Genomic DNA, 40,952 nt, shown 5'->3' with positions numbered 1-40,952 from the left:
CCGAAGATGAGGAAGTTCGGCAGGACGACGTGCTCGACCAACCACGCGTACGGCGGGAACACGGGGTGATCCACGGCGTAGCTCGTGAACAGGTAGAGCCCCCCGGGCCGCCCTGCCCGGCCGAAGTCGGAGCCGGGCGTCTTCCACCCCACGTTCTGGATCCACATGAGTGCGACCGCGACTCGGACGAATGCCAGCAGGCCGGGCGCGGCTCGCGGCAACGTCACAACCTCGGCCATCATCGGCCTCCCCCGGTGGCTGAACGTATCCGCTCCAATACCCTGTCTACGCCCGACCAAGACCACCGGTTCTTACGGATTGCGAACATCCCCGTAGATCCGATCCGGGTGTCCGGTGCGGGGTGCCGTAAGCACCTACGAGAGCAGGGTGTGAGCGCGGCATAGAAGGGCGCCTCGCCGCCGTCGAACTTGAAGCCGTCCACGCCGATCTGGCGGCGCAGCCGCTTGAGTTCGCCCGACAGCTGCTGTGCCGAACGCCGCCCCGTCCCCGCCCGCCGCCCCGGGCCGCGGACATCTGCCCGCACACCGGCCGCGCCCGCCTGGGCTACGACCACGCCCGCGTCCTGCTCAACACCTACGGCGGCCTCGATCTGCACCAGCTACGCCACTCTGCGGCAACCCACCTCGGTGAGGCTTAAGTTCACTGCAGCTGATCACGAGCAAGATCCGGCACAAGAACCCGCGCACCGCGATGCGCTACGTCAAACCCGGGCCCGGAGCCATCGCCGCCGTGACCGAGCACCTCGCCCCCTGCCGGCACTGACATTCATGCCTCACCGACGCCGGTCCTTCGCGCTGTTGGAGCCCCAACGTTCCTCGCCAGCGGCGTGATCACCGCCGCTAATTTCTTGCACTTAGGCTCCTCGTGGACCCTTCAGCGTCTCGATCCCGGACCGTCCACAACGGGCGGGCCACGAATACGGCAGAAACGGGGCCGTAGGCTGAGGTAGCTGCTGGTCAGCGTTCAGTGAGTGCTGCGTCGGTGGACCGGCCGATTTTGAGGGTGCGGGTCGCCTCGGTGATGGAGACCCGGTCGTGAGTCTCGATATGCCGAGACCGCCTGCCTGTGTGTCCTGATCTCACCACCGCCGGTGCGAGTGATCTGCGGGCGGCGCGGCCCGGCCTGGGACGCGCAGCACGAACCGTGCGCCGCAGGGGCTGTCTTCGATGGTGAGAGTGCCGCCGTGGGCTTCGGCGATCTGCCGGGCGATGGGCAAGCCGAGCCCGGTGCCGCCGGCGTCTCTCCTGCGGGAGGCCTCCAGGCGGGCGAACCGCTGGAAGATGACCTCTCGCTGGTCGGGGGCGACGCCCTCGCCGTCGTCACACGCCTCCAGCACCGCCGCGCCCGCCTCAAGGGTGAGGGTGATCGTGATGGCGGAGTCGGCGTGCCGTTCGGCGTTGTCCAGCAGGTTGTTCAGCAGCCGGGTCAATCCGATCCGCTCCCCGTCGACTATCACCCCTGGGGTGAGGTGGCGGAGCACCGCGACCCTGAGCGGCCGCCGGTCTAGCTCGCATATCACCAGGTCGGTCAGGCTGATCGCCTCGTGTCGGCCGCTGACGCCCGCGTCCAGCCGGGCGATCTGCAGCAGGTCGGTGACCAGGTCCTGCAGGCGCTCCACGCTGTCCAGGAGCGCGTTCGCCGTTTGTGGCCAGTTCGATTCATCGGGGTACATGAGCGCTTCCTCGATCTGTGTGCGCATGGCGGTCAGCGGGCTGCGCAGGTCGTGGGAGGCGTCGGAGGCGAACCGAAGTTGCTGTTCGACTGCCGACTGGGCCCGGTCCAGGGTCTTGTTTGCGGTCTCGGCGAGGTCTCGGAGCTCGTCCCGGTACTTCGGTACCGGCACCCGGTGGCCGAGGTCACTCGCGGTGATCTTGGCGAGTTTGTCGCTGATGGTGCTTACCGGCTCCAGGGTCTTGCCGACGGTGCGGTAAGCGCCCGCCGCGGTCGCGCCGACGAGCAGGAGCCAGCTGGCGGCGAGCGGGACCAGCAGCCGGGGGCCGACATACCAGGGGACATCGGGAACGGCTATGTCGAGCCGCCAGACGCTGTTGGCCCGATGGAAGGGATAGGCGATCACGATCTTGCACTCGCCGGGGAACGCGGGCCCGTCGCATCGCCTCTCGGTCGCGAAGGCGTCGACATCGGGCTCCAGGTTCGTCATGGGCGGCTTGCCTGCCATGTCCGGAGTCGCGGCGACCATGGTGCCGACCTGATTGAACACCTGAACCGCCTCGCCTGACCTGCCCGGCGCCAGACGGGGGGATACGCCGTGGTGGCGTACATGCTTGGCCGTGTTCACCGTGTGGGCGACGAGCTGCTTGGTCCGGTACTCGATGGCGTCCTGATGTACCGACACCAGGACGAACACCGCGACGGCGGTGCAGATCAGCGCCATCACGGCACTGGTCACCACGGTTAGGCGGGTCCGGATCGAGCAGTTAAGCCACGTGCTCACCCTGATCACCCCTTCTCGACCAGACGCACCCCCAAGGAAACTCCTTACCGACCAGGGGAAGACTCATGACCGGGAAGACTCATGGTCAAGGGTGAGCAAACGTCAGCGAGAGCGCCCGGGATGCCCATGTCATGGCGAAGGATGCGAGAGAGGGATTCGGCCTGAGCCCGCCGGCCGCTGCTCGGACGAACCGGAGTCCGCTGTGCGTTGCGGGCGTGGAGCAGGTCGGCGCCTCAGACGGCTGACTACCAGCGGCAGGTGGACCGGTACGGCGGATCCTCCGGTGATTTCCGCAGGGGTTCCGCCTCAGGCGCCGGACAGGTCGGCGGCGCTTTCGTAGACGGGCGGGCTTGCCGTGCACCCTGGCCTCGGCATACATCGCCTGCTAGACCCGCCGCTCGGCCTTGGCGTTGATCTTCGAGATCAAGCCGATCAGCAGATCCACCAGCGCATCGGTAATCTCGGCGTTCCGGCACCAGGCCAGTGCCGCCACCAGCGTCAGCTGCACCGGCTCGGGGTTGGCGGCGAAATCGGAGGGACGGGAGGCCATCGCCCTGCGCCCGCCAAGATTGCCATTGTGGCTTTTGGGCTCACCTTGGCTGACCCCGTTCCGAGAACGACGGGCAGGGACAAACCGGACACCACTGGGTGGGATGGCAGAGACTCTCAGAACTGCCCATTTACGCGAACATGGAGCGTCACCATCGTCGCGGTGAGTTGTTTTCGTGCGTGCCCATGCCTGGCGGCTGCGGTGCCCCGGGCGCTGACCTGCCCGGAGCTGTGCTTATCGTGGAAGAGCATGTGATCGACATAGCGTCACGGGTCGGGTAGGTGGAATCGTGAACGCATCCGAGATCGACTACGAGGCGGTCTTCCAGTCGCTGCCGAGCGCGGTGGCCCTGTTCACCACGGATCTGGTGTACGCCGACGTCAATGAGACGTTCCTGCGCATGCTGGGGCGTACCCGTGATCAGGTGGTAGGCCGCTGCCTGTCTGATGCCTTCCCTGATGACCCCGAGGTCCCCGCCGTGACCGGCATGTGCAAGCTGCGGGATTCCCTGCGGTGGGTGGCCGCCACCGGGGAACGTGACGCCATGACGCTGCACCGCTACGACGTGGAGTCCCTGGACCGGCCCAGGGTGTGGGAGGAACGGTACTGGAGTGCGGTCTGTGTCCCCGTCTTCGGCCCGGACGGGCGAGTGGCGCTGCTGCTGCACCAGGAGGAGGACATCACCGAGTTGATCCGCACCGGTAGTGGCCGAGGCGGCGACCAGGTGGCGGTACTGGAGACCGAGCTGTACACCCGGGCCCGGGAACTGCAGGAGGTCAACGAACGGCTGCGCCAGGCCCACGCCCGTGAACGCGAAGTCGCCCTTCGCCTGCAAGAGGCAATGCTGCCCGCCCCCGGGCCTTTGAGGCATCATCGCGCAGCGGTGCGCTACCTCCCGGCGGTCGGGGCCCTGAACGTGTGCGGGGACTGGTACGACCTCATCGACCTGCCTGACGACCGCATCGCGGTGGCCGTCGGCGACGTCGTCGGCCATGGCCTGGCCGCCGCCGGCGTCATGGGCCAGCTCCGCAGCGCGCTCGGCGCCGCGTCCCGCGTCGCCGACGGCCCCGCCCAGGCCCTGGATGTCCTCGGCCTGTACTCCCGCTCGGTCGAGGGCGCGGAGTCGACCACGGCGGCCCTATCCGTCATCGACTGTACCAAGCACACTATCGCCTACAGCAGCGCCGGCCACCCTCCGCCGGCCCTGCTGCACCCCGATGGCACCGTGGACTTCCTCGACCAGGCCACCGACCCCCCGCTCGGCGCCCGCCCCGAACACATCCCCCGCCCCCAGGCCGAGACCGCGTTCACCGAGGGGGCCACCCTCGTGCTGTACACCGACGGACTGATCGAACGCCGCCGCGAGGACATCGATGCCGGCCTGGCCCGGCTCGCCGACTCCCTCACCCGCCACCAGGGCGCCGACCCCGAAACACTCGCCGACGCTCTCTTGACCGACCTGATCCCACCAGCCGGTGCCACCGACGACACCGCCCTGGTCGTCCTTCGCCTGTGACGGAGGCGGCCATCACGGCGCACCGCCGGGTCGTGGCCGCCGCTGGGAAGCCGGAACGGTCGCGGCCAGTCAGGTGCGGATGGCCTCGGGGGCGAGTGTGCTCGCTCCGGCCTGGTCGGCGGCGGGGACCGTGGGCGCCGTGAACAGTGAACGCGCGTTGCGGATCGCGTTGGCGGACCGGCTCCTCAGGGACTTCGTGGGCTGTCGGGACTTTCCGTCCAGGATTGAACGCTAAGCACAAAACCCCTGTCCGGGGTCCGGGAACTATCCGGCCGGGTATTAGCGCCAAGCGCCGGACCGCAGGTCATACGGGGTGTGGCGAGGCGGGGTTTCGGCGGCCTGCCGTTCAATTCCGGCCGGATAGTCCCAGCGCCCCATGCTCTGATCGCGGCCCCGGGCGGTGGCCTCGCGGTTCGATCGAGCGTGATCGTCGCCGCGCGGGGCAAGGTGTATTCATTTACTGCGGCAGCCCGGAAGGAATGGATGGATGGCGATCGAACAGGAGGCCGTGCCGAAGAGCGGGGGCACGGTCCGGCTGCCGCGCGCCAGGGTCGTGCCGCTGTCCGCCCCGCCGCCGTCGTACGCCACGGCGGTCGAGCGGTACCTCACCGGCGCGGGCATCGCGAAGTCCTCCGCGCGGATCTACCGGATCTTGCTCACCACCTGGGGGTGGATGCTGCGAGGCGAGCCGGCGCCGACCGGACCCGCCCGCCGCGGCGCCAAACCCGCGCCCTTCGACCTGCCCGCCGTCGACGCTGATCAGCTGTTCCCCGCAGACCTCGTCGAGCAGACCAGCCTACTCGGGCTCAATCTCAACGATCCGCGCCAGCACGCGAAGGAGGTCAAGCAAGTAGTCATCGGTTAGCGCGGCGCCGTCGCTAGTCGAGGCGGTCGGCTCTGAAGAGGACGACCTGGTCGGGGTGCAGCCGAGGTGAGGTGACCCCGGCACGTTCGAGAACGGCGCCCGTGAACACGGCTCCCGGGAGCTCGACCGACCGGCGTCGGTGTTCGTTCAGTGTCCGCCCGTCGAACGTGTTACCGCTCTGGGTGGCCTGGCCCCACCACAGGGGCGGCACGAGGCCGGATGGGCTGCTGCCGATGATCACCGGACGGAGGTGGTAGCGCGCATCGTGGTCGAGCCCGCGCAGCTTCATCCGCGTCGCCGGGTCCGGGTACATCGTGTCGGTGGCCGCCATGGCGAACACCGCGCGCGAGCGGTCACGGCTCACGATGCCGTGCACGAAGATGTGGTCCACCGCGTCGTCCATGCGCACGACGTCGCCGTCGAGGAGCAGGTGCCGCTGCGACTTGTAGAAGTCGATCCACTCCCGCAGCTCGGTCATCTCCTCCGGGGTCGCCTGGGTGATGTCCCACTCGACGCCGAGGTGCCCGAACACGGCGGTTCCCGCGCGGAACGCGAGGTCGTGCCGGCGGCCGGTCGTGTGCGAGCGTGGGGAGCCGATGTGCGACCCCATGTACTCGGGCGGCAGGAGCTGCGTCGTCCAGCGGAGGATCGACTGCCGGTCGTGCGGGTCGATGTTGTCGGAGCTCCAGACCCGGTCGGCGTGCTCGAGCACGCGCAGGTCGACTCGGCCGCCGCCGGAGGCGCAACTCTCGATCTCCACGCCTGGGTGGGCGGCGCGGATCTCGTCGAGGAGCCGGTAGAAGGCCTTCGTCTGCGCCCGGACAGCCGCCCGGCCGGCGTTCGTCCGATCACCGGCCTCGATGAGGTCACGGTTGTGGTCCCACTTGATGTACTCGATGGGGTACTCGTGAAGAATCGCGAGGATCTGGTTCCTCACGTGCGCGTACGCGCCCGGCACGCTGAGGTTCAGCACCTGCTGGTGGCGCGCCTCGATGGGTAGCTCCTGGCCGGAGGCCATGATCCATTCGGGGTGGGCGCGTGCGACGTCGCTGTCGAGGTTGACCATCTCGGGCTCGAACCAGAGCCCGAACTGCATGCCGAGCGCGCGCACGTGCTTCACGAGCGGGTGGAGCCCGTCGGGCCAGGCCTCGTCCGACACGGTCCAGTCACCCAGTCCTGAGGTGTCATCGCGACGGCTGCCGAACCAGCCGTCGTCGAGCACGAACCGTTCGGCTCCGATCGCCGCCGCACGCTCGGCGAGGTCAATGAGCTGGTCGAGGTCGTGGCGGAAGTACACGGCCTCCCACACGTTGAAGGTCACCGGTCGCTCGGTGCTCACCCTGGGAGTACGCGAACGCAGGTGGCGGTGGAAGCGGCGGGCGACTTCGTCGAGACCGGCGCCGAAGGACCCGTAGACCCATGGCGTCTCGTAGCTCTCGTGCGGCGCCAGACGCACTTCACCGGGAAGCAGCACCTCGCCGCCGCCGATGAGCTGCTCGCCGGTAGGCACCCGCTCGGCGTAGTGCCGGTGGTTCCCACTCCACGCGGTGTGGACGGCCCACACCTCGCCGCGGCCGAACCCGAACCCCGGCGTGCCCGCGTGCAGCAGGTAGGCGCTGTCGTGACCGGTGCGGCCCTTGCGATTCTCACGCAGGTGGATGCCGGTCCGAAGTGGCCGGCGCTCGGGGACGCGCTCGTTGTTGTGCTGTCCCGCGAAGTCGAGGAGTTCGCTCGCTTCGCGCGGGACCGGGAAGGCGAGCGTCAGGTCTTCGAGTCCGTACGGCTCGGCGGAGAGGTTCTCGACCGCGGCGCGGGCGCGGAGCAGGCCGTGCTCGGTGAGTTCGAGGGTGAGGATGAGCCGCAGCAGGCCGTTGTCGTCTATCGCCTCGACACGGAGGGTCCCATGCGCCGCCGACATGTGCCCCTCGACGACCACGCCGTCGAGGTCCGCACGCACCGTGCGGAAGCGTGGGCTCCACAAACGGCCGCCGAACGAGCCACTGAGACCTGGACGACCGGTCCAACCGCTGTGGTGCTCGGGAATGATCGCGGGTCTGGGCGGCACATCAGGTGTGTTGGAGGCGGCGACGGGCACGGACGCCGCGATGAGGCCGGCCGCCCCTGCGGCGTCGAGCTCGGGCAGCACGGCACCCCAGTGGACGATGGCGGGCAGGCGGCTTTGTGGCAGGTCGATGACGATGCTGACGCCGCCGGCGGTCAGCTGGACGGAGCGGGCATGGGGTGCGTAGGTGGTGCTCAGGTGCACAGATTCACGTCTTCCCTGGTGGGTTGTGTGACAGCAGGTGTGCGGACGGTGTTGGGAGATCACTTGACGGCGCCGGCCACCATGCCGCTCATGAAGAGGCGCTGCAGGCACAGATAGGCGATGAGAACCGGCAGTACGGCGAGGAGAGCCGCGGCTGACCCGGCGCCCAGGTTGCTGGTCTGCTGGGCGAAGAACGCCCCGACAGCAGGGGCGACCATCCGCTTCTCCGGGTCGGTGAGCACGAAGTTCGACAGCGCGTAGTCGTTCCACACGCCGACGCCGGTAAGGATGGCGACGGTTGCCGTGACCGGTTTCAGAAGGGGGAAGATGATCCGGAAGAAGGTCTGCGCGGCATTGGCTCCGTCGATGCCGGCGGCCTCGTCGAGTGATACGGGAATGTTGCGCATGAACGCCGCGTAGAGGAAGACGCTCAACGGGAGGCCGCCGGCGACCGAGATCACGATCTGGCCCCAGTACGTGTTGATCGCGCCCAACTGGGTGAGGAGCGTGTACAGGGGCACCAGCGTGCTCAGCGGCGGGATCATGATGAGGCTCAGGATCAGGCCGGACACAAAGCGGTTGAACCGCGTGAGCCGACGTGCAAGCGGGTACGCCGCCATGGCCCCGAGCAGGCAGACGAACACGGTCGAGACGCCGGTAACGAGGGCTGTGCTGGCTATCGCGCTGAGCACGTTCCCGCTCGTGAGGGCTTCCTCGAAGTTCGACCAGGCGATATCGGTGATCCGTGGGATCAGCACGGAGGACACATCCGACTGCGGCTTCGTGGAACTGCTCAGCGCGAGCCAGAAGGGCAGGAGCTGTACCAAGGCGATAAGGCCGAGGAACACGGCGAGCGCACCGTTCGCGCCCGCTCTCAGCCGTCCGTTCATCACATCTCCACCCGGGTGCGGTTGAGTAGCGCGTTGAGGGCGAGCGTGCATAGGGCGATGACGACGAACAGGGCCACTCCCATGGCCGACGCGTAGCCCGCGCTCTGGTCGTTGAAGTAGACGACGCTGATGTAGGTGGAAACCGAGTTGGTCGCGTACCCGGGTCCGCCTCCGGTGAGGACCTTGATGACGTCGTAGAGTTTCAGGCCGCCGATGAGGTTCAGCACGATGCTGGTCGCGAAGGCGGGCTGCAGCAGCGGCAGTGTGATATGCCAGAAGAGCTTCCACCCGCTTGCCCCGTCGAGGCTGGCGGCCTGCGTCAGGTCCTCGGGGATCGACTGCAGTCCCGCGAGGTAGATGATCATGGAGACGCCGACGTACTGCAACGAGTTGACGATCACCACGATGGCGACCGCCGTCGACCCCTTCTCGAACCAGACGACCTTCTCGCCGCCGAACGCCTCGATGACGGTGTTGAGCGCCCCGAAGTTGTACTGGAAGAGGAGGTAGTACATCACCCCCATGATGATCGGAGAGATCAGCACGGGCAGGTAGACGACCGCGCGCACAGCGCCGCGAAGGCGGAACCTGCGATTGAGTGCGAGCGCCAGGCCGAGTCCCAGCACCTGCTGGATGGCCGTGCTGCCGATCCCGTAGATCAGTGTGTTGACGAAGACCGAACGGAACGTGGAGTCCGTCAGCAGGCGCCCGTAGTTCTCCAGGCCGGCGAAGGCCCTGTCGGCGCTGTATCCATCCCAGTTGGTGAACGACAATTGGATGCCCGAGATCACCGGGTAGATCGTGAACACGGCGAGCAGGGCGAGTACCGGCACATAGAAGAGGTTCACCGTGGGGGACTGCCGGCTACCGCCTCTACCCCACCGCCGGGGCGACCGCGCGGCTTGCACGGTCGTCTCGGCGGTGCTGGTCGATCCTGAGTGAATCGCCATGGAAGGCTCAGTCCTGCCCGTAGAGGCCGTCGAACGCCTTCTTCATCTGGGCGGCGCCATCATCGCTGTCGCCCTGACCGGTGATCATGGCGTCGGCGGTCGTGACCATGGTGTTCCACATGCCGTTCGGCAGGTGTACGCGATCGAAGTACGCGTGGACCGGCGTCTTCGCCTCGACGACCCAGCGGTCGTAGCTCGCCTGCATCATGCCTAGGTCCGAGGTGGCGCTTGTCAGGCCCGGGGTAGCACCGAAGGTCCCAGCGAGCTTGCTCAGCGTCTTGGGCTGGGCGAGGAACTCGAGATAGGCGAGAGCCTCCTTGGAGTGGGCGCCGCCCTTCGCGGCACCGAAGGCGGTCGCCTCTCCGCTGACGAGGAAAGGGCCGATCACACTTGAGGGGATGGGCATGAAGCCGAGCTTCACATCCGGGTTGATCTCCTGCGCGGCCGGCGCCACGCCGGGCCCGTGGCTGGTGAAAGCGATCTTGCCCGTCGCGAGCAGCCGTGTCAGGTCCGTTCCGGTGGCCGAGCTGTAGTCCTTGTTGAAGAACCCCTCCTTCCGCCAGGACGACAACTGCTCGAGAACGGGCTTGTACGCGGCGGCGTCGAACGTGCCGGCGTCCAGAGATTTGAGCTCCGCCGCGTCGTAGTGGCTGGTGGCCAGCCAGTCGGCCAGGTTCCCACCGGTCCAGCCGTCCTTGCCGGAGGCGCCGATCGGGATGATGCCGACCGCCTTGAGCTTGGCGCACGCGGCGTCGAACGCCTCCCACGTGGTCAGGGAGGCCGGGTCGATGCCGTTGTCCGCAAGCACACTCACGTTGTAGGAGAACCCTGAGACCTGTGTGTCGAACGGAAGAGCGTAGAACTTACGGTCGGTGTCACGCATCGCCTTGTCGAGGGCCGGGTTGAGTTTGTCCGCCCACGGCTGGTCCGACAGTGGGATAAGGAACTCCTTGTACCGATCACGGGACCAGCCATGCGTATTGAACACGTCGGGGACATCTCGCGACGCGAGCCTCACCTTCATGTCCTGTTCGTATGACGGCGTGCCCGGCACCAGCCGAACGTCGATGTTGGGGTTCGCGGCCTCGAACTCCTTGGTCGCCGCTTCCACGGCTTTGAACGCGATCTGGCCCTGCTGGAGACCGGTCATGACCTCGATCTCGACGCCGCCGTCATCACCCGCTCCACCGCACGCGGTCAGAGTGAGTAGCGTCCCTGCCGCCACAGCCAACGTGGCGCACTTCATCGTCCTCATGCTGGTCGTCCTCCGTAACTAACATGGGAGCGGCGTGACCGGCGCCTCGCCGGTCATGGCGGGGAGGATACTCGTGTAACTTCTCCAACATCAAGGGTTCACCCGCGAGTATGCAAGAATCAGTTACACAAGTAACCGAAGTTCCACGCGACTCGGAGGCGAAGTGGCTGAACAGGGACATCCGCGTCCCAAGCGGGTCACTCGGCAGGATGTCGCTCGTTACGCGGGCGTCAGCACTGCCGTGGTGAGCTACGTCATCAACGACGTACCGGGGAAGGCTGCCCCCGCCACACAAGCGCGGGTGCGTGAGGCGATCGAAGTGCTCGGCTACCGGCCGGACGCCAACGCGCGGGCCCTGCGCATGGGCTCGGCGCGCCTGCTCGGTGTCATCGTGCCGGACACCGCGAATCCGTTCTTCGCCGAGCTGACCGACGCACTCGCCCAGTCGGCGGCGGCACACGGCTACGACGTCCTCGTGGCGAACTCCGGCCTGGCGGCCGAACGGGAGCGGCGAAATGCCCAGAACCTGATATCACGCCAGGTCGACGGCCTCATCATCGCCACGCTCCTGAGCCCCGCCGAACAGGCAGCGCTTCCGACCGGGGGTATCCGGCGGGTGCTGATCGCCCAGTCGGCCACCGTCCCGGGCATACCCGCCGTCAGTACCGACTTCCGAAGCGGTGCGCAGCAGGGGGTGGAGCACCTGATCGCCCACGGTCACCGCTCCATCGGTCTCATCGTGGGCGGTGCGGGAGACGATGCCTGGCGCGATCCGCGCGAGGACGGCTGGGCGAAAGCGCTACACGCGGCCGGTCTGCCCCTGGGGCCGGTCGAACGGACCAACTACACGCGGCAGGGCGGCTATGAAGCCGCCCGCGCCATGCTCGCGTCGTCGACACCGCCGACTGCCATCTTCGCGAGCTCCGACATCGAGGCCATCGGTGCGCTCCGCGCCATCCACGAAGCGGACATCGCCATCCCCGATGACATAGCCCTCGTCGCCTTCGACGGCACCATCGAGTCGGAGTTCAGCTGGCCGCAGCTCACCGTCGTCAAGCAGTCCGTCACCGCGGTCGCGGATGCGGCCACCGAAGCCGCGTTGTTCCCCGAGCGCGTCAAACACGAACTCCAGCTCATCCCGACAGAACTCCTCATTCGCCGCTCCTGCGGGTGCTGAGAGACTCCGCGATGATGAGGCCGAACACGATGAAGAACTAACCTAAGAAATAACCCCTGAGTTCCCATCCGCCTCTGTCGCCTCACCGGACGGCAACGGGCTGGTCCTGTCCACCACCAAGGCCCCGTGATCGAGTCGATGCGGACGGCCCGTGCGTGCGCCGGAGGACCGGATATTCGGGGCACTGGCCAGCCCGGTCCGCCGCGAGGTCCTGCTGTTGCTGCGAGACGAGGGTCCTCAGCCGGTCGCATATAGGGCGGGCCGCTTCGACATGGCGCGCCCGAGCTTCTCTGAGCACCTGCGGGTGCTCCGAGACGCCGGGTTGGTCAGCGAGACCAGGGATGGTCGGCAGCGGCTGTACCGGCTGGAGCCGATCGGGTTGTACGAGGTGCAGGAGTGGCTCCACCCGTTCGAGCGGTTCTGGCGCGAGAAGCTCACCGGGCTGCGCGATGTGCTCGACTCGATGGATAACGATGAATCATGACTGATCGTGACGACTTGACCTCGGTTCATGTGGACCAGGTCCTGTCCCATCCGCCCGCGAAGGCATGCAGGCCGTCGCTGTCCCCGGCACCGTCCAGGCCGAGGTGCTGGCCTTCGAGCCGGAGAGGATGCCCCGCATCGGCTGGCAGGACGCCGCACAAGCTGGCGGCGTGAACGTGGACTGGACGATCACTTGGACTCTCCGGCCGGAATGCAAAGGCACCCGCCTGTTCCTGCTGCACGAGGGCTTCGACCCCGACAATCCGTTGCAGCAACGCGCCCGCACCATCATGGGCGGCGGCTGGAAGTCCCACGTAGGCCGACGACTGGAAGCCGTACTCGACGGTATGTGAGCCCCGCCCGGGCGGCCGCACACCTGCCGGCCTACCACTCACTGCCCCAGGGGCCCATGCTCGCTCCAGCGCGCCGCGACCTGGCAGCTCGCAGGCGCTGGTCTTCGGCAGGCTTGCCGGGCGGCGCGGACTCTGGCGTGACGGCCCTCTACTCCCGAAGCTGCGCCCAAGCCCAAAGTAGCCGTGGAGACGATCAAGAGCACGAGACGAACGTGGACGTGGAGACCATGCCGTTCGACGGGTTTCGCGAGCCGGTGAGGGCATGCTCGAGCCCGACCTGACCCGGCCGGGGCTCGGGCTGGAGCTCCGCCTGCTCGGCGCGGGGAGCAAGGTGGCCGAGCATCCGCAGCCTGTGCCCCACAGAAACGGCCCACGCGTCAGGAGGGTGTGACGGTCGGCTCAGGGGATCTGACTTCCGCTTCTGCCCTGCACCGCTCGGCCAGTGTCTGGAATTCAGGCTGGATGCGCTGCAACTCGTCGATCACGTTCTCCAGTTGCGGCCCGTCGAGATCGCGCAGTGCCCGCAGGCCGCGGCGGATCGTCTCCATCGCCTGCTCGCCCCGGGCAACGGCCGCCAGGCACTCGCCGGGCACGATCAGCGCATTTTGTGGCTGTTCGTGATCCTCGCCGCAGCCCGTGGCCGTGTGCATACGTCGCCGTCCAGTTTCTCCCGGTACCGGTTCCACCGAGCCTGGAGACGCTGCGATCGGTCGCCGAGGGGCACGGGCGGGCGCGAGTCCCGGGGGGTCGCTCGATGAGGTCTACGAGGAGATCGGGGTCTTGCTGGGCACCATGACCGTCAAACAGGAAGCCGGGTACCAGTTCCTGCGGTGAGCCTTGCCGCCGGTCGTTGCCGCGGCCATCGCATCCCTGCTGTTCTCTGTCAAGCTCCCGTGACGGATTCCTGCAGTCGGGCGCGTATGCCTTCGAGGATCAGCGCCAGGCCATGCTCGAAGGTCTCCTCGCCCTGCGGGTGACCGCTTGCCGTGAAGGCCGCCAGCAGGCGCGGGTGGCCGGCCAGCCACTGCGTGGCCTGATCCAGATCCTCGTGGGGATCGCGTGGTGGGTTGGCTTGCTCCTCCAGGATGAAGCCGGTGACGTAGGTGCTGAGGGTGAGCAGCGCTCGCAGCGCCTCGCGGGGCGGGAATCCGACGCCTTCCAGCGACTCCAGCGCGACCTCCAGGATGGGCAGGGTATTCGGGCCAGGACGAGCGCCGCTGAACAGCCGGGCGGCGTCCCGGCGGGAGGTGAGTACGCGGCGCTGATCTCGCATGCGGTCGGCGAGCCAGCCCTGCCAGGGCTGGCCTTCGGCCAGGGGTGGTAGCGGGATCTCGCGCGCCAGCGCGTCGGCCATGGCGTCCAGCAGTTCCTGCTTGCCGGTGAAGTGCCAATAGAGCGCGGGGGCTTGGACGCCGAGCTCGGTGGCCAGGCGCCGCAGGGTCAGTTTGTCCAGGCCCACTTCGTCCAGCAGCACCAGCGCCGTCGTGACGATCTTGTCGCGCTCAAGTTTCACAGTTTGACAGCTTAACAGTGTTAAAGGCACTCTTAACGTCGTTAGAATTTAACGCTGTTAAGGAGTGGCAATGGATGTGCTGATCGTCGGAGCTGGGCCGACCGGGCTGACGCTGGCCTGCGACCTGGCCCGTCGAGGTATCGACTACCGGATCATCGAGCAGAGCCCCGTCCCGCAGGTCGGCTCCCGAGGCTTCACCCTCAAACCGCGCAGCCTGGAGGCGCTGGACGATCTCGGGGTGGCCGACCGCATCGTGGCCGCCGCCGCGGTCCACTCACGGATCCGCTTCCACCTGGGCGAGCCGCCGCTGTTCGACCTCGACGTACCGCCCGCGCCGCCGTCCGAACAGCGGCCCTACCCCAACGCGCTGGCCCTGCCCGAGTGGCGAACCGAGGCAATCTTGCGCGACCGGCTGGCCGAACTCGGCGGCAAGGTGGACTTCGGCCACCGCCTGACCGGCTTCACCACCGATGCTCACGGTGTCACCGCCACCCTGGAACGGGCCGACGGCGCGGTGGAAACCGTCCACGCCCGCTACCTGATCGGCGCCGACGGTGGCCGCAGCCAGGTGCGACGCACCCTCGGCCTGCCGTTCACCGGCGCCACCGCCGAGGACACCCGGGCCCTCCTGGCCGACGTGCGCATTGACGGCCTGGACCGCCGTGCGGGGGTCCACCTATGGATGGCCTCCGACGGACACCTGCTCGTCGCCCGGCCCATCCCACAGACCGACACCTGGCAGGTCGTCGCCTCGCTCCAGCCCGACGCCGCCGGCCAGTGGCCGGACCCCACCCTCGCCACTCTCCAGCAGGCGATGATCGAGCGGACCGGACGGGCCGACCTGCGCCTGTCGAACCCGCAGTGGCTTTCGGCCTGGCGTTACAACCTGCGCATGGTCGACACCTACCGGGTCGGGCCGGTGCTGCTGGCCGGGGACGCCGCCCACGTCCACAGCCCGTTCGGCGGCCACGGCATGAACACCGGCATCCAGGACGCGTACAACCTGGGCTGGAAACTCGCCCTGGTCCTGCGCGACGTGGCCGCCGACAGCCTGCTGGACACCTACCAGACCGAACGCCTGCCGGTGGCTCGTGCCGTCCTGGCCGACAGCGACCAGCGCTTCTCCGCCGCCACCCACCGCGGGCGATCCGGCCACTACTGCGATTCGTCATCAAGGCATTCCTGGCCCGCCAGCAGCGCCGCGATCGCACCGACCACCCCAGCTACCGCACCGGCCCGCTGTCTGTGCATCTCGCCGGGCGCCGCGGCAGGGTGCGCGCCGGCGACGTCGCCCCCGACAGCCCCGTCCAGATCGGCTCCGACCAGGCACGGCTGTTCGGCCTACTGCGCGGCACGCATTTCACCGTCCTGGCCTTCGGTACCCAGCCGCCGCACATTCCGCCGCACCTCGCCGAGCATGTCCACGCCTACCCGGTTGCCTTTGTCGGCGGTTCGGCTGCAGTGGTCGACCAGACCGGACAACTCACCCGCACCTACGCCGCTCGTCCGGGATCGCTTGTGATCATTCGTCCGGACGGGTACATCGGCTTGATTACCCACCGCGCCACAGATCGCACGCTGGAGACATACCTCGCTAGCATCGGCTGTGTCGCAGAGCGTTGACCGAACGGCCGTTGAAGAGTAACGACCTCGCGCACGATTAGCTCGTGATCTTCGAAGTGGTCGGACGAAGGTCTCAAGTGGATCAACGAGAAGGCCGTATGGGATCATGCCTGGGTGTCTATGCCTGGCTGGGCCCGTACGGCCTTGTCGCATTCTGCCTTCATTCATCGGGATCTCCCGTAAACACCTGGGTTCGCCTGATCGAGGAGCTCGCCCCGCGCTGGACGAGCCGCCGCGCGGATGCGCTGGCCGAGCGACGTGGCCATGAGCGGCTGCGGGCCGAAGGCGCGGGCCCCAAGCAGACGCTGGTATTCGTCGATCGGGTGCTGGTGACGTTGGCGTTCTTGCGCACCGGACTCCCGGTCGCGGCACTGGCCGCCTTGTACGGCATCCACCGCTCGACCATCAACCGGGCCATCGGTGAGGTGCGGCCGCTGCTGGCCGGACGGGGCTACGCCACCCCGCAGGGACCGCGCCTGCACACCCTGGCCGACGTATTCGCCTACGCCAGCACCCATGGCGTCAAGCTGCGCATGGACGGCAGCGAGATCCAGGTCCGTCGCCCAAGAGCGGGCAAGCCCGGACGTCGGGCGTTCGTGTCGGGCAAGAAGAAGATGAACACCGTCAAGTTCACCAAGGTCAGCGACGAGGCGGGGCGCACCGCGGAGCCTCGTCGATCTGTACACCGGGCACGCGCAAGCGCGACGCGCGGCCGGGGATCATCCTCTACCAGGGGACGACGCCCTCGTCCTCGAAGAACGCGCCAGACGGGCCGTCGTCGGGCAGCGTGGCGAGCCGGATCGCCGTGGCCGCGCCCCGTTCCGGGGTGCGGGGCCCGTGGAAGCCGGTGAAGTCGGTCGCGACCAGGCCCGGGCAGGCCGCGTTGATCAGGATGTTGGTGTCGGCGAACTGCCGGGCGTACTGCACGGTCACGGCGTTGAGGAACGACTTCGACGGCGCGTAGGCCGCCATGATCGGACCGATCTCGATATCCGGGTCGGTCTGCCGGGTCACGGAGCCGACACTGCTGGAGATGTTGACGATGCGCGGCGAGGATGAGCGCCGCAGCAGCGGGAGCATCGCGTTCGTCACCCGGATCACGCCGATGACGTTGGTCTCCACGACCGCGCGGACCAGGTCGAGGTCGAGCGTGGTCGGGTCCTGCACCCAGCCCGGACCCAGCTGTCCGGAGATGCCGGCGTTGTTGACCAGCACGTCAAGCCGCCCGGCCTCCCGCTCGATCAGTTCCGCGGCGTCGGCGACGCTCTGGTCGCCGGTCACCTCCAGCGGCACGCCGAACGCGTCGACCCCGGCGGCGCGCAGCTTCTCGACGGCGGTCTCACGCCGGCCCGCGTCCCGCGCCCCGACGGCCACACGGTATCCAAGATCTCCGATCCCGCTGGCGATGGCGTATCCGATTCCCTTGTTCGCGCCGGTGACCAGCGCGATCTTCGTTTTGCTCATGACACCCAGGCTCGCTCCCAGGTGGGCGCGCCGGCCAACACCGATCGGGTTCGCTGTCATACCCGGTGGGTATCGCAGGGTACGCTGTGGCGGTGGACGCCTTGGAGACCCGCGAGCTGAGGTATTTCGTGGCCGTCGCCGAGGAGCTGCACTTCGGCCGGGCCGCCGAACGCCTCGGTATGGCCCAGCCGCCGCTGTCGCGCGCGATCCAGCAGCTCGAACGGCGTCTCGGCGTCTGCCTCATGGAACGCAACCGCCGCGGCGTCGCGCTCACCGATGCCGGACAGGTGCTGCTGCACGAGGGCCGCGCGACACTCGACGCGGCCACCGCCGCCGCACGCCGCACCCGCCGCTCCGGCGGAGCCGACGACCCGGGCGGTGCGCGCAACCGTCTGGTGCTGGCGGTGAAGACCGCCGCGGCTCACGAGCTGCTGCAGAAGCTCCTCGACGCTTATGCGGCCGAGCCCGACGCCGCCGAGGTCGAGGTCCTGCAGTGCGGCATGTGCGACCAGGAAGCACGGCTGCGCGACGGCAGCGCCGACGTCGCGCTCTTGCACGTGCCGTTCAACTCCCTCGCCGGGTTCGACAGCGAGGAACTCATGACCGAAGGTCAGATCGCCGTCCTGCCCGCCGGACACCCCCTCGCCGCGCGCAAGACCTTGTCCCTGGCCGACATCAGCGACCTCCCCGACCTCCCGCGAGCGCGCTGGCCCCGTCACGGCATCTACCCGCCCGGCCCAGGCCCCGAGATCCACAACCAGACGCAGTTGGCCCAACTGGTCGCCCTGGGACGCACCGTCGCGGTCCTACCCGAATCCGCGCGCGCCTGGCTGTGGTCCGAGCACGCCGCCATCCCTGTGACCGACGCGCCCCCCATCGCCACCCACATCGCCTGGCCCCCGCACAGCCGCTCACCAGCCCTGGCCCGCCTGATCAGGACCGCCGTACAGCTCTAATCCCCTCGTTTACCGGATCGATCCTCCGGCTCCCAATCCCGCCGCACCGTGCCCCCAACTCGCTACCGATTCCCCCGCGTTGGGAAACACGGTCACGCATCCGAGAGTTAACGCAGGTCAGCACACGCGCGCTATGACGATCCCGACTCAAACTCTTGATCGTCTCCAGGGCTACTTTGGACTTGGGCGCAGCTTCGGGAGTAGAGGGCCGTGACAGTTGCGCCGGCATGCAGCACCACCTATCTTGGAACGACCATTCCAAGATAGGTGGTGCTGCATGGCGGACGTGAAGCACTTTGATCGCGAGGCCGTCCTGGAGCAGGTGGAGCGCCTGTTCTGGCAACGGGGTGCCGGCGCGACCGGGATCGCGGAAGTCGTCGCGAGGACCGGGCTGAGCCGGTCCAGTCTGTATGCGACCTTCGGGGGCAAGGACGAGTTGTATGCCGAGGCGCTTCGACGCTACGTCGAACAGCGCTCGCGGCCGGCCTTCGACCGCCTGGCCACCGATGAGCGCGGGCTGCCGGCGATCGAGGACTTCTTCGACCGGCTGATCCAGGCGCGCTGCACGGGCGAGCATGCCCGCTGGGGCTGCATGGTCTCCAACGCCCACATTGGGGCAGAAAGCGGTGGGCCAGAGATTCGGCGGCTGCTCGATTCCCACCAAGCCCAGCTGCGCACGGCCATGCGCGCGGCCCTGGACGTCGCTGGCGAAAAGGAGCAGCTTCGGGCTGACCTGGACCTGGAGGCGAGCGCCGAGATGCTCGCCCTGCTGGCCTACGGCGTCAACCTACGCTCGCGTGCCGGCGCAGAGGCCTCCATCCTGCGAGCCGCCGTGGCGGCGGTGCTGACCACCCTCCAACCCTGAGGAGAGACACCATGAGCGAGTCGCTGACGAGGAGACCGGACGTCGTCATCTTCGATGTGAACGAGACACTCACCGACATGGAGCCGTTGCGGACCCGGTTCGAAGAGGTCGGGCTGCCCGGCGAGTTGATGGCCACCTGGTTCGCGGGCGTGCTGCGCGACGGCTTCGCGCTCACCGCGGCCGGTGGCTACGTCGAGTTCGCCGCGATCGCCTCCGACGTGCTGCAAGGACTGCTCGCCGGAGCAAAGGTAGATGCTGGCGATGAGGCGATCAGCCATGTGCTGAGCGGCTTCGCCGCGCTGCGGGTGCATCCGGATGTTCCGGACGGGATGCGGATGCTGCGCAACGGCGGTATCCGGCTGTTGACCATGACCAACGGTGCCGCGGCGATGACCGAGCAGATCCTGGCCCGCGAAGGGCTGCTCGAGTTGGTGGAGGCGCGGCTGGACGTGAGCGGCCCGCGGGTGTGGAAGCCCGGCCGCGCCGCCTACGACTACGCGGTCGAGCGCGCGGGAGTGCGGCCGGACCAGGCGGCCCTGGTCGCGGTGCACCCGTGGGACATTGACGGCGCGCAGCGGGCGGGCCTGATCGGTGCGTGGCTGGACCGTCGCGGCACGCCGTATCCGACAGTGATGAGCGCGCCGCAACTGTCGGCTCCCGATCTCAAGACGTTGGCGGCCCGGTGGCTGCAGGCGTGACGTCGGCAAGCCCCGCGCGGAAAGCGGCGCACGATGCGCCGCTGGGCTGTGTCCGTGTGCCACTCGTGCAATCAGGCGGATCAGAGGCTGAGGCACCAGTCCGTGCCGCTGGCGGCCAGGATGAGGTGCGCGGACCTGGCTCACCGGCCACATCGAGTGACCGGCGGCCGTCCCTGCGGCCGACCTGAAAGGGCGTGCGGGTCAGCCTTGGCCGGGCGAGCGGGTGCGCCGCCGCCGTATCGCGCGTTGGACGAGCGCGCCAAGAGCTTCCGATGGTGTCATGGGGAAACGCGTAGCCTGACGGGACCTCACACTCGCCGAGCGCAGGTGATCGGTACGTAGCCGTCGGCGACGATGTACCAATCCCATCCTCGCTCGTTGCACTTGAGGTAGCCGCTGCCGCGCCCGACCACGGTGTAACAGCCCGAATTGGTGAGACGTGTGCCCCGATCGACCACTCGCACGATGGCGGAAGTCGGGCTACTGGAATCCCGGATGGCAACTCGTCCGCCGGTTATCTCGATCAGACAGTCAGTCCGTGTGGCGGCGCTCGCGCAAGGCACGGACGCTGTCGTCATAGCAGCTACGAGGGCAACGCTCGCGATCGCGTGGACCAGTGAGTGATGGATCACGCGTCAATCGAGCCAGGCCTTACGTGTCAGGCAGCTTCTGTTTGCCGGATGCTGGTGATCGCTAAGGCACACCTTGAGACGTCGTCATCCATAAGGCGGCACCGTTGTCGTAGCCAGGCATCCTGAGCTCAGGAAGCGACGGCTGGCCGGCTGATGCCGCCAAAGGCGTCCCCAACCGTCGCAGCCAAGACAAGGTAGGCATGGGCGGATTCCCTTGCCAGTCGGCTCAGGTCCAGCTCGGAGTCCTCTTCGAGGTGAGGGTCGAAGGGGATCTCCACCACGGCTCTACACCGATCCGTGAAGTATTCGCGGAGCGCCTCCAGATCCACCGTCGATCGGTTTCTCGGACGAACGGTAGACAGGACCACAGTCGCTGACGTGGCGAGATGTGTGTAGCCGTGAACGTCGAGCCAGTCCAGCGTGGCCCCCGCGGCGCGTGCGGAGGCGACTGACGGGGAGGTGACGAGGACGACCTGATGAGCAAGTGTCAGGATGCTCGACATCGCCGAATGCAGCAGTCCAGTCCCACAGTCGGTGATGCAGATCGAATAGAACTGCTCCAAAAGGCTCGCCACAGCTCGGTAGTCACCAGCGCTGAAGGCCTCAGAGACGGCGGGATCACGAGCGGAGGCCAGAACTTCGAGCCGGTTGGACTGGGACTGGGAGGTATAGGCCCGGACATCGGCGTACCGAACGTTGTCGGCACTCACGAGTTCAGTGAGCAACTCCCTCACCGTGTCCGTCGTCTCCGCGCGAACGCGGTCCGACAAGGTACCTCGGTCAGGGTTGGCGTCGACCGCGATCACCCGGTCACCTCGGACGGCGGCGAGCATGGAGCCAAGGCCGACCGCGGTAGTCGTCTTGCCCACCCCACCCTTCAGGCTCAGTATGGCTACTCGATGGTGTCCGCCGGCCACAGGAGTTCGGGCTCTGCCGATCAAATCTCGACGAAGCAGCTCCCGCGTCGACTCTCCCGGGTGAATGAGCCCACCGGTGGATTGATAGACGAAACGCCGCCAGCCTCCTGACGGCGCGTGCCTTCTCCCGCGCAGTAGACGCTCTGGAGACAGACGATCGGTGCCGTCGGGTCGCCGGAGACCGACAATCAGATCATCGTCCATGGCTGGCGAAGGGAAGCCATCCTCGGGCATGGGACCTCCGAAGCTATAGAGAGTGCGCTGGCAGGCGTTCCTCGATTCAAGGGCTGTCAAACTTCCTACGTGCGCATTTGCATGGTCGATCATCAAGCTCGCTAATCAAATCCGCATATATCTCGATGTAATGGAGTCCGGTTTGATGAGCTCTCTGCAGCGCTCGGTTGCATTCCGAACTATTCGCACGTCAGGCGCGGATTTAGTCTTGCCGATCTCATGAGAACGTGCTTAACCTTCTCTCTGCGCACGGCTGACTATGGTGGGTCAGATTGGGGTGTTCGCAGTGACTCGTCCGCGCCTTGGCATTGCCATTCCAGCCCTTCTCGCTTGCGCCTTGGGCATCGCGGCGTGCTCGCCAACCCGTGACGGTGCCGTGCTCCCTCGACGCACAGCCCTCCCCAGCGCGCCTGCACCCGCGCCCTTGCCGACGACCCCTCACGACGGAGCACTTCGGGTGTACACCGCCTACTGGCCGGCCTCGCAAAGAGCGGCAATCTCCTCCCAAGAGGAAGCCGAACACCTCCTGGCTCCCTATGTGACCAAGAAGTACCTCGCACAGGAGCTCGCCGGCATCAAGCAATTGCAGAAACAGAAGCGCGAGCCCTGGGGAAGCGAGAAGGTCCGCGTGACCGAGGTTGCCATCAATGGGGACCGTGCCCGGATTCGTGATTGCCAGGACGTCTCGAAGAGTGGACTCGCCGATGCCGAGACGCACCAGGTGGTTCCCGAATCCACGCATGGCCCGGCAACCAGGCATGTCGAAGCCTTGCTGGAGCGAGACGCCAACGGCGCTTGGCGCCTCGCGCGGATTTCAATCCTGGAGTCACCATGCAAGCCCCCATCCTCCTGATCAGCGCCCTACTGCTGACCACCTGGACAGGGCCACCCGGTGACGACCGCGGTGTGAACCAGACCCCTGGCAGCTGGCGCCCGTGGGCTACAGACACGACGAACAACCCCGGCTCAGGCGGACGATCGAGTGGAGGTCAAGGCAGCAGCGGAGGCGGCTATTGGCAAGACTGCCGAACGCTCCCCGGCGCCAACGGCATCTCCTACCTCGAGTGCACAGGTGGTCCGCCTGGCGGACCGGATTCCGCCTTTGAAGCAGCGTTCCCCGCCGATCCAGCCACCGGACCCGTCATCACGCCGGAGATGCTGCTCGAACAGGTACTCCGCCAGGTCCAACCGAAACCGCCCACAGTCAAGACGGCCCCACCGCGCGGGCGCGACGGCTATGTAGGAGTCCGCCATTTCTACTGGGCTGACAGGGCCGGCTGGCAACCCATCACCAAGCGGGCAGAAGCGGGCGCGGTCTGGGCAGAGGTCACAGCCACTCCCACCCGACTCGTCATCAGCCCCGGCGTGGGCCAGGACCAACTGACCTGCCAAGGGCCGGGCACGCCGTACGACAGCACGAAGCCCCCGGATCGTCAGAAGATCGACTGCACCCACACGTACACCCGATCGAGCGCCGGTCTGCAGAACTCGCAGTACACCGCCACCGTGAGCGTGATCTGGACGGCGACGTGGCTCGGCTCCGGCGGCGCGGGCGGCCCGCTAGCGCCGATCACGGTGTCCACTACGTTCCCCATCCGCATCGCCGAAGGACACGCGCTGATCCAGAGGAGTGCCTGAAGTGACTCGCAAGACCCTCCCCGCGCCACCAGATGGCGAGGCGCCGCCGGTCAAGCCTCCGAAGTTGCCCCGGCAGCCACGGCAACGCCGCCCAGGCATGTCCATCCTCGCCGTGGCTCTCGTGGCCGGTGGCGGGGTGCTCGCCTTCCACACAATCGGGCAGTTCGACGACCGGACCTCCGTCCTAGTGATGATCCGCGATGTTCCGGTTGGCCAGCAGATCACCAAGAACGACGTCACGACGACGATGGTGAAGACCGAAGATCGGGTGGCCACCGTCCGCGGCAGCGAGTTGCAGCGCCTCGTCGGCATGCGAGCAGCGACCGACCTCAAGGCGGGCATGCTGGTCGTACGGCACGCCGTAACCGACCAGCTGAGCCCGGCACCAGGACAAGAACTCGTCCCAATCGCGCTCAAGCCGAGCCGTCTACCCGCTCGCGGACTGCGGCCAGGAGATTCGGTCCGCGTCGTCCCTGCACCGGATGCGCAGGAGGCCACCAAGGGTCACGCCATCACGGCCGTCGTGGACCAGGTCAAAGGCGACGACGCCGACGGCTTGGTGGTCATCGACCTTCTCGTGAGCCTGGGAGACAGTGACAGGCTTGCCGAGCAGTCAGCGGCCGGTCAGGTCATGCTCGTCCTCCGGCCGAAGGGGGGCGTGACTTGGCCCTCTACACGCTCATGAGCCCCGGCGACTCCCCGGGCGTGACCACGACCGCGCTGGCCGTGAGCTACGCGTGGGGCGGCCGGGCGCTACTCGCCGAATGCGACCCCAAGGGCGGCAACGTCCTGCAGGGCTTCCTGACCGGCAGGCTCGGGGGCATCCACGGCGGCCTCCTAGAGCTAGCCATGGCCATCGCCCACAACCCGAACCCAGCCGTCCTCTGGGAGCACGTCATCCCGCTCGACCAGGACGTCCGCGAATGGCTCCTCCTCCCTGGAATCCGGGACCCTCGCCACGCGCCCCAACTCGACATGGCCTGGGATCCGATCGTGGATGTCCTGGAAGCCGCAACCGAGGACGTAGTCGACGTCATCGCGGACGTCGGTCAGATCGGCCGCCCCGACACTCCGATGAAGCTGGTTGCGCGCACCAGCCTCGCCGTCATGCTCCTCCGTCCAACCCTGCGCCAGATCACCGCGGCGAAGCCACGCCTGGACGCACTCGGCCGGTACGTCGGCACCAACGTCCCGGTGGCCCTCGGGCTCATCGGCCAGGGTGATTACAGCGACAAGCAGATCAGCCAGATCCTGTACGGCTTGCCGATCATCGGCAGAATCCCGCACGATCCACGATCTGCCTCGCTCCTCTCCGACGGCAAGCAATCACGCAGGCTTATTCGGATCAACTCTCTGATGCGAGGCGCCGCCAAGCTTGCAGCCGCCATGCGGGAGCACGCCCAGAAGGTCGTGATCGACGATTCGGTGGAGGCAGCGGGATGAGCACTTGGCCACCGCAGGGCGACTGGCAGCCGATCCCCAAACGGATCACGCCAGTCCCCGATCCGCCCCGCCGTACAGAATCAGACCTCGAAGACAAGGCCTTCCGCGAGGCCGTCATCGCCATCACCGCCTCCGTCGCCGAAGACTTGAAGGACACTCGCGACCAGCACGAGGCCCGGCAGGTCATTCGCGCCCGCGTCCAGCGCTGGGCCCAGGACCAGATCGTCAACGACGGCCCGCTGAGCTTCGCCACTCAGCGTCGCCTGGTCGAAGCCGTCATCGACGAGCGCTACGAGCTTGGCGTGCTCACGCCGTACATCAAAGATGATCAGGTCGAGAGCATCGACCTCAACGGCTGCGACCAGGTCTGGATCACCTACAGCGACGGCACCTGCGTCCGCGGCCCTGCCGTGGCCGCCAGCGACGACGACCTGATCAAGATGATTCAGATGTGGGCGCTGCACAAGAGCTACAGCCCGCGCGAGTTCTCCGCCGCCAACCCGCTGCTCAATGTCGCCCTCAAGCCCGGTGAGAACGAGGAGGGCGTGGGTGTACGGCTCAGCGCCACCATGGCCGTCACCCAGCGCCCGTGCGCGAGCATTCGCTGCCACCGCCTGGTCGACATCACCCTGAAGGACCTACTCCAACTCGGCACCGTCAACCAGAGCCTCCACGACTTCCTCACAGCCGCAGTCCAAGCCCGCCTCAACATCGTTGTCACCGGCGGCACGGCGGCAGGCAAGACCACCCTGCTCCGCGCGCTCGCCTCAGCCATCGACCCGATGGAGCGCCTGTCCACCCTGGAATCCGACTACGAGCTCTTCCTGGACAAGCTGGAACACCGGCACGTCAACGTCATCGCCTTCCAGGTACGGCAGGCCAACTCGGAAGGCGCCGGAGCGATCGGCCTGGACGCGCTCATCCCGCATTCCCTGCGCAAGCACATCAAGCGGATCATCGTGGGTGAGGTCCGGTCTGACGAGATCATCGCGATGTTCGAGGCGATGAACACGGGTCACCCCGGTTCGATGTGCACCATCCACGCCGACGGGACGGAAGAGATCTTCAACCGGATCGTCATGCTATGGACCCGCGGAGCCCGAGCCTCCACACCGCCGAACGTCATCCACATCAACACCGGCGAGACCATCGACCTGGTGGTCCACCTGCGCATGGACCCGGAGACCAACACCCGCTTCGTCTCCGAGGTCCTCGAGGTCATGCCGCCCGCCGACAGCGAGCTCCCCAGCCGCAATCACATCTACCGGGCTACCGGCCCGGCCGGCCGCGCGATGCCCGACGTCACCCCGCAGTGCCTGCCCAAACTCAAGCAGTTCGGCTTCGACCCCACCCTCCTGGATCCGCGCACAGCGACCTGGAGGACGTCATGAACACCACCGCGGTCTTCGCCGGCCTCAGCACCTCCACCGTCCTGGGCGGCGTTGTCCTCCTCGTCGTCGCCTTCTTCGGACGCTCCGCAGAAGCGACCGCGCGCCCACCGAGCAAGCTGCGCACGGCTATCGTTCGGCACCGCCGCCAAGCGCTAATCGCCCTCGTCACCGGAGCCACGGTCTTCCTGCTGACCGGGTGGCCAGTCGCCGGTCTGGCTTCGGCGGCGGTGGTTCTTGGCATCCCCAAGGTGATCACGAGCCGGGCTTCGGTCGAACGCATCAAGAAGCTCGAAGCCCTGGAGCTGTGGACTCGTCGTCTGGCCGACCTGCTCACCGCCAGCCGCGCTCTGGAACAGGCTCTGGAGCACAGCGCCGCGCGCAACGTGCCCGCACCCATCGCTGGCCCAGTTACGCGCCTAGCCGGCCGTCTGCGTGCGACCCGCATGCCGACCGAGGAGGCGCTGCTCCTCTTCGCCGATGAACTGGACGATCCAGTTGGGGACCGCATCGCCGCCGCTCTGATCCTCGTAGCCCGCCGCCGCGGCAGCGGCGCGGTCGTGGTGCTCAACCGGCTCGCCGAGCTCGTGGCGAAGGATGTCAGCGACCGCCGGGAAGTCGAAGCAGCCCGCGCGGAGCACCGAACGTCGATCCGCTGGATCATCGGCATCTTCGCCACGTTCTCCGCTGTCGCCATCTTCCAAAAGACCTACGTCGCGCCCTTCGGTACGCCCATCGGCCAAGCCATCCTCGCCGCGGTGGCGCTCTTCTACGCGGCCGGTCTTTGGTGGCTCTACCGGCTGGGCACCGCCTCTCCCGGCCACCGATTCCTGGGAGACGGCACATGACAGTGATTCTCTCCGGGTGCCTGATCGGCATCGGGGTCGCGCTTCTGCTCGGCCTCCTCTTCCCGGCTCCTCCGCGCCTGGATGCGGCAGTCGCCCGCCTTGAGGGGACCGAGACCGAGGTGACGGGTCTTGGCGCCTGGCTGGCCGTACGGCTGCCGCGCATCCCCGTACCTCGTAACGATCTTGCCCTGCTCGGGATCAGCGTCGAGCAGTTCATGCTCAAGAGGGTCGGCTACGGCGTCTTCGGCCTGATGCTCCCGTCCCTGCTCTACCTGGGCTACTTGGCTGCCGGAGTACCGCTACCTTGGGCTCTGCCGGTCGGCGCGGCCCTCATCTTCTGTGTCCTGTTTGCCCTGGTGCCCGACCTGGCCGTCCGCAACCAGGGACGCGAGCGGCGCCAGGAGTTCCGCGCGGCCCTGTCTACCTACCTCGACATGGTGGCCCTGGAGCGGGCGGCGGGAGCAGGTCCGAGCCAGGCGCTCCAGGCGCCTGTCGACGTGTGCACCGGATGGGTATTCCGACACATCGCCGAGGTGCTGCGACAAGCCAAGCACGCAGGTGAACAGCCCTGGCGCGGGCTGGCGGAACTCGGGAAACGAGCAGGGGTCACTGAGCTCACCGAACTGGCCGACATCGCAGAGGACGCCGGATCGGAAGGCACGCAGGTGCTGTCCACGCTGCTGGCCAAGGCCCAGTCCATGCGTACTGCGGCCCTCTCCGATGCCCGCGCCAAGGCCAACAGCCGCACCAGCGAGATGCCTGTGGCTATCGGGCTGTCGGTCTTCGGCTTCCTGGTGCTCGTCTGCTTCCCAGCCGTCTACCGGATCATGGTTTGAGGGGGTCTCGTGTCCTACTGGATCGCATTTCTCCAGAGCCGGCTCGATCACGCGCGCAGGAATCCCGACAAGGGAAGCATGTCAGCCGAGATGATGATCATCATTGCGGCGATCGTGGTGGTCGCTATCGCCGTGATGGGCATCGTCGCCGCAAAGATCATCGCTAAGGCCAACTCGATCGACCTTGGCTGACCCGTGCGGGACGAACGCGGTGCCGCGACGGCTGAGCTGGTCATCGTCCTGCCCGTCGTCATGCTCACGATCATGGCTTGTATGCAGGTCTGCCTGCTGTTCTTCGGCCAATCCGTCGCACTGGCCGCCGCACAGGAGGGGGTCCGAGCTGCCCGAGCCGATGGGGCCTCCCGCTCGGCCGGCGCCGACGTCGCCCGACGCTATGCGGAAAGAACAGCTGGAGGTTTTCTCACATCCATCACCGCGTCCAATGCCGGTGACACCGTCACGGTCAGAGTGATCGTGCGCGGTCAGTCGCTGTCCCTGGTGCCGTTTCTCCCTTCGATACCTGTCGTCGAAGAGGCCGCAGGAGCGGTCGAGAGGTTCACGACGCCATGAACGATCGCGGCAGCGCCACCGCAGAAGCAGTCTTCGCCATCCCCGCTATCGTGCTCATCCTCCTCCTGGGTGTGGCCGCCGGCCGCGTCACGGTCGCGACTGCGGCCGTAGAGGCCGCCGCTCGTGATGCAGCCCGGCAGGCCTCCATCGCCCGCAACGCCTCGGCGGCGCAGACCAATGCCACTGCCAGTGCCGTCGCCTCGCTGAACAGCCAGGGCGTCAATTGCGCAGGACTCAAGGTCCGTGTGGATACAAGCGGCTTCGGGACCGCGGTCGGAACTCCGGCAAGCGTGAGCGCCACGGTCTCGTGCTCCGTGCTACTTGGAGACGTGGCCTTCCCCGGCCTCCCCGGAAGCGTCCAGCGACAGGCCACGTTCACGAGCCCACTCGATCCCTACCGAGGCAGAGGCCCATGAGAAACGATCAGGGCTCGATCACCGCTTACACGATCATCCTCATCACAGCTCTCCTGCTCTTCGTCGGCCTCGCGGTGGACGGCGGTGCCAAGCTTCGCGCCGGCTGGGAGGCCGTGGGCGTTGCAGAGGAAGCAGCACGCGCCGGAGCAGGCCAGATCGACCGAGAAGCGATCTACCGAGGCGGGCAGGCGGTTGTCGATCGGGGCGCAGCCGTACGGGCTGCCCGGCGGTACCTCTCGTCCAGCGGTCATTCCGGTACGGCGGGCATCGCTGGTCCGCAGTCGATCCGCGTAAGTGTGACGGTCACCAAGCGGACTTGGCTGCTTTCCATGGTCGGCCTCTCCTCTGTCAGCATGACGGCCACCGCGACCGCCGACCTCGTCACCGGTGTCGAAGGGCCGAATCGATGAGACTCCTCCGCGGCCTTGTGGCGATCGCGCTGCTGAGCGGCATCGTTCTCGGCTTCCCGGTCGGCCTGTACGCAGTAGCCGGTTCTCCGATCCCGGACGGCTTCCCGTCTCTGGACCAGATCATCGCGTTCCTGAGCCGCCCCGACGACGGCACGCTGCTGATCGGCGTGCTCGAATACCTGGCCTGGGGAGCCTGGGCCTGGTTCGTCGTCACTCTGATCGTTGAGGCCCTGCGCCAGTTCAGACATGCCGAAATCGGGATGCCGGATCTGCTGGGCATGCGACGGCTGGCCGCCTACCTGATCACGTCCGTGACCTTGATCGTGAGTGCACCCGCCGCACTAGCCTCGCCGGCGTCGCCGCAAGTTGTCGCCACGGCTCCAGCGGAACGCACTCCACAGGCTCCTGTGCCGAAGGTCTACAAGGTCAAAGCAGGCGACACCCTGTGGAAGATCGCTGATCGCCAGCTCGGCAATCCGCGGCGTTGGCCGCGCATCTGGAAGCTCAACGCCCACCACCGGCAGGTCGACGGGCGAGTCTTCAGAGATCCCGATCTGATCCACCCAGGTTGGCGGCTCACGCTTCCCGGCAAGAAGCTCGTACACCGCCACCAGCCGAGACCGGTTGTCGCGTCTCCTCAACCGACTCCCGGGCCGCCGAGCCTAGCTCCTCCGGAGACCACGGCCAGCACCGAAGAACATGCCGATCATGCGCTGATCGCCATCCGCCTGCCCTCAGGTTCCCTGGTGACCCTGGCCTACGTGGCCGGCATCACCACAGCCTATGTCGCCGCCCGCTTCCAGCGCCGTCGTACCCGATCCGCGCCTGAGCGGGAGATGCTCGAGCCAGAGCCGACGCCAGCCGTACAAGAGATCCGGCGGGCGCATCTGCAGGCCCACATGGAACAAGGGGAGTCACGTCCGTCGGACATCGACCTGCTCAAGCGGCGGCAGGCCACGATCAACGTCCCTCAAGCCATCTCGATAGCGGCCGGAGTACGGACGGACCTCTCCGGACTGGGCCTCGGATTCACCGGCCCGGGTGCTCATGGCGTGGTGCGCTACCTCGTGAACGATCTCGTACGGCAGGCCCACAACTTCCGCACGCAGGTGATCATGTGCGAGGCAGTTGCTCAGGACCTCTACGGCGCCAGGCCCCCAAATGTCCCCGGCCTCACTGTCACCGATTCCGTGGAGTCGGCGTTCAGGACATTTGAGGAGCACCACTTCTCCATGCGTCGCGTGGTCGTCGAGCGCGAGACCGGCGGGATTCACGAGCTTCGCGACCAGGACCCGAGCGAGGTGCTGCCCGCGGTCGTCTTGGTGTCCGGTCCGGAAGACGAGCTCTACACGACCATCGGTGCACTGCTGGTGTCCAGCCGGATGACTGGCACCGGGGTGATCGTCCTCGGCGAATGGCCACCTGGAACCACCTGCCAGGTCGCTGAGGATCACCGAGTCGCGGCAGCGGATGGCCCGCTCTCCGAGGTGCTGCTCGGTGTCGAGCCTTACCACCTTGATCAGACCGAGGCTGCCCAGCACCTGCACCAGCTTGTGGAGCCGCCAGCGGCTGCGGAAAAGGTCGCCGTCCTTCCACAAGGTGTGGATACATGGCGCGGGCCCGAACTCGTCCGCCTGTCGATCCTGGGACCGCCGCTCGTCCAGGTCCGTGACCGGCCTACCCCTATCGATCTGAGTTGGCTTCAGCTGAACGCCCTCGCCTACCTTGCCCTTCACCCCGAAGGCGCGACCAATGCGCAGTTGACGACCGCGCTATGGCCCGACGAGGTCGGTAAGGACGTGCACAACACCTTGCGACACCTACGTGAGGCGCTGATCACGGCCACCGGCTATGCGAATCCCGACCCCAAGACGGCCCCGTTCATCAGCGCCTCCACTACCAAACGAACCGCCGTCTATCGGATGGACCCCGCGCTGATCAGCGTCGACCTCCATGACTACCTTGCCGCGCTGGAACAGGCGAGGATGACCACCGATGATGCAGCCCGCGCGTTGGAACTCTCCAAGGCGGCTTCCCTTTGTCGTGGGGAGCTGCTGAAAGGACTGGAGTCGGAGTGGGTGGATGAGCATCGTTACGCGATGACACGATCCCAGGCCGACACATTGAGTCGTTACGCTGCTCTCCGCGAGAACGACGCTCCTGAGGAGGCCATAGCTCTTCTTGATCGAGCACGCAGACTGGAACCCGGCATAGAGGAGACCCCGCTCCAGATCGTTCGTATTCAGCTCAGGTTGGGCCGACGCGCCGACGCCCGGCGGACTGCTGAGCAACTACGCCAGGAACTCGATTCCCTCGGACTGCGCGTCAGCCGTGCTGCCGAGCACGAACTTACCGAAATGTTCGAAGCGGCCTCCAGGCGTTCAGGACGATAGTGTCCGGCCCACGGCGTACGCTGCCTCACCAATAGCCGGTGTTGCGTGAAATGGAGGCTCCCAAGTGACGGTCAACGTGGACACGACGCGCTCTTTCCGTCGTCCCTCCGATCTCCACAGGCCAAGGCGAGCACGGGCCGATCCAAGCGGAACGTAGCAACGCGGGGACCAAGATGACCGTTCGCCCGCCCTCTCGCACCTTCTGCGTCAAGGCGTCGATCCGTTTTGACGCGGTACAGCCCCGTGGTCAGGAGATCCGGTAGCCGTCGTTGCCGGCGTAGTCGATATCGATGGCCTCGGCCGCCCGGTCAAGGCTCGCCCTTACGTCGGCGCCGCCGTAGATGCTCTTGAAAGCCTGAGCGAACTCGCGGGTCACCACCGGATAACCGGCGGTCACCGGCCGGGGTACAGCCACGCAGGTCGCGGTGACGGGGCCGGAGCCGCAGGTCCTGCGCAGCTGTTCGGCATACAGGGAGAGTCTGCCGCCGGGCTGGTACAGATTGCTCTTGGCGAGGGCGCTCCTGGTGCCGGGCGGGGCGCCGTTGGCCGCGGTCACGGAGACCACGACGTTGTCGGTGAGCAGGTAGTCCAGGAAGGCGCCCGCCGCCTTGCCGTTCGCACTCCCCGCGCTGACGCCCCAGGCCCAGGAACCCTGGCTGGTCTTGACACCGTTGCCGAAGTCGGGCAGCGGCAACAGCACCAGGTCCTCCCAGAAGACTCTGACATAGGCGGGGTACATCCAGTGACCGACCCAGGACAGCGCAACGTCACCGTTGACGAACGCCTGGCCCTTGGGGTCGGGGTCGACATACTTCTTCCAGCCCTGCACGGTGGTCAGACCCCTGGCCACCGAGGGCGTGTCGAGCACGCCTTCGGCCTTGCCGTCCTCGATCAGGTTGCCGCCGGACGACCAGACCACCGGGCCGAAGGCGTACGTGGCCCACTCGCTGCCGACGCCGAAGCCGTAGTTCTCCTTGAGGTCGAGCACCTTGCCGTCGGGGTCCTTGGCGGCCAGCTTGGCCAGCGCGCCGGTGAACTCCTCGGCCGTCCACGCGTCGCCCAGACCGGACGGGTAGCGCACGCCCGCCGCGTCGAGCAGCTTCTTGTTGCCCCACACGCCCAGACCGGCGTCGAACAGGCCGAGCCCGTAGAGCCTGCCGTCGATCGTGCCCTGGGCGAGCATGGCCGCGGTCGCGTTCGACTGGGTGGAGGGCGAGACGAACGCGTCGATCGGGCCCAGCTTCCTGTCGTAGACGAGCCTGGCAAGATTCGATCCGTCGAACTCCAGTACGTCAGGCAACTCCGCGGCGCTGGCGGCCTCGATCGTCTTGGTGTACTCCGCCTCCGGCACCAACTTCAGCGGTGATGCCCTGCTGGCTCGCGTTGAACCCCTGGACCGCGGTTTGCAGCGCGGAGTTCTCGCTCGGCAGCCAAGTCTGGCGAGCCCAGACGGTGATCGCGACCTTGCCGCCGCCTGGCTGGGTGGCGGGGACCCCCGCGTCGCGGTAACCGGTAGAGCAGGCGCCGATGCCCAGGACGCTTAGCGCGGTCAGGAGAACCGCGACGACGGTACGCGGGCAACGTCGCCGGTACGTAACAGCCATTGGATGCTTCCTTCTGCTACGGCAGGACGGTGGCCGTACCGAACCCCCTTCCCCTTTGGCTGCCGATATCGCGCAATGACCGGCTTTGATCTGCCAAAGAGCTGCTTCCATTGGCAGTCTCATACCCGCCCGCGCTGTCGCGGCTGAACTCGGCGACGTTAGCCTCGGTATCGGGCAGGTCCACAACGAAAATCGCCATCACCCGCCAGCAGTTCAGCCACGCGCCCGGCGTCGGCTCGGTCGCAGCGGGCCGCGCGACCCGTCGGAACACTGAGACCCGCTGAAATGGCTTCAATGTGCGTTGCCGCTGAGCAGCGCTGACCAACAATCCTCAGCTTGCCTGCGCCTCCACCGGGCGGTTTCTCGAACCGAGCCGGCCGTAGTCCGTCGAACGAAATAGCGGCCTCCAGCAGCACAGAATTCGTAGACGGGCGCGCGACAGTCGCAGGTCCAGCTGATCACTCGGACGCGCTGCGACGGGATCGGCAGGTCCCACTCCAAGGCCTCGGAGTCAGCTGTTGGCGGCGGGACATGTGGGCTGAAGCAACTCGGCGTCGGCATCATGTCGCCACCGCCCACGGCAGCGGCTTGTGTCCTACGCCGCCGTGGAAGAGGGGAAGCGTACTCGGACCTGCGACGTCCAACTCCGGCCGCCACACGCGAACGTCGACGATTCCCGGGTTGAGCAATTGCATACCGGTGAAGTAGTGCTCTACCTCCAGCGGCGAGTCGGCCTCTGCAATAGCGAGATAGCTGCCCGGGGCGATCAACTCCCGCACGCGAGCCACGATTGGCAGCGGATCTTCGAGGCAGTGCAGGACAGCCACGAGCAGAACCGCGGTGGGCCGGTCCAGGTCTATGAGCCGGTGAAGCTCCCGGCTGGCGAAGATCGAGTCAGGATCTCGGGGGTTACCGAGCGCGGCAGCCACACCGGGTCGTCGAGCAAGCAGAGCGCGCGAGTGGGTGACTGCCATGCGGTCTTGGCCGACATAGACGATCCGCGCATCAGGGTTGGCGTCTTGAGCGACCTCATGCGTGTTCCCTTGAGTAGGGAGACCCAGTCCAATATCGATGAACTGCCGGATGCCCATCCGTGTGGCGAGGTGCCTGACGGCTCGTCGAAGGAATGCTCGGTTGTCGCAGACGCTCTCGGTAATCCGGGGAATCGTCAGCTTCAACTCCTCGGCCGCCTGCCGGTCGGCGCCGAAATGGTCCTTACCGCCGAGCAGGTAGTCGTGGATGCGCGCGATGCTGGGCACTGTGATGTCGATGTACGGACAGGTGCCGTTGTGCTCGGTCATGTCGGCTCCCCGTCGATGAGCTCGCACCGGACCGCCTTGCCGTACGCGGTGGTCTTCACGTCCCAGCGATCTGCGTACGCCTCCACGAGGAACAGGCCACGCCCACCTTCCTCATCGATCACGGGCTGCTGAGGGACGGGCAGGCTGCTCGCGTCTCGATCGTGTACCTCGAGGAGCAACGTGTGGTTCTCGTAGGTCAGCGTCACCCTGATCGGGGCTCCGTCAGCCTTGGCGTGCTTGATGGCGTTCGTGGCCAGTTCAGAGACCAGCAACTCGGCACGCTCGGTGAAGTGCTGAAGCCCCCAACGATCGAGCATCTGCCGGACCCAGGTACGCGCGGCGGGGACCGCGCCCTGGACCGGTGACAAGGTGTAGGACCGGGACAGCACGGCACTCCTCAGGGAGCTCGTCATGGTCCTGAAGGAAACGCGGAAGTAGTCCGAGGCTCCACAGCGGAAGCGTGCATGAATGACGCATCAATGCTGCATTGGGGCCTCCAACCTGCGGCGAAAGGGGGAATACTTCAGTAAGAACTCCTGTCGACTCCCCGGACTGGAGCGACCAGCGTGGCGATACGACGACAAAAACTCACACAACGGCGCAAGACGCTCGGGCTCTCGCAAGAGGGGCTCGCCTACGCCGTCGGCGTCGAACGCTCCACCGTCGTCCGGTGGGAAAGCGGGGAGACCGAACCCAGGCCCTGGCAGCGCCCCAAGCTGGCCGCCGTCCTGAAACTGACGCTCGACGAAGTAGACCTCGTGCTCGCCGCCTCACCAGCCGAAGACGATGAGCGCCTCGCCTACAGCCTGCGCAACCCCTACTCCGTCGACCTCGTGACGGTTGCCCGTCTTGCGCAGGACATCGAACGCCTCAGCGCCGAGTACGACACCGCCCCATCCGCATCGCTCCTGGCCGCCGCCGGCCAGTGCCACAGCCAGGTCACTCTCCTGTACGGCTACGCGCGGAGCGGGCGGATCAGGCGTGAACTCGCCTACTCCGTGGCGGAGTCGGCGACGTTGATGGGCCAGCTCGTCTGGGACGCCTCCCAGCGCCGCGACGACGTGGTGCCGGTGCGGTACTTCGATCAGGCGATCTTCGCGGCCAGAGAGACCTCGGAGCCGATCCTCGAGGCTCATGCACAGCTCAGGAAGGGCTTCGTTGCTCTCTACGGGACCAAAGATCCTCGGCAGGGGCTTCGGCTCTGTCAGGAGACCGCGCTCCTCAGCGGACCCGTGAGCAATGTCCTCGCTGGTCTTGGCCACCTGCATGTCGGTGAAGCCCACGCCATGCTCGGGGAGCGCCGCGAGTGCGAAAACTCGCTGGGCGCGGCCGAGAACAGCTTCGCCTCCATCGGGCCCGACGACGAGGCTCTGGCCATGTTCTCGGCCTCGCAGTTCGACCGGCTTGCCGGCTCCTGCTACCTGTCCCTCGGGGTGAACGGCAAGGCTGAGGAGATCCTCACTCGGACCGCGCGGAGCCTGGTCGAGTGGCGGAAATCGCAGGCGATTGTCCTGGGCAATCTCACCCTGGCCTACATCCGTCAGGGCAAGCTGGAAGAGGCCTGCGGGACACTCCACCAGGCGATCGCGTTGGTTGAGGAGACCCGCGGTGGAGGCGGGATGAACGTGGTCTTCACGGCCGGACGCGAGCTGGCGCCGTGGCGGCACGAACCCTGGGTGCAGGAGATCAGCGATCGGCTGTTCGCACTCATGACCACGTGATGAGGTTGCCGTATGAGCGTCGACGACGAGAAGAATGCTGTCCGGGAGCGGGTGTGGGCTGTTCTCATAGCAGCTGGAGTTTCCACTCCTGACGCCCGCGGCTACATCCCGGACTTCGTCGGCTCTGCCGGTGCTGCTGAGCTCCTCGCGACGACGGAGCCGTGGCGGGTGGCGAGAACCGTCAAGGCCAACCCCGACACCGCGCAGCTCCCCGTGCGCGCGAGAGCACTCGCTGAGGGCAAGCTTCTCTACATGGCGGTCCCGAAGATCGCTACGGTGCAACCGTTCTATCTCATCGATCCTGCTGAGACGGCTCTGGCGCCGGCGGAAGCCGCGAGTAGTCGAGTGGCCGCCGAGAGTAGCCCGCGGGTGGGCACCGAAGCGATGCGGCCGATTGACCTCGTGGTGTGCGGGACCGTCGCGGTGAATCGGCAAGGGGCACGGCTGGGCAAGGGCGCAGGCTATTCGGATATTGAGGTGGCTCTTCTTATCGAGGATGGTCTCGTCAGCGACCGCACACTAATTGTGACGACCGTCCATTCACTTCAGGTGGTGGACGAGCCGTTGCCCGAAGCGGAGCACGACTTCCGTGTTGACCTGATTGTCACCGAAAAGGACATCATTGTGTGTCCGCCGTCGCCTCGGCCCGCCGGCCTTATCTGGCCGAGCATGCCAGCTGAGAAGGTGGCTGCAATACCAGTGCTAGGTCTTCGAGCCAAGAAGCACTGCAACTAGGTTTCCCGATTGGCTTCCCCCTAGCTGCCCCGATACCCCTCCTACCTAAGTGGGTGGGGGCTGCCTCCGCATCACCCCAGGTGGGGTGGCGGTTCGTTGTTCCCTGGGCCGCCCCGACTTTTAGTGCGGGGACCCGCCCATAGAAGCAGGGTGGCGGCGTGAATGGAACTAGTTTGGTAATCGGCAATTAGCGGTCGGCAACATTCTCATTTGGTCGCCTTGTTCTATTTCTTTTCGTTATTCAATATGTCTTTGCCTCTTTGATCATGGCTTTGACTTGCGAAAACATCCAAATTCGACCATGGAATCCATTGATTCGATCTCCATTCTTTGATGTAATTGAATTGGCCAAGAAAGGCGGCGCCTTCCGGAGTGCGCCAAAGGGATCGGAGCGAAACAATGGCGAAATTCGACTTCGGTAAGTTCGTACCGGTAAACGTGCCCGGCGCAACCCTCCTCCCGGAGGACATGGCGCGTATAACGCCGGAGGACTGGTTGCAGATCCGGAAGCTCGCGCGCGGCTACTGCCGTACAGTCGACGCCACCCGTTCGCGCAAGCGGATGGACGGAAGCGCGACGATCGTCAAGGGCGGCTACGCGCCCTACGGCACTGATGACGCCTCCGACGACGTCAACCAGGATGCGGTGCTTCTCTTCGCTCAGCGTCTCCGCGACATCCTGAGCACGTGCCAGCCGGCCCCGGAGGGCGACGGGTGGATCTACGTACGGCGCGACGGCGGAGAGCTGTTCATCACGCGCCTGACCCTCCAGCGGTGGGCGGTTCGGGACGCGGCGGCGCGCAACGGCTACCGCGTGGACGTCCCGCCGGAGGAGATCGACGGTACCCCCGGCGCTCAGCTCATGCGTGGAGTCCCACACGTGGACAACCTCGCCCGTGCCGCTGTCGCATTCTCTGCGGCTCAGCACAGTGCGGAGATCTTCCGTCAGGCGTTCGGGCAGGGGGATGAGTTTCCGACCCTCCGCCGGATTCTCCGCAAGGCGGAGGCAGCCGAAGACCTCGGACGCGCGGGCATCTTCGCGTCCGTCGCTCAGGAGGAGTACGGCGGCGCGTACGGCTCCCGCCGCGCGGTGATCCGGGTGCGCGACGCGGCGCGCACGGAGCTCCAAGAGCTCTCAGAGCGCCTTGACGACGCTCGCAGCAGCATGGTCTACACGGGCACGGAGTCGCCTGCGAACGACTGACACAGTGCCTCTGAGAGCCCCGGCCGCGCAGCCGGGGCTCTCGCATTTCTTGGATAAACCTGCAGGTCAGCGGACGTTCGGACGAGACGGCGCCCCGTATTTAAGTGAGAGCGAAAGCGATCGGCGCCGTGTGAACAACGCGGACGAACGCGAGGCTCCGCGCCACAGTCCGGCGTTGCAGAAGGACTGGCCCCAAGAACCGCCGCCCGCGCGCCCGGGACGGCTCCCTTATGCCCGAAGGAGGTACAGTCCGTGCCGACTCTGGACGGCCTGAAACTGCCTCAGGGCTGGAGGATCTCCTCTCGGCTCCTGGCAGCATGGCCCATCGACCACGATCACCAGCTTGAGCTCTGGCCAGCCGGACGCACCGAAGACGGGCGAATCCGCTGGCATTACCGGCTCTCCCGGAAGAACCGCACGATCTTCGCCGCTTCCGACATCACGTCAGGTGTAGGCGCCGTCCTCACCGCCGCAGAACTGATCAGCGCTGCCCGAACCGTGCTGAGCTACCTCACGCTCCGCCCCGGTGACACGGACCGGGAGTACTTCGACGTCTACACGCGCACTCAGCTCGACTGGCGCGATGAGTTCGCGGAGGATCTCTCGCTGTATGCGATGGATGATCTCTGCGGCTACTGCGGCGGCGATCACCCGTCACCCGCGTGCCGAGAGCGCTGACATGGCCGCCCGTTGGTATGGCCTGTGGTGGGGCGGGTCTGGCTACAGCCTGCCGGACGACAACGATCTGGAGGAGTTCGCTTCTCTCGCGGACGCGAAGCACAAGCTGATCGAGCGATACCTCCACGGTTACTGGCAGACGACTGCATTCGCGTTCGTTCATCGCGACCCGTCTCGTGTCCTCACGCCCTGCGTGGGTGAGAACTGCGAGATCTTGCTCTACGGCTCCCGTGCTGGGGGCGACTGGCCTGACATGAGGATCTTCCTCGGGCCGCGCGGCGGCGTCCGCTCGGAGCGCTGCTGACCTCTCTCCTGAGCCCCGGTCGAAGTCGGCCGGGCTCCTTCATGTTTGGAGGACACCCATGCCCGCTTCCCCTGACTCCAGCTTCGGTGCCATCGTCCTGAGCGACCCCGCCGACTTCATCTCTGTGGTGCCCTACCTTCTGGGCTTCCATCCGACGCAGAGCCTCGTCCTGGTGATGTTCGACGGCGACGTCTTCAAGGGCGTCGCCCGTTTCGAGCTCCCGGACCACTCGGCAGACACCCCGACGCTGGCCGATTCGTGCGCCCGCGTGAGCACGCAGCACGCGAACCCGCGCGCCCTGCTGCTCGGTTATGGACCGGGGGCGCTGGTCACGCCAGTCATGGACGGCGTGTTCACTGCCCTGTCAACCGCCGGTGTCGAGATCATGGACGCCCTACGGTGCGATGAGGGCCGTTACTGGTCCTACGTCTGCCCCTATCCGGAGTGCTGCCCTCCCGACGGCGTGCCGTACGACGTGGCCAGCAACTCCGCCGCACTCGGCGCCATCCTGGCCGGATACACCGCCCTGCCTGATCGAGACACCTTTCGCCAGCGTCTGGACCACGACACCGGTCCCGGGCGCGAAGCGGTCCGGGTGGCAACTCTGGCCGCGCGCAAGCGTGCAGACAAGGCCGACACGGACATGGACTGGTTCGCTGAGGGACTCCAGCGAATCAGGGAGTGCTTCGATCACGTCCAGGCCGGGCGCGCCATCCCCGCAGAGGAACTCGCCTGGTTGAGCGTGCTGCTGACCGGCATCTTCGTCCGGGACATCGCCATGACGTTCTGTCGGGAGTACGGCGATGACGTCTCCGAGCGCTTCTGGACCGAGGTGACCCGCCGGGTCGAGCCGGAGTTCGTGCCCGCGCCCGCCACCAACCTTGCCTTTCTCACCCTGAGGTCGGGCAACGGCACTCTTGCCCGCATCGCCGTTGAACGGGCTCTCGCGGTCAATCCGAGCTACTCCTTCGCCAACATGATCGCCTTCGCACTCAACGTCGGGATGGATCCGGGGCCGCTCTGCGATGTGGATTTCGCCGAGCTGGCCGAAAGGATCACCGAACTCGCCCGCGAAAACCCCCTGGGCGCCCGTCCCGTCCTTCCCCCGGTCTCCAGCTGACCAACCCCGTTCCCCGGCGCCGGGCCGTGCCCGGCGCCTTCTTCATGTCTGGAGGAGAAATGTCCAAGGAATCCCTGCAGTGGTTCAACGACAACACCCTGATCGGCTTCACTGAAAAGCGCGGTACGGCCTGGCACTACCGGGCCAGCCTCCAGGGCGCCGAACCGAACCACTATCCCGGCCCGATCTCGGTCGCCGACGTCGAGCGGCGCTTGTTCGCCTGGGAAGCCCTGAGCCGGCCGATCTACGTGGAGGACCCGGTGAGCGGTGGGCTCGCCGAGATCCCCGATCGTCAGGCCATCCTCCGCAGCGACAATGGGCACGTCATGGGGATCTTCTCCGAGGGCTACGAACCGCATCCGTACCGGGAATGGCTCCTGGGCACGATCGCCCGCCTGCTCGATGATGACCTGTCCATCGGGTCGGCGGGCCTGCTGCGCTCGGGTGCCGTTGCCTGGGTCTCGGTGGAGGTGCTTGAGAACATCCGCACGCCGGAGGGGGTGGAGTTCCGCCCCAACCTGTTCGGCGCGACGTCCTTCGACGGCTCACTGGCCACCACTTTCAAGCGTGCTGTGACCAACATCGTGTGCGACAACACCATGGCCGCCGGTCTCGCCGAACGCGGCCAGCAGGTCAAGATCAAGCACTCTCGTCACTCCAA

43 protein-coding genes and 1 pseudogene (1 of these 44 cut by a window edge) are annotated in these 40,952 nt (G+C 66.8%); 30 read left to right on the top strand and 14 right to left on the bottom strand.

The genetic code is table 11. The annotated features are described in order from the left end of the window. The 3 genes from ACFXJ8_RS26695 to ACFXJ8_RS26685 form a co-directional block, all read right to left on the bottom strand. On the bottom strand, nucleotides 1–242 hold a 242-nt coding region (locus ACFXJ8_RS26695), incomplete at its 3' end, for a hypothetical protein (RefSeq protein ID WP_379646696.1). Nucleotides 243–1,099: 857 nt separating this feature from the next. After that, on the bottom strand, nucleotides 1,100–2,476 hold the full coding sequence (locus ACFXJ8_RS26690; protein WP_379646695.1) for a sensor histidine kinase: 1,377 nt from the start codon (nucleotides 2,474–2,476) through the stop codon (nucleotides 1,100–1,102). Between the two features lie 385 nt (nucleotides 2,477–2,861). Beyond that, nucleotides 2,862–3,026: a hypothetical protein gene (locus tag ACFXJ8_RS26685; RefSeq protein WP_379646694.1), complete on the bottom strand. Its 165-nt coding sequence runs from the start codon at nucleotides 3,024–3,026 to the stop codon at nucleotides 2,862–2,864. 289 nt (nucleotides 3,027–3,315) lie between these two features. Here ACFXJ8_RS26685 and ACFXJ8_RS26680 point away from each other — a divergent pair, with 289 nt between their 5' ends. Further along, nucleotides 3,316–4,542, top strand: coding sequence for a SpoIIE family protein phosphatase (locus ACFXJ8_RS26680; RefSeq protein WP_379646693.1), 1,227 nt, complete (start codon nucleotides 3,316–3,318; stop codon nucleotides 4,540–4,542). A gap of 487 nt (nucleotides 4,543–5,029) precedes the next feature. Next, nucleotides 5,030–5,407: a hypothetical protein gene (locus ACFXJ8_RS26675; RefSeq protein WP_379646692.1), complete on the top strand. Its 378-nt coding sequence runs from the start codon at nucleotides 5,030–5,032 to the stop codon at nucleotides 5,405–5,407. Between the two features lie 13 nt (nucleotides 5,408–5,420). On the opposite strand, the gene ACFXJ8_RS26670 is transcribed toward ACFXJ8_RS26675, so the two are convergent. The 4 genes from ACFXJ8_RS26670 to ACFXJ8_RS26655 all read right to left on the bottom strand — a co-directional run bounded on the left by ACFXJ8_RS26670 (nucleotide 5,421) and on the right by ACFXJ8_RS26655 (nucleotide 10,759). Then, a complete protein-coding gene (locus tag ACFXJ8_RS26670; protein ID WP_379646691.1) occupies nucleotides 5,421–7,673 on the bottom strand; it encodes an alpha-galactosidase in 2,253 nt (750 codons plus the stop codon). A gap of 59 nt (nucleotides 7,674–7,732) precedes the next feature. Then, nucleotides 7,733–8,563: a carbohydrate ABC transporter permease gene (locus ACFXJ8_RS26665; RefSeq protein WP_379646690.1), complete on the bottom strand. Its 831-nt coding sequence runs from the start codon at nucleotides 8,561–8,563 to the stop codon at nucleotides 7,733–7,735. Then, a complete protein-coding gene (locus ACFXJ8_RS26660; RefSeq protein WP_379646689.1) occupies nucleotides 8,563–9,411 on the bottom strand; it encodes a carbohydrate ABC transporter permease in 849 nt (282 codons plus the stop codon). The genes ACFXJ8_RS26665 and ACFXJ8_RS26660 overlap by 1 nt, the downstream gene beginning before the upstream one ends. A 109-nt stretch (nucleotides 9,412–9,520) precedes the next feature. Then, nucleotides 9,521–10,759 carry an ABC transporter substrate-binding protein gene (locus tag ACFXJ8_RS26655; RefSeq protein WP_379646688.1) on the bottom strand — a complete coding sequence of 413 codons (1,239 nt, stop codon included), beginning with the start codon at nucleotides 10,757–10,759 and terminating at the stop codon, nucleotides 9,521–9,523. Between the two features lie 172 nt (nucleotides 10,760–10,931). On the opposite strand from ACFXJ8_RS26655, the gene ACFXJ8_RS26650 reads away from it, so the two are divergent. The 4 genes from ACFXJ8_RS26650 to ACFXJ8_RS26635 all read left to right on the top strand — a co-directional run bounded on the left by ACFXJ8_RS26650 (nucleotide 10,932) and on the right by ACFXJ8_RS26635 (nucleotide 13,172). Continuing rightward, the gene (locus ACFXJ8_RS26650) at nucleotides 10,932–11,945 is read left to right on the top strand and encodes a LacI family DNA-binding transcriptional regulator (protein ID WP_379646687.1); all 1,014 of its coding nucleotides are present in this window, start codon (nucleotides 10,932–10,934) and stop codon (nucleotides 11,943–11,945) included. A 151-nt stretch (nucleotides 11,946–12,096) separates the two neighbouring features. Then, a complete protein-coding gene (locus ACFXJ8_RS26645; RefSeq protein ID WP_379646686.1) occupies nucleotides 12,097–12,429 on the top strand; it encodes an ArsR/SmtB family transcription factor in 333 nt (110 codons plus the stop codon). 64 nt (nucleotides 12,430–12,493) lie between these two features. After that, nucleotides 12,494–12,781 (top strand): SRPBCC domain-containing protein, encoded by a 288-nt coding sequence (locus tag ACFXJ8_RS26640; RefSeq protein WP_379646685.1) that lies wholly within the window; start codon nucleotides 12,494–12,496, stop codon nucleotides 12,779–12,781. A gap of 262 nt (nucleotides 12,782–13,043) precedes the next feature. Next, on the top strand, nucleotides 13,044–13,172 hold the full coding sequence (locus ACFXJ8_RS26635; protein ID WP_379646684.1) for a hypothetical protein: 129 nt from the start codon (nucleotides 13,044–13,046) through the stop codon (nucleotides 13,170–13,172). Here ACFXJ8_RS26635 and ACFXJ8_RS26630 read toward each other — a convergent pair. Together ACFXJ8_RS26630 and ACFXJ8_RS26625 are read right to left on the bottom strand one after the other, a co-directional pair. Then, nucleotides 13,159–13,431 (bottom strand): hypothetical protein, encoded by a 273-nt coding sequence (locus tag ACFXJ8_RS26630; RefSeq protein WP_379646683.1) that lies wholly within the window; start codon nucleotides 13,429–13,431, stop codon nucleotides 13,159–13,161. The two genes, ACFXJ8_RS26635 and ACFXJ8_RS26630, sit on opposite strands and share 14 nt — an antisense overlap. Nucleotides 13,432–13,664: 233 nt before the next feature. After that, nucleotides 13,665–14,294, bottom strand: coding sequence for a TetR/AcrR family transcriptional regulator C-terminal domain-containing protein (locus ACFXJ8_RS26625; RefSeq protein ID WP_379646682.1), 630 nt, complete (start codon nucleotides 14,292–14,294; stop codon nucleotides 13,665–13,667). Nucleotides 14,295–14,364: 70 nt separating this feature from the next. Between ACFXJ8_RS26625 and ACFXJ8_RS26620 the strand changes: the two genes are divergently transcribed. Both ACFXJ8_RS26620 and ACFXJ8_RS26615 read left to right on the top strand, forming a co-directional pair. Then, nucleotides 14,365–15,816 (top strand): FAD-dependent monooxygenase, encoded by a 1,452-nt coding sequence (locus tag ACFXJ8_RS26620; protein ID WP_379646681.1) that lies wholly within the window; start codon nucleotides 14,365–14,367, stop codon nucleotides 15,814–15,816. A 199-nt stretch (nucleotides 15,817–16,015) separates the two neighbouring features. Next, nucleotides 16,016–16,357: pseudogene (locus ACFXJ8_RS26615) on the top strand (transposase family protein); the annotation flags it as partial. A gap of 286 nt (nucleotides 16,358–16,643) precedes the next feature. On the opposite strand, the gene ACFXJ8_RS26610 reads toward ACFXJ8_RS26615, so the two are convergent. Beyond that, nucleotides 16,644–17,381 (bottom strand): SDR family oxidoreductase, encoded by a 738-nt coding sequence (locus ACFXJ8_RS26610; protein ID WP_379646680.1) that lies wholly within the window; start codon nucleotides 17,379–17,381, stop codon nucleotides 16,644–16,646. A 92-nt stretch (nucleotides 17,382–17,473) separates the two neighbouring features. Here ACFXJ8_RS26610 and ACFXJ8_RS26605 point away from each other — a divergent pair, with 92 nt between their 5' ends. The 3 genes from ACFXJ8_RS26605 (at nucleotide 17,474) to ACFXJ8_RS26595 (ending at nucleotide 19,900) form a co-directional block, all read left to right on the top strand. Next, on the top strand, nucleotides 17,474–18,337 hold the full coding sequence (locus ACFXJ8_RS26605) for a LysR family transcriptional regulator (protein WP_379646679.1): 864 nt from the start codon (nucleotides 17,474–17,476) through the stop codon (nucleotides 18,335–18,337). A 277-nt stretch (nucleotides 18,338–18,614) separates the two neighbouring features. Further along, entirely contained in the window at nucleotides 18,615–19,202 is a 588-nt protein-coding gene (locus tag ACFXJ8_RS26600; RefSeq protein ID WP_379646678.1) for a TetR/AcrR family transcriptional regulator, read from the top strand. A gap of 11 nt (nucleotides 19,203–19,213) precedes the next feature. Further along, nucleotides 19,214–19,900 carry a haloacid dehalogenase type II gene (locus ACFXJ8_RS26595; protein ID WP_379646677.1) on the top strand — a complete coding sequence of 229 codons (687 nt, stop codon included), beginning with the start codon at nucleotides 19,214–19,216 and terminating at the stop codon, nucleotides 19,898–19,900. 760 nt (nucleotides 19,901–20,660) lie between these two features. On the opposite strand, the gene ACFXJ8_RS26590 is transcribed toward ACFXJ8_RS26595, so the two are convergent. After that, nucleotides 20,661–21,653 carry an AAA family ATPase gene (locus tag ACFXJ8_RS26590; RefSeq protein ID WP_379646676.1) on the bottom strand — a complete coding sequence of 331 codons (993 nt, stop codon included), beginning with the start codon at nucleotides 21,651–21,653 and terminating at the stop codon, nucleotides 20,661–20,663. A 487-nt stretch (nucleotides 21,654–22,140) separates the two neighbouring features. Between ACFXJ8_RS26590 and ACFXJ8_RS26585 the strand changes: the two genes are divergently transcribed. From ACFXJ8_RS26585 to ACFXJ8_RS26530, 12 genes are all read left to right on the top strand, one after another. Then, the gene (locus ACFXJ8_RS26585; RefSeq protein ID WP_379646675.1) at nucleotides 22,141–22,536 is read left to right on the top strand and encodes a hypothetical protein; all 396 of its coding nucleotides are present in this window, start codon (nucleotides 22,141–22,143) and stop codon (nucleotides 22,534–22,536) included. A gap of 302 nt (nucleotides 22,537–22,838) precedes the next feature. Next, on the top strand, nucleotides 22,839–23,321 hold the full coding sequence (locus ACFXJ8_RS26580) for a hypothetical protein (protein ID WP_379646674.1): 483 nt from the start codon (nucleotides 22,839–22,841) through the stop codon (nucleotides 23,319–23,321). Nucleotides 23,322–23,418: 97 nt separating this feature from the next. Beyond that, the gene (locus ACFXJ8_RS26575) at nucleotides 23,419–24,006 is read left to right on the top strand and encodes an SAF domain-containing protein (protein ID WP_379646673.1); all 588 of its coding nucleotides are present in this window, start codon (nucleotides 23,419–23,421) and stop codon (nucleotides 24,004–24,006) included. Beyond that, the gene (locus ACFXJ8_RS26570) at nucleotides 23,985–24,764 is read left to right on the top strand and encodes a hypothetical protein (RefSeq protein ID WP_379646672.1); all 780 of its coding nucleotides are present in this window, start codon (nucleotides 23,985–23,987) and stop codon (nucleotides 24,762–24,764) included. Before ACFXJ8_RS26575 ends, ACFXJ8_RS26570 begins: the two co-directional genes overlap by 22 nt. Further along, entirely contained in the window at nucleotides 24,761–26,155 is a 1,395-nt protein-coding gene (locus ACFXJ8_RS26565) for a CpaF family protein (RefSeq protein WP_379646671.1), read from the top strand. Before ACFXJ8_RS26570 ends, ACFXJ8_RS26565 begins: the two co-directional genes overlap by 4 nt. Then, nucleotides 26,152–27,000, top strand: a complete 849-nt coding sequence (locus ACFXJ8_RS26560; RefSeq protein WP_379646670.1) for a type II secretion system F family protein — start codon at nucleotides 26,152–26,154, stop codon at nucleotides 26,998–27,000. Before ACFXJ8_RS26565 ends, ACFXJ8_RS26560 begins: the two co-directional genes overlap by 4 nt. Then, nucleotides 26,997–27,836: a type II secretion system F family protein gene (locus ACFXJ8_RS26555; RefSeq protein WP_379646669.1), complete on the top strand. Its 840-nt coding sequence runs from the start codon at nucleotides 26,997–26,999 to the stop codon at nucleotides 27,834–27,836. The genes ACFXJ8_RS26560 and ACFXJ8_RS26555 overlap by 4 nt, the downstream gene beginning before the upstream one ends. Before the next feature lie 9 nt (nucleotides 27,837–27,845). Beyond that, nucleotides 27,846–28,028 carry a hypothetical protein gene (locus tag ACFXJ8_RS26550; protein WP_379646668.1) on the top strand — a complete coding sequence of 61 codons (183 nt, stop codon included), beginning with the start codon at nucleotides 27,846–27,848 and terminating at the stop codon, nucleotides 28,026–28,028. Nucleotides 28,029–28,031: 3 nt separating this feature from the next. Next, nucleotides 28,032–28,406, top strand: coding sequence for a TadE family protein (locus tag ACFXJ8_RS26545; RefSeq protein WP_379646667.1), 375 nt, complete (start codon nucleotides 28,032–28,034; stop codon nucleotides 28,404–28,406). Beyond that, nucleotides 28,403–28,822 carry a TadE/TadG family type IV pilus assembly protein gene (locus ACFXJ8_RS26540; protein ID WP_379646666.1) on the top strand — a complete coding sequence of 140 codons (420 nt, stop codon included), beginning with the start codon at nucleotides 28,403–28,405 and terminating at the stop codon, nucleotides 28,820–28,822. The genes ACFXJ8_RS26545 and ACFXJ8_RS26540 overlap by 4 nt, the downstream gene beginning before the upstream one ends. Beyond that, nucleotides 28,819–29,232, top strand: a complete 414-nt coding sequence (locus ACFXJ8_RS26535; protein WP_379646665.1) for a pilus assembly protein TadG-related protein — start codon at nucleotides 28,819–28,821, stop codon at nucleotides 29,230–29,232. The genes ACFXJ8_RS26540 and ACFXJ8_RS26535 overlap by 4 nt, the downstream gene beginning before the upstream one ends. 17 nt (nucleotides 29,233–29,249) lie before the next feature. Continuing rightward, nucleotides 29,250–31,625, top strand: coding sequence for a LysM peptidoglycan-binding domain-containing protein (locus ACFXJ8_RS26530; RefSeq protein WP_379646664.1), 2,376 nt, complete (start codon nucleotides 29,250–29,252; stop codon nucleotides 31,623–31,625). Between the two features lie 247 nt (nucleotides 31,626–31,872). Here the strand turns inward: ACFXJ8_RS26530 and ACFXJ8_RS26525 are convergent, their stop codons facing one another. The 3 genes from ACFXJ8_RS26525 to ACFXJ8_RS26515 form a co-directional block, all read right to left on the bottom strand. Next, nucleotides 31,873–32,976: an extracellular solute-binding protein gene (locus ACFXJ8_RS26525; protein ID WP_379646663.1), complete on the bottom strand. Its 1,104-nt coding sequence runs from the start codon at nucleotides 32,974–32,976 to the stop codon at nucleotides 31,873–31,875. A gap of 813 nt (nucleotides 32,977–33,789) precedes the next feature. Next, nucleotides 33,790–34,530, bottom strand: coding sequence for an SAM-dependent methyltransferase (locus ACFXJ8_RS26520; protein ID WP_379646662.1), 741 nt, complete (start codon nucleotides 34,528–34,530; stop codon nucleotides 33,790–33,792). Further along, on the bottom strand, nucleotides 34,527–34,943 hold the full coding sequence (locus tag ACFXJ8_RS26515) for an ATP-binding protein (protein ID WP_379646661.1): 417 nt from the start codon (nucleotides 34,941–34,943) through the stop codon (nucleotides 34,527–34,529). The genes ACFXJ8_RS26520 and ACFXJ8_RS26515 overlap by 4 nt, the downstream gene beginning before the upstream one ends. Nucleotides 34,944–35,096: 153 nt before the next feature. Here ACFXJ8_RS26515 and ACFXJ8_RS26510 point away from each other — a divergent pair, with 153 nt between their 5' ends. The 7 genes from ACFXJ8_RS26510 to ACFXJ8_RS26480 form a co-directional block, all read left to right on the top strand. Beyond that, nucleotides 35,097–36,251, top strand: a complete 1,155-nt coding sequence (locus ACFXJ8_RS26510; protein ID WP_379646660.1) for a helix-turn-helix transcriptional regulator — start codon at nucleotides 35,097–35,099, stop codon at nucleotides 36,249–36,251. 12 nt (nucleotides 36,252–36,263) lie between these two features. Then, nucleotides 36,264–36,986, top strand: a complete 723-nt coding sequence (locus ACFXJ8_RS26505; protein ID WP_379646659.1) for a 5-formyltetrahydrofolate cyclo-ligase — start codon at nucleotides 36,264–36,266, stop codon at nucleotides 36,984–36,986. Between the two features lie 399 nt (nucleotides 36,987–37,385). After that, the gene (locus ACFXJ8_RS26500) at nucleotides 37,386–38,189 is read left to right on the top strand and encodes a hypothetical protein (protein ID WP_379646658.1); all 804 of its coding nucleotides are present in this window, start codon (nucleotides 37,386–37,388) and stop codon (nucleotides 38,187–38,189) included. Between the two features lie 252 nt (nucleotides 38,190–38,441). Next, nucleotides 38,442–38,867, top strand: coding sequence for a hypothetical protein (locus tag ACFXJ8_RS26495; RefSeq protein WP_379646657.1), 426 nt, complete (start codon nucleotides 38,442–38,444; stop codon nucleotides 38,865–38,867). 1 nt (nucleotide 38,868) lies between these two features. After that, nucleotides 38,869–39,171, top strand: coding sequence for a hypothetical protein (locus tag ACFXJ8_RS26490; RefSeq protein ID WP_379646656.1), 303 nt, complete (start codon nucleotides 38,869–38,871; stop codon nucleotides 39,169–39,171). A gap of 58 nt (nucleotides 39,172–39,229) precedes the next feature. Continuing rightward, nucleotides 39,230–40,291, top strand: coding sequence for a DUF4192 domain-containing protein (locus ACFXJ8_RS26485; protein WP_379646655.1), 1,062 nt, complete (start codon nucleotides 39,230–39,232; stop codon nucleotides 40,289–40,291). Between the two features lie 59 nt (nucleotides 40,292–40,350). Further along, on the top strand, nucleotides 40,351–40,952 hold the 5' portion of the coding sequence (locus ACFXJ8_RS26480; RefSeq protein ID WP_379646654.1) for a DUF932 domain-containing protein. It continues 427 nt past the right edge of the window; the window shows 602 of its 1,029 coding nt (coding positions 1–602); it begins with the start codon at nucleotides 40,351–40,353; its stop codon lies beyond the right edge, outside the window.

It is taken from the genome of Nonomuraea sp. NPDC059194, from assembly GCF_042754765.1.
In the GTDB taxonomy this organism is placed as follows: domain Bacteria; phylum Actinomycetota; class Actinomycetes; order Streptosporangiales; family Streptosporangiaceae; genus Nonomuraea.
Note: the sequence above shows the minus strand (reverse complement) of the source record. Positions and strands in the feature narration are given on the sequence as shown.

Bases quoted from the DNA above. Each gene is read 5' to 3' on its own strand.
- ACFXJ8_RS26515 (WP_379646661.1), bottom strand. From the start codon at position 34,943: ATGACGAGCTCCCTGAGGAGTGCCGTGCTGTCCCGGTCCTACACCTTG.
- ACFXJ8_RS26540 (WP_379646666.1), top strand. From the start codon at position 28,403: ATGAACGATCGCGGCAGCGCCACCGCAGAAGCAGTCTTCGCCATCCCC.
- ACFXJ8_RS26675 (WP_379646692.1), top strand. From the start codon at position 5,030: ATGGCGATCGAACAGGAGGCCGTGCCGAAGAGCGGGGGCACGGTCCGG.
- ACFXJ8_RS26665 (WP_379646690.1), bottom strand. From the start codon at position 8,563: ATGAACGGACGGCTGAGAGCGGGCGCGAACGGTGCGCTCGCCGTGTTC.
- ACFXJ8_RS26635 (WP_379646684.1), top strand. From the start codon at position 13,044: ATGCTCGAGCCCGACCTGACCCGGCCGGGGCTCGGGCTGGAGCTCCGC.
- ACFXJ8_RS26485 (WP_379646655.1), top strand. From the start codon at position 39,230: ATGCCCGCTTCCCCTGACTCCAGCTTCGGTGCCATCGTCCTGAGCGAC.
- ACFXJ8_RS26535 (WP_379646665.1), top strand. From the start codon at position 28,819: ATGAGAAACGATCAGGGCTCGATCACCGCTTACACGATCATCCTCATC.
- ACFXJ8_RS26575 (WP_379646673.1), top strand. From the start codon at position 23,419: ATGTCCATCCTCGCCGTGGCTCTCGTGGCCGGTGGCGGGGTGCTCGCC.
- ACFXJ8_RS26630 (WP_379646683.1), bottom strand. From the start codon at position 13,431: ATGCACACGGCCACGGGCTGCGGCGAGGATCACGAACAGCCACAAAAT.
- ACFXJ8_RS26520 (WP_379646662.1), bottom strand. From the start codon at position 34,530: ATGACCGAGCACAACGGCACCTGTCCGTACATCGACATCACAGTGCCC.
- ACFXJ8_RS26590 (WP_379646676.1), bottom strand. From the start codon at position 21,653: ATGGACGATGATCTGATTGTCGGTCTCCGGCGACCCGACGGCACCGAT.
- ACFXJ8_RS26580 (WP_379646674.1), top strand. From the start codon at position 22,839: ATGCTGCTCGAACAGGTACTCCGCCAGGTCCAACCGAAACCGCCCACA.
- ACFXJ8_RS26610 (WP_379646680.1), bottom strand. From the start codon at position 17,381: ATGAGCAAAACGAAGATCGCGCTGGTCACCGGCGCGAACAAGGGAATC.
- ACFXJ8_RS26595 (WP_379646677.1), top strand. From the start codon at position 19,214: ATGAGCGAGTCGCTGACGAGGAGACCGGACGTCGTCATCTTCGATGTG.
- ACFXJ8_RS26640 (WP_379646685.1), top strand. From the start codon at position 12,494: ATGCAGGCCGTCGCTGTCCCCGGCACCGTCCAGGCCGAGGTGCTGGCC.
- ACFXJ8_RS26500 (WP_379646658.1), top strand. From the start codon at position 37,386: ATGGCGAAATTCGACTTCGGTAAGTTCGTACCGGTAAACGTGCCCGGC.
- ACFXJ8_RS26655 (WP_379646688.1), bottom strand. From the start codon at position 10,759: ATGAAGTGCGCCACGTTGGCTGTGGCGGCAGGGACGCTACTCACTCTG.
- ACFXJ8_RS26560 (WP_379646670.1), top strand. From the start codon at position 26,152: ATGAACACCACCGCGGTCTTCGCCGGCCTCAGCACCTCCACCGTCCTG.
- ACFXJ8_RS26685 (WP_379646694.1), bottom strand. From the start codon at position 3,026: ATGGCCTCCCGTCCCTCCGATTTCGCCGCCAACCCCGAGCCGGTGCAG.
- ACFXJ8_RS26490 (WP_379646656.1), top strand. From the start codon at position 38,869: ATGGCCGCCCGTTGGTATGGCCTGTGGTGGGGCGGGTCTGGCTACAGC.
- ACFXJ8_RS26600 (WP_379646678.1), top strand. From the start codon at position 18,615: ATGGCGGACGTGAAGCACTTTGATCGCGAGGCCGTCCTGGAGCAGGTG.
- ACFXJ8_RS26505 (WP_379646659.1), top strand. From the start codon at position 36,264: ATGAGCGTCGACGACGAGAAGAATGCTGTCCGGGAGCGGGTGTGGGCT.
- ACFXJ8_RS26555 (WP_379646669.1), top strand. From the start codon at position 26,997: ATGACAGTGATTCTCTCCGGGTGCCTGATCGGCATCGGGGTCGCGCTT.
- ACFXJ8_RS26620 (WP_379646681.1), top strand. From the start codon at position 14,365: ATGGATGTGCTGATCGTCGGAGCTGGGCCGACCGGGCTGACGCTGGCC.
- ACFXJ8_RS26565 (WP_379646671.1), top strand. From the start codon at position 24,761: ATGAGCACTTGGCCACCGCAGGGCGACTGGCAGCCGATCCCCAAACGG.